Annotated in this window: 56 protein-coding genes and 2 riboswitches (1 of these 58 running past the window's edge); of the genes, 6 read left to right on the top strand and 50 right to left on the bottom strand. The window is 34.1% G+C overall.

Annotation, left to right across the window (positions count from 1 at the left end; all coding sequences use genetic code 11):
• Positions 1-119: 119 nt before the first annotated feature.
• The 15 genes from ribH to def form a co-directional block, all read right to left on the bottom strand.
• The gene (gene ribH, locus HALSAC_RS0103810) at positions 120-590 is read right to left on the bottom strand and encodes a 6,7-dimethyl-8-ribityllumazine synthase (RefSeq protein ID WP_027339142.1); all 471 of its coding nucleotides are present in this window, start codon (positions 588-590) and stop codon (positions 120-122) included.
• Positions 591-704: 114 nt separating this feature from the next.
• On the bottom strand, positions 705-1,919 hold the full coding sequence (locus HALSAC_RS0103815; protein ID WP_027339143.1) for a bifunctional 3,4-dihydroxy-2-butanone-4-phosphate synthase/GTP cyclohydrolase II: 1,215 nt from the start codon (positions 1,917-1,919) through the stop codon (positions 705-707).
• Positions 1,920-2,062: 143 nt separating this feature from the next.
• The gene (gene ribE, locus HALSAC_RS0103820; RefSeq protein ID WP_027339144.1) at positions 2,063-2,719 is read right to left on the bottom strand and encodes a riboflavin synthase; all 657 of its coding nucleotides are present in this window, start codon (positions 2,717-2,719) and stop codon (positions 2,063-2,065) included.
• A 90-nt stretch (positions 2,720-2,809) separates the two neighbouring features.
• On the bottom strand, positions 2,810-3,931 hold the full coding sequence (gene ribD, locus HALSAC_RS0103825) for a bifunctional diaminohydroxyphosphoribosylaminopyrimidine deaminase/5-amino-6-(5-phosphoribosylamino)uracil reductase RibD (RefSeq protein ID WP_027339145.1): 1,122 nt from the start codon (positions 3,929-3,931) through the stop codon (positions 2,810-2,812).
• A gap of 109 nt (positions 3,932-4,040) precedes the next feature.
• A riboswitch (FMN riboswitch) is annotated at positions 4,041-4,154 on the bottom strand.
• A 59-nt stretch (positions 4,155-4,213) separates the two neighbouring features.
• Positions 4,214-4,861 carry a ribulose-phosphate 3-epimerase gene (gene rpe, locus HALSAC_RS0103830; protein ID WP_027339146.1) on the bottom strand — a complete coding sequence of 216 codons (648 nt, stop codon included), beginning with the start codon at positions 4,859-4,861 and terminating at the stop codon, positions 4,214-4,216.
• A gap of 3 nt (positions 4,862-4,864) precedes the next feature.
• A complete protein-coding gene (gene rsgA / locus HALSAC_RS0103835; protein WP_027339147.1) occupies positions 4,865-5,755 on the bottom strand; it encodes a ribosome small subunit-dependent GTPase A in 891 nt (296 codons plus the stop codon).
• 11 nt (positions 5,756-5,766) lie between these two features.
• Positions 5,767-7,794, bottom strand: a complete 2,028-nt coding sequence (pknB, locus tag HALSAC_RS0103840; RefSeq protein WP_027339148.1) for a Stk1 family PASTA domain-containing Ser/Thr kinase — start codon at positions 7,792-7,794, stop codon at positions 5,767-5,769.
• Positions 7,795-7,819: 25 nt separating this feature from the next.
• A complete protein-coding gene (locus HALSAC_RS0103845; RefSeq protein WP_027339149.1) occupies positions 7,820-8,527 on the bottom strand; it encodes a Stp1/IreP family PP2C-type Ser/Thr phosphatase in 708 nt (235 codons plus the stop codon).
• A gap of 14 nt (positions 8,528-8,541) precedes the next feature.
• Positions 8,542-9,300: an FHA domain-containing protein gene (locus HALSAC_RS0103850; RefSeq protein WP_027339150.1), complete on the bottom strand. Its 759-nt coding sequence runs from the start codon at positions 9,298-9,300 to the stop codon at positions 8,542-8,544.
• Complete coding sequence (gene rlmN / locus HALSAC_RS0103855; RefSeq protein WP_027339151.1) at positions 9,300-10,334, bottom strand: dual-specificity RNA methyltransferase RlmN; 1,035 nt, start codon at positions 10,332-10,334, stop codon at positions 9,300-9,302. Before rlmN ends, HALSAC_RS0103850 begins: the two co-directional genes overlap by 1 nt.
• A gap of 103 nt (positions 10,335-10,437) precedes the next feature.
• Positions 10,438-11,775 carry a 16S rRNA (cytosine(967)-C(5))-methyltransferase RsmB gene (rsmB, locus tag HALSAC_RS0103860; protein WP_027339152.1) on the bottom strand — a complete coding sequence of 446 codons (1,338 nt, stop codon included), beginning with the start codon at positions 11,773-11,775 and terminating at the stop codon, positions 10,438-10,440.
• A gap of 243 nt (positions 11,776-12,018) precedes the next feature.
• Positions 12,019-12,714 carry a zinc metallopeptidase gene (locus HALSAC_RS0103870; protein ID WP_027339153.1) on the bottom strand — a complete coding sequence of 232 codons (696 nt, stop codon included), beginning with the start codon at positions 12,712-12,714 and terminating at the stop codon, positions 12,019-12,021.
• Between the two features lie 122 nt (positions 12,715-12,836).
• Complete coding sequence (locus HALSAC_RS0103875) at positions 12,837-13,589, bottom strand: DUF116 domain-containing protein (RefSeq protein WP_027339154.1); 753 nt, start codon at positions 13,587-13,589, stop codon at positions 12,837-12,839.
• Positions 13,589-14,539, bottom strand: a complete 951-nt coding sequence (gene fmt, locus HALSAC_RS0103880; RefSeq protein WP_027339155.1) for a methionyl-tRNA formyltransferase — start codon at positions 14,537-14,539, stop codon at positions 13,589-13,591. Before fmt ends, HALSAC_RS0103875 begins: the two co-directional genes overlap by 1 nt.
• 233 nt (positions 14,540-14,772) lie before the next feature.
• Entirely contained in the window at positions 14,773-15,213 is a 441-nt protein-coding gene (def, locus tag HALSAC_RS0103885; RefSeq protein ID WP_027339156.1) for a peptide deformylase, read from the bottom strand.
• 82 nt (positions 15,214-15,295) lie between these two features.
• On the opposite strand from def, the gene HALSAC_RS17350 reads away from it, so the two are divergent.
• Positions 15,296-15,523, top strand: coding sequence for a hypothetical protein (locus tag HALSAC_RS17350; protein WP_211231299.1), 228 nt, complete (start codon positions 15,296-15,298; stop codon positions 15,521-15,523).
• A 34-nt stretch (positions 15,524-15,557) separates the two neighbouring features.
• Here HALSAC_RS17350 and priA read toward each other — a convergent pair whose 3' ends face one another.
• The 4 genes from priA to HALSAC_RS0103910 all read right to left on the bottom strand — a co-directional run bounded on the left by priA (position 15,558) and on the right by HALSAC_RS0103910 (position 21,584).
• Positions 15,558-17,789 (bottom strand): primosomal protein N', encoded by a 2,232-nt coding sequence (priA, locus tag HALSAC_RS0103895; RefSeq protein ID WP_027339157.1) that lies wholly within the window; start codon positions 17,787-17,789, stop codon positions 15,558-15,560.
• Positions 17,790-17,815: 26 nt separating this feature from the next.
• Positions 17,816-18,847, bottom strand: coding sequence for a lysylphosphatidylglycerol synthase transmembrane domain-containing protein (locus tag HALSAC_RS0103900; protein ID WP_027339158.1), 1,032 nt, complete (start codon positions 18,845-18,847; stop codon positions 17,816-17,818).
• A gap of 100 nt (positions 18,848-18,947) precedes the next feature.
• Positions 18,948-20,258 carry a hypothetical protein gene (locus HALSAC_RS0103905; RefSeq protein ID WP_027339159.1) on the bottom strand — a complete coding sequence of 437 codons (1,311 nt, stop codon included), beginning with the start codon at positions 20,256-20,258 and terminating at the stop codon, positions 18,948-18,950.
• Positions 20,259-20,393: 135 nt separating this feature from the next.
• Entirely contained in the window at positions 20,394-21,584 is a 1,191-nt protein-coding gene (locus HALSAC_RS0103910; protein WP_027339160.1) for an FprA family A-type flavoprotein, read from the bottom strand.
• Positions 21,585-22,066: 482 nt separating this feature from the next.
• On the opposite strand from HALSAC_RS0103910, the gene HALSAC_RS0103920 reads away from it, so the two are divergent.
• Positions 22,067-22,672, top strand: a complete 606-nt coding sequence (locus tag HALSAC_RS0103920) for a hypothetical protein (protein ID WP_027339161.1) — start codon at positions 22,067-22,069, stop codon at positions 22,670-22,672.
• 75 nt (positions 22,673-22,747) lie between these two features.
• Entirely contained in the window at positions 22,748-23,911 is a 1,164-nt protein-coding gene (locus tag HALSAC_RS0103925) for an ankyrin repeat domain-containing protein (RefSeq protein ID WP_027339162.1), read from the top strand.
• A 45-nt stretch (positions 23,912-23,956) separates the two neighbouring features.
• Here HALSAC_RS0103925 and metK read toward each other — a convergent pair whose 3' ends face one another.
• Positions 23,957-25,138 (bottom strand): methionine adenosyltransferase, encoded by a 1,182-nt coding sequence (gene metK, locus HALSAC_RS0103930; protein WP_027339163.1) that lies wholly within the window; start codon positions 25,136-25,138, stop codon positions 23,957-23,959.
• Between the two features lie 126 nt (positions 25,139-25,264).
• Positions 25,265-25,368, bottom strand: a riboswitch (SAM riboswitch).
• A 336-nt stretch (positions 25,369-25,704) separates the two neighbouring features.
• Here metK and ylbJ point away from each other — a divergent pair.
• Positions 25,705-26,949 carry a sporulation integral membrane protein YlbJ gene (gene ylbJ, locus HALSAC_RS0103935; RefSeq protein WP_211231300.1) on the top strand — a complete coding sequence of 415 codons (1,245 nt, stop codon included), beginning with the start codon at positions 25,705-25,707 and terminating at the stop codon, positions 26,947-26,949.
• A gap of 222 nt (positions 26,950-27,171) precedes the next feature.
• A complete protein-coding gene (locus HALSAC_RS0103940; RefSeq protein ID WP_027339165.1) occupies positions 27,172-28,266 on the top strand; it encodes a hypothetical protein in 1,095 nt (364 codons plus the stop codon).
• Positions 28,267-28,313: 47 nt separating this feature from the next.
• Here HALSAC_RS0103940 and coaD read toward each other — a convergent pair whose 3' ends face one another.
• The 7 genes from coaD to HALSAC_RS0103975 all read right to left on the bottom strand — a co-directional run bounded on the left by coaD (position 28,314) and on the right by HALSAC_RS0103975 (position 35,321).
• Positions 28,314-28,826, bottom strand: coding sequence for a pantetheine-phosphate adenylyltransferase (gene coaD, locus HALSAC_RS0103945; RefSeq protein ID WP_027339166.1), 513 nt, complete (start codon positions 28,824-28,826; stop codon positions 28,314-28,316).
• Entirely contained in the window at positions 28,823-29,425 is a 603-nt protein-coding gene (rsmD, locus tag HALSAC_RS0103950) for a 16S rRNA (guanine(966)-N(2))-methyltransferase RsmD (protein WP_281172325.1), read from the bottom strand. Before rsmD ends, coaD begins: the two co-directional genes overlap by 4 nt.
• A 23-nt stretch (positions 29,426-29,448) precedes the next feature.
• Positions 29,449-31,977 (bottom strand): ATP-dependent DNA helicase RecG, encoded by a 2,529-nt coding sequence (recG, locus tag HALSAC_RS0103955; RefSeq protein WP_084804318.1) that lies wholly within the window; start codon positions 31,975-31,977, stop codon positions 29,449-29,451.
• 268 nt (positions 31,978-32,245) lie between these two features.
• On the bottom strand, positions 32,246-33,097 hold the full coding sequence (locus HALSAC_RS0103960) for a DegV family protein (RefSeq protein WP_027339169.1): 852 nt from the start codon (positions 33,095-33,097) through the stop codon (positions 32,246-32,248).
• Positions 33,098-33,109: 12 nt separating this feature from the next.
• The gene (locus HALSAC_RS0103965; protein WP_027339170.1) at positions 33,110-34,747 is read right to left on the bottom strand and encodes a DAK2 domain-containing protein; all 1,638 of its coding nucleotides are present in this window, start codon (positions 34,745-34,747) and stop codon (positions 33,110-33,112) included.
• A complete protein-coding gene (locus HALSAC_RS0103970) occupies positions 34,737-35,105 on the bottom strand; it encodes an Asp23/Gls24 family envelope stress response protein (protein ID WP_027339171.1) in 369 nt (122 codons plus the stop codon). Before HALSAC_RS0103970 ends, HALSAC_RS0103965 begins: the two co-directional genes overlap by 11 nt.
• A 15-nt stretch (positions 35,106-35,120) precedes the next feature.
• Positions 35,121-35,321 (bottom strand): DUF1858 domain-containing protein, encoded by a 201-nt coding sequence (locus HALSAC_RS0103975; RefSeq protein WP_027339172.1) that lies wholly within the window; start codon positions 35,319-35,321, stop codon positions 35,121-35,123.
• A gap of 168 nt (positions 35,322-35,489) precedes the next feature.
• On the opposite strand from HALSAC_RS0103975, the gene rpmB reads away from it, so the two are divergent.
• On the top strand, positions 35,490-35,720 hold the full coding sequence (gene rpmB, locus HALSAC_RS0103980) for a 50S ribosomal protein L28 (RefSeq protein WP_027339173.1): 231 nt from the start codon (positions 35,490-35,492) through the stop codon (positions 35,718-35,720).
• A gap of 61 nt (positions 35,721-35,781) precedes the next feature.
• Here rpmB and ndk read toward each other — a convergent pair whose 3' ends face one another.
• The 23 genes from ndk to HALSAC_RS0104095 all read right to left on the bottom strand — a co-directional run.
• Positions 35,782-36,204: a nucleoside-diphosphate kinase gene (gene ndk, locus HALSAC_RS0103985; protein ID WP_027339174.1), complete on the bottom strand. Its 423-nt coding sequence runs from the start codon at positions 36,202-36,204 to the stop codon at positions 35,782-35,784.
• Between the two features lie 122 nt (positions 36,205-36,326).
• Complete coding sequence (locus tag HALSAC_RS14995) at positions 36,327-38,333, bottom strand: ATP-dependent helicase (RefSeq protein ID WP_035571264.1); 2,007 nt, start codon at positions 38,331-38,333, stop codon at positions 36,327-36,329.
• Positions 38,334-38,519: 186 nt separating this feature from the next.
• Positions 38,520-38,993, bottom strand: coding sequence for a hypothetical protein (locus tag HALSAC_RS0103995; protein WP_027339175.1), 474 nt, complete (start codon positions 38,991-38,993; stop codon positions 38,520-38,522).
• Between the two features lie 140 nt (positions 38,994-39,133).
• The gene (ilvE, locus tag HALSAC_RS0104000; RefSeq protein WP_027339176.1) at positions 39,134-40,018 is read right to left on the bottom strand and encodes a branched-chain-amino-acid transaminase; all 885 of its coding nucleotides are present in this window, start codon (positions 40,016-40,018) and stop codon (positions 39,134-39,136) included.
• A gap of 116 nt (positions 40,019-40,134) precedes the next feature.
• Complete coding sequence (locus tag HALSAC_RS0104005; RefSeq protein WP_051412069.1) at positions 40,135-40,449, bottom strand: HU family DNA-binding protein; 315 nt, start codon at positions 40,447-40,449, stop codon at positions 40,135-40,137.
• Between the two features lie 142 nt (positions 40,450-40,591).
• Positions 40,592-42,070, bottom strand: a complete 1,479-nt coding sequence (spoIVA, locus tag HALSAC_RS0104010; protein ID WP_027339178.1) for a stage IV sporulation protein A — start codon at positions 42,068-42,070, stop codon at positions 40,592-40,594.
• Positions 42,071-42,403: 333 nt separating this feature from the next.
• Positions 42,404-43,441, bottom strand: a complete 1,038-nt coding sequence (locus HALSAC_RS0104015; protein ID WP_027339179.1) for an NAD(P)H-dependent glycerol-3-phosphate dehydrogenase — start codon at positions 43,439-43,441, stop codon at positions 42,404-42,406.
• Positions 43,442-43,477: 36 nt separating this feature from the next.
• The gene (gene plsY / locus HALSAC_RS0104020; RefSeq protein WP_027339180.1) at positions 43,478-44,086 is read right to left on the bottom strand and encodes a glycerol-3-phosphate 1-O-acyltransferase PlsY; all 609 of its coding nucleotides are present in this window, start codon (positions 44,084-44,086) and stop codon (positions 43,478-43,480) included.
• Between the two features lie 22 nt (positions 44,087-44,108).
• Entirely contained in the window at positions 44,109-45,425 is a 1,317-nt protein-coding gene (gene der / locus HALSAC_RS0104025; RefSeq protein WP_027339181.1) for a ribosome biogenesis GTPase Der, read from the bottom strand.
• The gene (locus HALSAC_RS0104030; RefSeq protein WP_027339182.1) at positions 45,418-46,776 is read right to left on the bottom strand and encodes a DUF512 domain-containing protein; all 1,359 of its coding nucleotides are present in this window, start codon (positions 46,774-46,776) and stop codon (positions 45,418-45,420) included. Before HALSAC_RS0104030 ends, der begins: the two co-directional genes overlap by 8 nt.
• Before the next feature lie 300 nt (positions 46,777-47,076).
• Positions 47,077-47,277 (bottom strand): capping complex subunit for YIEGIA, encoded by a 201-nt coding sequence (locus HALSAC_RS0104035; protein WP_084804319.1) that lies wholly within the window; start codon positions 47,275-47,277, stop codon positions 47,077-47,079.
• A 14-nt stretch (positions 47,278-47,291) separates the two neighbouring features.
• The gene (locus HALSAC_RS0104040) at positions 47,292-48,218 is read right to left on the bottom strand and encodes a YIEGIA family protein (protein ID WP_027339184.1); all 927 of its coding nucleotides are present in this window, start codon (positions 48,216-48,218) and stop codon (positions 47,292-47,294) included.
• A gap of 20 nt (positions 48,219-48,238) precedes the next feature.
• Positions 48,239-49,405 carry a stage II sporulation protein P gene (gene spoIIP, locus HALSAC_RS15000; protein ID WP_084804320.1) on the bottom strand — a complete coding sequence of 389 codons (1,167 nt, stop codon included), beginning with the start codon at positions 49,403-49,405 and terminating at the stop codon, positions 48,239-48,241.
• A complete protein-coding gene (locus HALSAC_RS0104050; RefSeq protein ID WP_027339185.1) occupies positions 49,380-50,120 on the bottom strand; it encodes a DUF1614 domain-containing protein in 741 nt (246 codons plus the stop codon). The genes spoIIP and HALSAC_RS0104050 overlap by 26 nt, the downstream gene beginning before the upstream one ends.
• A gap of 118 nt (positions 50,121-50,238) precedes the next feature.
• Entirely contained in the window at positions 50,239-50,499 is a 261-nt protein-coding gene (locus HALSAC_RS0104055; RefSeq protein ID WP_027339186.1) for a stage V sporulation protein S, read from the bottom strand.
• Positions 50,500-50,601: 102 nt separating this feature from the next.
• A complete protein-coding gene (locus HALSAC_RS0104060) occupies positions 50,602-51,387 on the bottom strand; it encodes a TIGR00282 family metallophosphoesterase (RefSeq protein WP_027339187.1) in 786 nt (261 codons plus the stop codon).
• 30 nt (positions 51,388-51,417) lie between these two features.
• Positions 51,418-51,945, bottom strand: coding sequence for a hypothetical protein (locus tag HALSAC_RS0104065; RefSeq protein WP_027339188.1), 528 nt, complete (start codon positions 51,943-51,945; stop codon positions 51,418-51,420).
• A 333-nt stretch (positions 51,946-52,278) separates the two neighbouring features.
• Positions 52,279-53,808: a ribonuclease Y gene (rny, locus tag HALSAC_RS0104070; RefSeq protein ID WP_027339189.1), complete on the bottom strand. Its 1,530-nt coding sequence runs from the start codon at positions 53,806-53,808 to the stop codon at positions 52,279-52,281.
• 102 nt (positions 53,809-53,910) lie between these two features.
• Positions 53,911-54,612, bottom strand: a complete 702-nt coding sequence (locus tag HALSAC_RS0104075; RefSeq protein WP_245579423.1) for a DNA repair protein RecN — start codon at positions 54,610-54,612, stop codon at positions 53,911-53,913.
• Positions 54,596-54,856 (bottom strand): hypothetical protein, encoded by a 261-nt coding sequence (locus tag HALSAC_RS0104080; protein WP_027339191.1) that lies wholly within the window; start codon positions 54,854-54,856, stop codon positions 54,596-54,598. The genes HALSAC_RS0104075 and HALSAC_RS0104080 overlap by 17 nt, the downstream gene beginning before the upstream one ends.
• Complete coding sequence (locus HALSAC_RS15005) at positions 54,849-56,450, bottom strand: AAA family ATPase (RefSeq protein ID WP_035571268.1); 1,602 nt, start codon at positions 56,448-56,450, stop codon at positions 54,849-54,851. Before HALSAC_RS15005 ends, HALSAC_RS0104080 begins: the two co-directional genes overlap by 8 nt.
• A gap of 4 nt (positions 56,451-56,454) precedes the next feature.
• The gene (locus tag HALSAC_RS0104090) at positions 56,455-57,426 is read right to left on the bottom strand and encodes a metallophosphoesterase (protein WP_027339192.1); all 972 of its coding nucleotides are present in this window, start codon (positions 57,424-57,426) and stop codon (positions 56,455-56,457) included.
• A 16-nt stretch (positions 57,427-57,442) separates the two neighbouring features.
• Positions 57,443-57,671, bottom strand: partial view of a RecX family transcriptional regulator gene (locus tag HALSAC_RS0104095; RefSeq protein WP_027339193.1) — the 3' portion only. Its footprint extends 407 nt past the window's final position; only the last 229 of its 636 coding nucleotides appear in the window; its start codon lies beyond the right edge, outside the window — the gene reads right to left on this strand; its stop codon occupies positions 57,443-57,445.

Raw genomic sequence — 57,671 nt, forward strand, 5'->3', positions numbered from 1 at the left:
AATTAACTGGGTAATTTTTGTTTAAATTTTCTCTTGACATATTACCCTACCACTTTACTTACACTTTTAATAAAACTTAAGCAAAAGAGGTCAGCCTAAGGCTAACCCCTCCATATTTATTACAGTTCATTCATTAAATTAGCCATCTCTAATGCACCCATAGCTGCTTCCCAACCTTTATTCCCTGCTTTAGTTCCTGCTCTTTCTATAGCTTGTTCAATATTATCTGTTGTTATAACTCCAAACATTACAGGTAACTCACTATCTAAACTTACTTTTGCAACACCTTTAGATACTTCTGCACATACATAATCAAAGTGTGGTGTAGCCCCTCTAATTACAGCTCCTAAACAAATAACCCCATCATATTTACCAGAGCTAGCCATCTTCTTAGCTGCCAAAGGAATTTCAAAAGCTCCTGGAACCCAAGCAACCTCTATATCCTCTTCTTTAACTCCATGCCTCTTCAAAGCATCTATAGCCCCACTTAATAACTTACTTGATATAAACTCATTAAACCTCCCTAAAACAATTCCAAACTTCAACCCTTCTCCTAGTAAATTTCCTTCATATAACTTATAATTTGTCATTTTTTTATTCCTCCCTTTATTTTAATTAAAATACCAATAGTCTATTTTTGTAAGTGTTAAAGGTATCAAATTTTTCTTATTTTTTCTTATTGATATAGGCACTGGTTTCTGACACTATACTAAATTATCAAAGTTATTTTCAAGCATATGTCCTAACTTATCTTTTTTAGTCTTTAAATACCTTTTGTTAACACAGTTGGCTTCAATCTGATGAGGCACTCTCTCTTTTATCTTTAATCCATAAGCCTCTAAACCTACAATTTTACGTGGATTATTGGTCATCAAACGAATACTGGTCAAACCTAAATCGGCCAAAATCTGAGCACCAATACCATAATCTCTCATATCATCTTCAAAACCTAATTCTCTGTTAGCTTCTACTGTATCCTTTCCTTCATCCTGAAGATTATAGGCCCTCAACTTATTAGCAAGTCCAATACCTCTACCTTCTTGGCGCATATAAAGGACAACCCCTTGACCTTCCTCTTCAATCTCTTTTAAAGCCTCTCCTAATTGATCTCTACAATCACAACGCAAAGATCCTAAAGCATCTCCTGTTAAGCACTCTGAATGTACTCTGACCAAAACATCATCTGCATCTTCAATATCACCTTTGATAATCGCCATATGACACTTATCATCAATAGCAGTCTCATAACCAATGGCTCTAAACTCTCCAAACTTAGTTGGTAGCTTTATCTCTGGAAGAGGACTTACTAACTTATCCTTCTTCAACCTATACTTAATTAACTCTTCAATAGTAATTATCTTTAAATTATGCTCTTTAGCAAATTCCATCAACTCTGGAACTCTAGCCATAGTACCATCATCAGACATAATCTCACAGATAACCCCAGCAGGATATAAACCGGCCAAACGGGCCAAATCTACTGAAGCTTCAGTATGCCCAGCCCTTCTTAGGACTCCACCCTTTTTGGCTTTTAGGGGAAATATATGACCTGGTCTTGCCAAATCAGAAGGTCTAGTCTCTGGGTCCACTACAGATTGAATAGTCTTGGCCCTTTCAAAGGCTGAGATTCCAGTTGTAGTACTCTTGTGATCAATAGAGACTGTAAATGCCGTCCCATGAGGATCAGTATTATCCTCTACCATCTGTTCTAAGTTCAGTTCTGCTAAACGCTCTTCTGTTGTCGGCAAGCAGATTAGACCTTTCCCATAGGTAGCCATAAAATTGATAGCTTCTGGAGTAGCCATCTGAGCCGCCATTAGAAGATCACCTTCATTCTCCCTATCCTCATCATCAACCACAATTATCATCTTGCCATCTTTTATATCTTCAATAGCTTCTTCTATATTATTAAATTTCATATCTATTACTCCTCTCTATCTGTAACTTAATATTAATTAAGTTTCAGTGTCGGTGTCAGTGTCAGCAAGTTCAAGAACTTAGATCTTAACTGACACAGACACTGGCACTGACACTAGTAATAAAGCTATGCTTTATTTCTTTCTCACGCTAATAAAAATCCTGTTCTCTCTAAAAAATCCATATCTACCTTTGATCCCTTTTCCTGCTCTTGACTGCCTTTTATCATCTTCTCTACATACTTACCAATCATATCACCTTCTAGATTAACCTTGTCACCAATATCATTCATTCCTAAAAGAGTAACTTGACTTGTATGTGGAATTAAAGAGACAGAAAAATCACTTTGACCAAGTTCTGCTACTGTTAGGCTTACCCCATCTATAGCAATAGAACCTTTATGTATAATATACTTAAGTAATTCCTTGGGAGGGGTTATAGTTACTATTATTGCATTATCCTCTCTTTTTTTATCCTTAATAACTCCTACTCCATCTATATGCCCTGAAACCATATGACCGCCTAAACGGTCTCCAACCCTCAAAGCACGTTCCAGATTGACCATCGAACCCACCTTTAAATCGCCTAAACTAGAATTTCTCATAGTCTGAGGCATAACATCGACACTAAACTCTTTATCTCCAAATTGAGTAACAGTTAAACAGACACCATTGGTAGCTATAGAATCTCCAATTTTGACATCTTCTAATACTTTCTTAGCCTCAATAGTAAGGTCTATAGATTTGGCCCCTAGCCCAATCCTCTTAACCTTACCCAACTCCTCTACAATCCCTGTAAACACTATATCACCACCTTCAAATCAATTAATAAAGAATAATGAATATTGAATAAATAGAAACAATAATTAAAGTATATTCTTGTGATAAAAATATCAAAACTCCTCTATCCCTCTGGTCTTCGGATATCCTATTAGCAAAATATCATCTCCAACTAACTTAACCTCTTTATCGACTATCTGGATTCCATTATTTATCTTTTCAACTCCTACCCCACCTACTACCGGAATAGAATCACTTCCTCCAATAATCTTAGGAGCAATAAAGTAATATAACTTATCAACAAAACCACCATTTAAAAAGGAGGCGTTGATTTCACTTCCACCCTCTACTAAAACACTTGTTATCTCCAGTTCTCCTAACTTTTTAAGCAACTCTTTTAAATCAACCCTTGGCCCTTTACTAACCTCTATGACTTTTACTCCTAATTGCTCTAATTTCTTGATTTTATTCTTATCATTACCTTTAAGAGTAGCAACTATTACTTTATCCTCAGAATCATTCTTGATAACCTTAGCATCTAAAGGAACTCTTAATCTCCCGTCTAAAATTACCCTAACAGGATCTTTTCCCCCTTCAGGCAAACGAGTAGTCAACCTAGGATCGTCTGACAAAACTGTACCTATTCCAACCAATATACCATCAACCTTGTCCCTTAGTTTATGGACTAAAAACCTAGACTCTTCACCAGTAATCCACTTTGAATGCCCAGTCTTTGTAGCAATCTTACCATCTAAGGTAATACCATTCTTTAAAATTATATAAGGTCTCTTAGTTGTAATATACTTAATAAACACCTCATTAATCTTTTTAGCTTTTTCCTCTAAAATTCCAACCTCAACTTCTACACCATTCTCTTTGAGTAATTGAATACCTCTTCCTGAAACCCTTGGGTTGGGATCTTCCATCCCAATAAAGACCCTCTTAATACCAGAGTCTAAGATCGCCTGGGTACAAGGTGGGGTCTTACCATAATGAGAGCAAGGCTCTAGAGTAACATATAGGTTGGCTCCTTGAGCTTGTCGATCTGCATCTTTTAGTGCATTAATCTCAGCATGGGGACCACCTGCATACTGGTGGTACCCTCTGCCAATTACCTTCTCCCCTTTAACAATTACAGCCCCTACTAAAGGATTTGGGCTAGTTCTCCCATCTGCTTTTTGGGCCAACTCCAAAGCCACCTTCATATATTTTTCATCTCTCAGCTGACTATTCATATAACCACCTTCTAACAAAACATAATTTTAAATAAGCTAATACTAATTAATATAAAAAGTTCCTAAAGGTTATTATACCCCTCAGGAACTTTAAAATTTAAAAAATATGTATATTCTTCTCCCATCCAGACTTTACTGTCGGCTCTGGAATCTCACCAGATCAGCACAAGGCTCGCGGGCTATCACCGCCGGTTAGGAATTTCACCTTTTCCTGAAGAATCTATTCTCTTTTCTAATTATAAATTATACTATAAAACAGATAATAAATCAAATATAATCTATCTACTTTCTCGCCTTTAAAGATCTAATGGCCTCTGATCTATCATCAGCACCAAAAACAGCAGAACCTGCCACTAAGATGTTAGCCCCAGCTTCAACTGCCTGCAAAGCTGTACCACCTGGTTTAATCCCACCATCTACTTGAATATCAACATCTAAACCTCTCTTCTCAATCATATGCCTTAAATCACTTATCTTAGGAAGGACCTCAAGTATAAAGGCTTGTCCTCCAAACCCTGGATTAACAGTCATCAAAAGAACCATATCAACCTCTTCTAAAATATAATTGATAACAGATAGATCAGTAGCAGGATTTAATGCTACACCTGCCTTAACTCCATAGCTTTTAATATTTTGAATTGTACGATGTAAATGCTTAGATGCTTCAGCATGAACAACAAGCATATCAGCTCCAGCCTTAACAAAGTCTTCAATATAATCATCAGGATTTTCGATCATTAAATGCACATCTAAGACCTGATCTGTCTTATCCTTAATCGAATCTAAAACCAAAGGACCAATGGTTATATTAGGTACAAAATGGCCATCCATAACATCTATATGTAGATACTCTGCTTCCTTTACTGTTTTAATCTCTTCTTCTAATTTACTAAAATCTGCTGATAAGATCGATGGTGCAACTTTTATCATCATTTATCTCCTCCAACTCTTCTCTTCTTTCTTCTTTATCTCCTCTAAGAACTCTAAGTAATTCTGATAACGTGATTCTGAAATTCCTCCACCTTTTACCCCTTCTTTAATAGCACACTTTGGTTCATGACTATGGGAACAAGGAATAAATTTACAACCATCAAGATAGTCATCCATCTCAGGAAATAGATATTGTAATTCATTAGACTCTATAGAAGTTATATCTAAGACACTAAACCCAGGAGTATCTGCAACCCAACCTCCATTATCCAAAGCTAATAATTCAACATGGCGGGTTGTATGGCGCCCCCTCTTTATCTTACAACTAACTTCTCCCATCTTCAACTGAAGTCCTGGTTGAATAGCATTTAACAAACTAGACTTCCCAGCACCAGAAGGACCTGCAAAAAATGAAACCTTATCCTGCAAAACATCTCTTAATTGATTAATTCCTATCTCTTCTTTTACACTAGTATAAATAACCTTATAACCTACCCTCTCATAATCTGAAAGAATATTTTTAGCTTCTTCTAATCCTGATATATCCACCTTATTGATACATATAATTATATCTAGACCTGCATTTTCTGCTAAGATAAGGAGCCTATCTAAAAGCTTTGGATGAAGATCAGGCTCCTTGATAGCAGAAGTTATTATAACTCTTTCTACATTGGCTATAGGGGGGCGGAAGATGTAATTATCTCTTTGCTTTCTACTTTCAACTATCCCACTTCCATCCTCTAGGAGTGTAAATTCAACCAGATCACCTGAAATTACATCAATCCCAGCTTGCTTCAATCTCCCTCTAATCCCACATCTATAAACTTTATCCTCTTGAGGGCAATGGACAAAGAAGAAGCCCCCTAAAGCTTTTAATATTCTTCCTTCTTTCATAAACACTCTCCTTATAACCTCTTTTGATAATTAAGCTGTCCATCAAAATAAATTCTAATCGTAGCTGGGCCAACCAATATTACTTCTTGCTCAACCCTTTCACGTGGACGATGAACTCTGTCATAGACTATTCTGTGACCATTATCATCTTCTATAGATATCTCTACCCGTCTTTGACTTCCAGGTGGAACATCAATAGCAACAATTCTCTCTTTAATCTCTGACCCATGAGGGTTTCTAATACCACTACTTATTACCAACTGTACTGTAGAGTTTTCAATAGATCGCTCACCTTCGCCTGGACTTTGGGCAATTACCCTTCCTTCACGGTAAGTTAGACTCTCTCTTTCAGTAACTTGACCTAAAATCAGATTATTCTCTCTTAATAACTCTAAAGCCTCTTCTCTTCTTAATCCAGCCAAACCAGGTACTATAACTTCCCTTGGTTCCCTTCCCTGACTCAATCCTATATCGACCATATCACCAGCTTTGACCTCTTCTCCTGCTTCAGGACTCTGCCAGATGATCTCTCCTTTAGGAACAGTATCACTAAATTCTTCCTCTATCTCACCTAACCTTAAATCAAACTTGGATAAATCTATTTCAGCTTCTCTTAAAGATTTACCTGTTAGCTCTGGTACACTAGATAAGCGAGCCCCCTTACTAAGAACTACCTCTATAGTTCTATTCTGCTTTACAAGCCTATCTGCTTCAGGACTTTGAGAGACAATATGTCCTTCTTCTACCTCTTGGTTATAAGTTTCATAGTAAACACTTAAACCAAGTTCTCTTTCCTTTAGAACCTGACGTGCCTCATCCTTATGTTGGCCCACTAAGTTAGGTACAGTAACTTCACCAACCTCTAAATAACTTATCAATGCATAATATCCAAAGACCATAGTTCCTATAAAGGCTACTCCTAAAACTACTAAAGCTACCAACAAACTATTCTTCCCTTTATCCTTACCACCCTTTGAACCTTCTTTAATATCTTCACCCTTCATTTCCTCTACTCCTTTGCTATTCTTAAGGGTTACTTCAGCTTTATTCTCTTCAGTTAACTTTCTTTGTGAATCTTTACTACTATCACCTTTAACTTCTTTATTGATTCTACTTTTCTTCTCATTGATATCGTTATTACCTTTTTTATTAATCTCTCTTTTATATTCTTCCCTAGGGATTATTAAAGTATGCTGATTAGAGACCTCTGGAGTAGAGTCAACTTTAACACGAACATCTTTTAAATCCCTTAGCATCTCCACTACAGAATTATATCTCTCCTGTGGTCTTTTAGATATTGCTTTTAAAATTATACTATTTAACTCATTTGGAACCTCATCATTTATCTCCTTAGGAGGTATTGCTTCCTCTTCAATATGCTTTAAAGCAATTGAAATATGACTTTCTCCAGTAAAGGGTAATGATCCTGTAACCAATTCATAGAGTACTATTCCCAAAGAGTATATGTCTGTCCGTGCAGTTACTTTAGTCCCTTTTGCCTGCTCCGGTGATAAATAATGTGCAGATCCCATAATCGAATCTGTTTGATGCATAGTTGCCGCAGTAACCGCTTGGGCAATACCAAAGTCTGTAACCTTTACACTCCCATCATCAGTTAACAGTATATTATGAGGTTTAATATCACAATGAATAATATTATTACGATGAGCCTTAATTAAAGCTTGGCAGACCTCTTTGACAATCTCAACAGATCTATGCAAGCTTATATTACCGACCTCATCTATCTCTTCTTTTAAATCTCTTCCTTTTATATATTCCATCACAATATAATATAGGTTATCCTCTTTACCTATGTCGAATATGTTAACAATATTAGTATGGGAAAGGCTTGCTATAGCTTGGGCTTCATTATTGAACCTTCTAACAGCAACATTATTATCTGCAAATTGTGGCTGTAATATCTTTATAGCTACTCTACGCCCCAAGAGCCTATCTTTAGCCAAATATACTATAGCAGTACCACCTGTTCCAACCTTCTTAACTAATTCATACCTATTATTAAGCACTCTTCCAATCATAAATTTTTCACCTCAAAGTCTAAGCTTAATTGCTCTGATAAATGACTGCTGTGATATTATCATAACCACCTTTATCATTGGCTAATAAAACAAGTTGCTCTGCTTTAGTCTGCAAATCAACTTTAGAAGCCAAAATATCAGATAGATTATCATCCTCTATCATATTAGTCAGTCCATCAGAACATAGTAATATTAAATCCTTAGAATTTAACTCTAATTCTATTATGTCGATTTCAACTTCCTTATCAATACCTAAAGCCTTAGTCAACATATTCTTCTTAGGGTGCCTTTGAGCTTCTTCTGGACTAATTAAATTACTCCTTAAAAGCTCACCTACATAGGAGTGATCTTGAGTAATCTGTTTTAAACTCTTATTTCTAAACAAATAAGCTCTGCTGTCACCAATATGTCCAATTGTTAATATTCTATCTTTAATAACACCTAAAGTCAAGGTGGTTCCCATACCTCTATATTCCTTCTTCTTACCTTCACTCATTATCTCTTCATTTGCTAAATTAATTACTTCTCTTATCTCCGATATTAACTCTTCTTCACCAAAGTTATAATCTTCTATATTTTCAATAGCTAGAGAACTAGCTTTGTTTCCACCTTTATAACCGCCCATTCCATCAGCTACAGCTATAATATCTAAGTTGCATTTTTTAACAGCTAAATAACCATCTTGATTCTCTTCTCTAACCTTTCCTACCTCCGAAACAGCTCCATAATCCATATCATCACCCCTCTTTAACCCTTAAGAGAAAATATAAATTGGGTCTCTCCTAATACAATCTTATCCTGATCAAAGAGCCTCTTCTCTTTTACAAACTCTCCATTTACCACTACACCATTTGTACTATTTAAATCTATAATACTATAATAATAGACCTTATTAACTATCTGAGCATGAACACGAGAGACATTGTGATCAGATACAACTACCTCATTACTCCTTTGTCTACCAATATTAGTCTCGACAGAATCTATCTTGTAACACTTTACTTCTCTTCCCTCTTCTATAACTTTAAGATAAGACTCATCTACCCTTAACTTGGAGATCTTAACTGTGGCATCAGTTCTACTTAACTTTGTATCAATATTAAGAGCCTTAAAAACTTTAGTACCGTCATCCTTAGTATCATCTATCCTCAAATCCTCTATCAAAAAACTTCTATTAACTTGAATATCTCTATCTATACTTTTGCTAAAATTAAATTTAACCTCTAGGTTATCCCTTAATTTAAAGGCATTTCTAGATAGATATTCTTCAACTTCACCTTTTATAACCCTCTTCAATTCATCTTTTAACTCACATACAATCTCTTCTTCTTCCTTAGGAAGTATAACTTCATAGTAATGGGGAATATAAGTTCCTCCTTTACCACCTCTAGCTTCTTTATCAATATCCTTTAAAACTTCCTTAACAACCCTTCTTTTAATGTTATTCTTATCTTCTTTTGAGAATATTCTCTTTATCTTCCGGGCCAACTTCCTAGAAATCCTCATTATCTATCCTCCTTACCCTGTAATTGACCACATGCTGCATCAATATCTCCACCCCGTTCAACTCTAATTGTCGCTGGAATATTTAGCTTATCCAACTCTTCTTTGAATAAATTTATAGACCTTCTTTGTGGTCTAGTATAATCAATCCCCTCTACCTCGTTGATAGGGATTAGATTTACATGGGCCAACATTCCTCTTAAAAGCTTGGCCAACTCTCTTGCATGGGCATAAGAATCATTTAGACCATCAACTATAGCATATTCAAAGGTTATTCTCCTTCCAGTCAACTCTGTATACCTTTTGCAAGCAGGAATTAATTCTTCTACAGGGTACTTAGCATTTATTGGCATCATCTGACTACGTAATTTATTATTAGCTGCATGTAAAGAGATTGCTAAAGTTAATTGTAACTTCTCTTGGGCCAAGGATTCAATCTGTGGAATTAAACCACAGGTCGATAAAGTTATCCTTCTCATCCCTATATTCATCCCTTGCTCACTGTTAATCAATCTAATGGCCTTTAGAACTCTATCATAATTTGCTAAAGGCTCACCCATCCCCATAAAAACAACATTGGAAATCTCTTCTCCAGTAATATCTTCAACAGTTAAAATCTGATTTACTATCTCTCCAGCAGTTAAATTCCTGCTTAAGCCATGTAAGCCAGTTGCACAGAAGTTACATCCCATCCCACATCCAACTTGGGTAGATATACAGATGCTCCTTCGCCCATCCCTATAAGGCATATAAACTGACTCTATCTTATTGCCATCACTAAGTCCAAATAAATATTTAACTGTTCCATCTGAAGACTCTTGGCTTTTGATTAACTTTAACCTTTCTATCCTTGTTTTTTTCTCTAACTTGGCTCTTAATTCTTTAGAAAGGTTGGTCATCTCTTTAATTTTATCAACTTTTTTATTATAAAGCCAAGAAAATAATTGTTTGGCCCGGAATTTAGGTTGGTCTAACTCCTTGATAAGGTTCTCAAGATCTGAAATATCACTTCCAATTAACTCCATTCTTTCTTCCATACTTAAACTACTTCCTTTCGTTGTTAAATAGTATTACTCATCACTCATTACCCATTACTAGTTGCACAAAGTGCAACTAGATTACTATGATTTTACAGGAACTTTAGTTCTTGCGAAGTTTAGCTATAAAGAAACCTTCTATAAGCTTGGAATCTGGCAGGAGCTGTAGTTGTCCATTTTGCAAATATTTGCTGAATCCTAGCTCTTCTCCTACTTCCTCTAAATTAACTAAGGAAAAATTATCAAACTTATCTAAGAACTTCTCTATTACTTTACTATTCTCCTCTTTAGTAAAGGTACAAGTACTATAAATAATCTCCCCACCATCTTTAAGTAGTTTAGCAGCATTATCCAAAAGCTCTAACTGTAGCTCTTGTAGAGCCTTTAAATCCTGGGGCTTCTTCTCCCATCTAATCTCAGGCTTTTTACCCATTATCCCTAAACCTGAACAAGGAGCATCTACTAGGATTTTATCAGCTTTTTCTTCAAAACTTACCTCTCTTCCATCTCCACAGAAGGTCTTAACATTTTCAATACCAAGTCTTTCACAATTTTCTTTAATCAATTCAAGCTTATGCTCATGTAGATCTACTGAATAAATCTGACCTGTATTCTCCATTAACTGTGCCAAATGGGTCGTCTTACCTCCGGGAGCACTACATAAATCAATTACCAGATCATCTCTATCAGGGTTAAGAACATGGGCAACTGCCATTGAAGCCAAACCTTGAACTTGAAAATTACCTTCTTTAAAGTCCTTTAGCCTACCTATTGATGGATATGAGATTAAGTTTATTGCCTCAGGTAGATTTTCGATTTTTTCTGCTTCTACCCCATCTTCTTTCAAATTCTCTAATAGTTGATCTCTATCTAGCTTTAAAGTATTTGTCCTAGTAACTGTAGCTGGAACTTCATTAAGGTAAGTTGCAATATCTATAGTCTTGTCAACTCCATATTCCTTAACCCAACCTTGTACCATCCACTGAGGATAAGAGTGCTTGTACCTAATATGTCCAACTGGATCCTTGTCAATATCTGGATATTGAACCTTGTCTATCTTTCTGACTATATTACGTAGGACACCATTTATAAATTTGATTGCCCCTCTATTACAGTATTTTTTAGCAACCTCTACAGTCTCATTACAAGCAACTGGTGCAGGTATCTTGTCCATATACTTAATCTGGTAAACACCTAAACGGATTGCATTACGAGCCCAAGGCGTCATCTTCTTAACTTTAGGTTTAGCAAAATGATCTATAACCCAATCTAAAGTATTTCTCCTTCTTAAAGAACCATAGATAAGTTGAGTTGCTAGCCCCCTATCTCTTTTATCCAAATTAGATTTATTTAATAAGTTATTTAGTACAATATTGGAAAATCCACCTTCTTCATTTATCTTATACAAACCTTCTAAAGCCACTTCTCTTGCTCTTTTCATAATTACACCCCTTTTTATAGTTCAGTGGATAGAGGATAAGGGATAAGGGATAGTTAAAACCACAAAAACAAAATCATTTTAATTCTTGAACTTTATTACCTATACTAGCTTTTAACCATAAATTCAAAAACGAACCCCTCGTAGAATTTCAAATTTAAAGAAACCTCTTTCCTCTTTCCTCTGCTCTTTATTCTTCCATATAAATAGGAGTAATATGCTTTGCATATTACTCCTATAATTTAATTAATCATCTCTTAACATACCACGCATAATCAATAGCCTTGCTAGGTGAGCAATAGAGACTAAGGTAGCACCTACATAGGTTAATGCAGCTGCATTTAATACCTTTTTAGTTCCCTTTGCTTCTTGACGATCTAAGAAATTATGCTTTTGTAACAACTTTAAAGCTCTACTGCTAGCATTAAATTCTACTGGTAAAGTTACTATTTGGAATAAGACTGCCGCAGCAAAAAAGACAATTCCTGCAGTAACTAATAACTCTGATCTAAAGAAGAAGAATCCAAAGACAGCCAACATCGGGCCAAATTGAGAACCAAAATTAGCCGCTGGAAATAAGGTATGTCTAAAGGTTAATGGTACGTATTGCTTGGCATCTTGGATAGCATGGCCTGTCTCGTGGGCTGCTACCCCTATTGATGCTACTGAGTTGCTACCATAAACATCTGGCGATAACCTAACTACTTTAGATCTAGGATCATAATGATCTGATAATCTTCCTCTAGTCTGTTCTACCCTTACATTATTAAGACCTTCCCTTCTTAACAACTCTCTTGCTATATCTGCTCCAGTCATATTAGTGTTGGCCCTTACCCTTAGATACTTAGCAAAGGTGGACTTAACTTTAAACTGAGCATAAGCAACAAAGATAATTGCCGGTATTACAATAATCATAGTTGGATCAAAAAAGAAGAAAGGCATTTAAATCACTCCCTTAGTAATATTCTAACCCTTAGCTCTAGTTAAGAGTTATTTGAAAAATATAAATTTCTTTATTATTTAAAATAACTATATCACCTTAATTTAAATATAACAACCTAAAATTAATCATCTGATATCAATTTGACTATTGCTTCCTCAATCTTATTGAGATCAACTCCAGTATTAAAACAAGGGCCATTAGGCCTTAAATTCACAACCCCAACTACTGGTAGTGGATATATATCCTGCATTCCACTACTTAAATCCCTTTCACAAGCTACAGCAATAATCGCCTTGGGCCTACTTTCTTTTATAATCTTTCTAGCCAGAGTTCCCCCAGTAGCAATGGCTAAATGTACACCATACTTTTCTTTTAACTCTATTAAGCCTTGAACCTGACAAAGACCACACCTTTTACAGTTATCTAAATCACTTGTTACCCTATATTCACATTGAGATCTTTGAATACAATGAGGAGCCAAAATCAAGACATCTCTTGCTTTAAGATTCATCTTATCAGGATCTATTAATGCATTTGCCACTTGAATAAAGGAACTTTGAATTTGTTCTTTATCAAAACCTAAAAAACCACCTAAAGTAATTATAATTGGTAATAGATAAGATATTACCACCTTTGTTGGAAGGTAAAGAACCTTAATAGGTTTCCCTTTCTTTAAGGTAATATGTATACCTACTATACCTAAAACCAAAATCAGTGCTGCTCCAGATAGAATCAAACTTATAATTATTAGTATTCCTTGTGTAAGAATATTAAAACCAAAAAAATTCAAATACCAAACCCCTGCTACAAATACGATTAGAATAGCTAATGCTAGTAATAAAAGCCCTATAAATAACTTTTTTGAACCTCCCATTATGCTTTACCCAACCTATTTCCTTTATTTATTTTGTAGCCTCTTAAATAATCAGCAGCAGACATTCTTTGTTTACTAGCAGGTTGTACTTTCGTCAATAGCAGTTGGCCTTTTCCAGTCTGAATAACTATACCCAAATCATCTTCAACCTTAACTACATTACCTGGATTGGCCCCTTCTTCTTCCTTCGTTTTATTATAAACTTCTGATTCCCATAATTTTAAAAGATCACCTTTATAATATGTATAAGCACCAGGCCAAGGATTCATACCACGGATAAGGTTCCAAATCTCTATAGCCCCTTTAGACCAATCTATCTCTCCTTCAGCCTTGGATATCTTATCTGCATAAGTAGCTTTAGCATCATCTTGCTTTTGATATGAAGCACTTCCTTCATCTATAGCTTTAAGAGTCTTTACAATTAAATCAGCACCTAACTCTGCCAATTTATCATGTAGGCTTCCTACAGTATCCTCTTTTCCTATTTCAACCTCTTCCATTAAAATTGCATCACCTGTATCCATACCTTCATCCATCAACATAGTTGTTACACCTGTCTTCTTCTCTCCATTGATTATAGCACGATGGATTGGAGCTGCTCCTCTATACTTTGGTAGCAAAGAAGCATGAATATTAACACATCCATATTGAGGAAGATCTAAGACCTCCTTCTTTAAGATCTGACCATAGGCTACTACAACAATTAAATCTGGATTCCACTCCTTAAGTTTATCAATCCCTTCTGGAGTTGATACCTTCTTGGGTTGAAATACCTCAATTCCTCTCTTCACAGCCTCTTTTTTAACAGGGGTAGGCTTAACCTTCTGTCCTCTTCCCCTTCTTCTATCTGGTTGACTTACTACACCAACTAAATCTATAAAGTCACTTTCACAAAGTGACTCCAAAGCAGAAACTGCAAAATCTGGAGTTCCCATAAATACTACTCTCATCAAAACCCTCCTTGTGTAAATAAGTTCAGCTAATAAATAATAAAGAATATTTAATAAATAAAAGCAAAGTCAAAATATAAAAACATACTTTAGCAACTAATTAACGCGAATTAAACACAAATCAAAACCAAGAGATAGTCTATAATTTCAAAGGTCCCTCAGGGTTTTAAAAGGCAAAAACCCTTCGTGGAATCTCAACTTCAAAGGTCCCTCTATCCTCTATTAACTGTTCTTCATACCAGTTGGTCAACAAAAAGCTTTCCATTCAAGTGATCTATCTCATGCTGTAAAGCCCTTGATAATAAGCCTTTAGCTTTAATCTCAACCTCTTCTCCATCTCTATTAAGTCCCTTAACCCTTATAGTATAATTACGTTTAACATCGCCCATCTGATTGGGAATACTTAAGCAACCTTCTTGATCTATATATGTCTTATTAGACCTTGAACTAATCTCTGGGTTTATTAGTTCAATAAGACCATCACCTATATCTACAAGAATAATCCTTTTAGAGATTCCAACTTGAGGGGCAGCTATACCTATACCTGGAGCATCATACATAGTCTCTGCCATATCATCAAGTAATCTTAATATATTATCACTTATCTCTTCTACCTCTTTGGCCTCTGTCCTTAAAACTGGATCTCCTATCTCTCTTATATTTAAAATCGCCATATTTACACCTCCGTGATTTATTACTGGAATCAAGAACAAGCAATCTGGAATCAGTAGAGTTGTTATCTTCACATGTTTTTGAGTGAAGATAACGCTCATAGAAAGCCTCTTGAGGCTTGTAAGGCAAAATTATCTTTACATGCTTTTAGGTAAAAATAATGAGCACGGAAAGTTCTTTAGAACTTGTAGAGAGTTATTATCTTCATATGTTTTTGGTGAAGATAATACTCATGGAAAGCCTCTTGAGGCTTGTAAGGAATCAAAACCTGTACCTTTAAAGATTAGTGGTTTTACTGATTCCTGGTTGTAGATTCCAGATTCCTGCAACTGAAAGTTACACTATATTATAACATTGTTAAGGGATCAACATCAACACTTACTTTGATATCGCTTTCACCCATTATTTCTTTTAGCTCAATTAAAGCCTCGTTATTTACATCTCTTAATCTACCTATGTCCTTACCTTTTAATATAATCTGCCATCTAAATTCTCTTCTCACCTTTGCAAGAGGGGCTTGAACTGGACCTAAAATCATAATCTCCTCACTATCCATTTCCAAAATCTTAGATCTTAAAATTTCACCTAGCTTATTAGTATTTTTAATCACTTTAGCCTCATCTTTATGACTGATTACTATATTGATCATACTAGAAAAAGGTGGATAAGCGGTTGCATTCCTAAAAGCTATCTCAGCTTCATAAAAATTATCATAATTATGGTCCTTCGCAAATTGTATGCTATAATGATCTGGAGTATAACTTTGGATAATTACCTTCCCCAGTTTATCGCCCCTTCCAGTACGACCTGCTACCTGTGTTAACAACTGGAAGGTTCTTTCCCCAGCCCTAAAGTCTGGAAGGTTAAGAGATGTATCAGCTGTAACTACACCTACTAAGGTAACATTAGCAAAATCATGCCCTTTAGCAATCATTTGAGTCCCAATAAGTATATCTATCTCTCCACTTTTAAACTTAGAAAGTATCCTTTCATAAGAGCCTTTTCTTCGAGTAGTATCTACATCCATTCTAGCCACCTTTGCTGTAGGAAACTCTTCATTCAAACTCTCTTCTACCTTTTGAGTGCCAACACCAAAGTACTTAATATAAAGACTCTCACACTCTGGACAGATTCTAGGAACCTTCTCCTGATAATCACAATAGTGGCACCTTAAACCTCTTTCTTGGGCATGGTATTTTAATGATAGATCGCAATTAATACATTTCATTACATGACCACACTCTCGACATTGAACGAAGGTAGAAAAGCCTCTACGATTTAAGAAGATCATTGCTTGTTCACCCTTATCTAAAACCTGCTCGATCCCTCTATAAAGAGAGCGACTGAACATAAGCTTATTCCCTTCTTTTAATTCTTCTCTCATATCTACTATCTCTACTGGAGGAAGGGGGCGCCCTTTAACTCTTTTAGTCAACTCTATCAACTTATACTTACCATCTTTGGCCCTATGATAAGACTCCAAAGATGGGGTAGCAGTTCCCATCAATACAAGTGCTCCTTCTTTTTTGGCCCTCATTACTGCAACCTCTCGGGCATGGTATTTAGGGTGATCTTCCTGTTTATAAGTACTTTCATGCTCTTCATCAATAACTATTAAACCTAAATTATTAAAGGGAGCAAAAACAGCAGATCGAGCACCTATCACTACCTTAATCTTACCCTCTTTGATCCTTCTCCATTCATCAAAACGCTCTCCAGAGGACAACTGACTATGTAAAACTCCTACCTTCTCCCCAAATCTACCTTTAAAACGAGCGACAGTTTGAGGAGTCAAGGATATCTCAGGAACCAAAACAATTGCTTCTCTTCCTCCTCTTAAAACCCTATCTATAGCTTGCAGATAGACCTCAGTCTTGCCGCTACCTGTTACACCTTTTAACATAATAGGTTTTCTATCACCTTTTAAACCTTCAATGATCTCTTTAATAACAATCTTCTGCTCACTTGTAGGGGAAAATGCTTCAGTTTTCTTAAAGCTTATATGAGCAAAGGGATCTCTTCTCACCGACTCATTCCTATATTCAAGAAAGCCCTTATTAACCAAAGCACTTACAGTTGAAGAGGTTGTATTGACCTTTTGGGCCAACTTTGTACTTATCAACCTATCCTCTGGATTATCGATCAGATAAGACAATAATTTAGCCTGCTTAGGAGCTCTAGACTTTAAACTCTCAACAATCTCTTTACTCTCTTTGATTGATTGGGCCAAAACTACTACTCTCTTCTTCTTTACCTTTACTTTTCCACTAGGTACCATCGCCTTCAATGAACTAACCAGATAACATTGATAATAATCACTTATCCACCTAGCAAGATCTAACATCTTCTTACTGAAATATGGGCCAAAGGGAAAGACCTTTATAATCTCCTTGGCTTCAAAATCCCCTTTCTTACCCTCACCTACTACATACCCTTCAATCCTGCGGTTACCAAAAGGCACCAATACCTTATCCCCAATAACAACCTTATCTGAAAGCCTTTGTGGAAGTTTGTATGTAAAAGGTTTATCTACATTTTTAAGGGGTAAATCTACAACTACATTTATATACCTATCCATTCTATCACACCCAATTAAATTCTTAATTATAAAACTACATTCTCATCTAACAACTTATATAAAACCACCCCACCTATTACTAATACACTATAAAAGGTTAAAACCCTCCAAAAAATAGCCAATAACCCCACAGTCTCTCTGGCAAAAAAGGGAGTAAATAGGGATACAAAACCAAGTTCTGCAACCCCACTACCCCCTGGTGTCGGTATATAAGGTAAGATTAAATAAAAAACCATCTGAATAACAAAAGACTCCAAGAAGAAAGGGGCTTCACCTAGCCCTAGTAAGATAATTGGAGCTACAATAAAAAACAAGACCCAAAAAAGGGCTGTGGCAATAAAAGCCCAAATCAAGGTGGATTTTTTATAATAACTCATCTCTTTCAAAGAAGCAGTAGCTTCATCTACCTCTTTATATAACCTCTTTATTATCTTCTGGGCAACCTTTCTTCTTAATAACTTCTTTGTCAAGGAGAATTCTTCTAATAGTTTTATTAAAACTTTGATTTTATTAGCTTGCCAAATAAAGATCATAACCAGCACAGATATTGAAAAAACTAAGCCCAAAACTATATTAAATAACCTTGGTGATATAAAATCTAAATCAATTAGGTATCTAAATTTCCAAAATAATATAGGAGTTGTTATATTAAAGAATATAAGTTTTAGTAAGAACTGAAGAATCATAACCGCCGAAGCTTTTCCTAAAGGGATTTTCTCAGAATGCAATAATACTATTTGAAATGGTCCCCCACCTGAAGCAAAAGGGGTTACATTAGAGATAAATGATCCACTTAAAAATATCTCAACTGATTTTTTCAAAGATATCTCTTCACCTAATGCTTGCACAAGCAACTTTATTCTCCATCCCCCAGCAATCCAAATTAATATATTGACAATAAAAGCCAAAGTTAAATAAAAAGGATTAATTGATATGGCTTTCTGTACAGTATCCTCATCTATTGTTAAAGAAAAGAGATAGACAAGGGTAATAACACTAATGATTACAGAGATCTTCAAACCAAAGATAACCTTTCTCTTATCAAATGCACCTTCCATCCCTAATCCTCCCCTACTATATATTATAATAGCTTAAAGCTATATAACTGAAAGTTACACCTTATTATAGGGATTTATAGGAATTTCTATTCTTAAACCATTAAAAGGGTAGGCCAATAAAACTTGGGTTATTAAATGGACCTTCTATCTTGATTATAATATCCTCTCCATCTCTTGGTAGGGGTTGACCCATTTGAAACTCTATAAACATCAATCCAGCAGCCAATTGATCATTTAATTCTGTGATTCTAATTTTAAATTTATCGATATATAGATCAGAGTATAGACCTAAAAATTCATTATTATAAGTTGAAAACTGGCCTTCAAGATTAGCTATCACTATATCTGTATCAACAACTCCTGAAGTTAATTTAATAAGGTTATCTTCATATACGTAACTTAGCTTTAATTGATTCAACACAAATTCATCTATATCTATACCCGCCATAAAAAAGATTGGATTATATGATAATTCTTCTCTCAAAGCATCTGGAAATTGTACTTTAAACCCTTCTAATAGAAACTCTGCCTCTCCTTTTGGCATATTAAATAAGCCCTCTTCATCTACCTCACCTTCAAGCTCTGAAGTTATTAGTAACTTATCTAAGTTATATTTACCAGTTAGTTCAGGATCCCCTAAATAAAAATCTTTACCATCAAACTTAAATTTATTCTTAGTTATATAATTAAAACCTTCAAAAGTATCAACCTCCCACCCTTCAGATCTTAAAGTACTGCTTGTAGAAAATGAAAATAAAGGAGCTAAAATATTAAGTTCATCAATAGATAACTCTTTTTTATCAGAGTCATAACTCCATTTAAGGTTGAAAGAATCAACCCTTCTAAGCTTTTCTTCTAATTCTAGAGTAAGACCCAGTTCTTCATAAACTTGCGAAAATTCAAAGTCCAAATTACTAAAATTGACACTTAAACTTTGATCAGTAATTAAGGGAATTTCAAAATCCTCAATACTTTCTCCTAATAGTACCTTCCCATCAAAATAAAGTTTAAACTCTTCTAAAAAAAGAACATAATCATCCTCTAAACTCTTAATTTCTAGATCTTTAAGATCAACTTTAAACTTTTCAACCTTATTAAACTTATTACTTCTTATCATTTTAATCAAGTTGCCATAAGATAAGTTTGATCTAAGTTCATTAGCCCTCAAAGTTACTCCACTCTCTTGATCAAAGAACTCAACACCTTCATATTTAACTTGGGCCAAAAGAGGGTTTACAGCCAAAGAGTTATATTCAACTTCAACTCCTAAACCATCCTTATCCAACTCATAATTTAAGACTTCTTCTATCCTTCTTTCTGCAATACTTCCTAAGTAACTATTAACCATTATAACACTTATAACTAAGATAACAAATCCAATTAGTAAATTTTTTAGTTTAATTTTAACCACTCTCCTTAAATATAAATCAACTATAAGATTATATTTGGATAATAATTTCTTATCTCCTTTATTAATCTCTTAAAATTTACTAAATCCTAAACCTAAAAAGGGTCTTAGCTAAAAAGCTAAGACCCTTTTTATCCTCTATTCTTTTAAAGTTTTTATCAAATTAATAGCAAGTTCACTTACCTTCTCAAACTCTAAATCCGTTGGCCCTTGCTTTAACTCTACAATTGGTTGGATAGGGTCTATACCCACCTTTCCTCCAAAGTCAGTCAACCTATCAATAGACTCTCCACTCCAGCTATAAGAACCGATCAATCCCAATATATGATTCTTAATCTTCTTATTCTCCAAGAAACGAAGTAAGTTGTCTATATAAGGGAATATACCTGTATTATAAGTACAACTTGCCAAGACTAAACCTTTATATCTCCATATATCATTGATTATATAAGAAATATGGGTCTTAGAGACATTATAAACCCTAATGTTCTTTATACCACCTTGGGCCAATTCTCTTGCTAAATGCTCTACTAACCTCTCTGTATTTCCATACATAGATCCATAAGCTATAACTACCCCTTCTTCTGTTTGGTGCTTGCTCCATTTAGAATATTTATTAATGATATAATTGGGGTCTTGTCGCCAGATTGGCCCGTGAGTAGAAGCCACTATCCCAATATCTAAATCCTTTAATTTATCAATAGCTTTTAAGACCATTTGAGAGTACTTACCAACTATATTAGTAAAGTAACGAGAAATCTCATCTTCATAAAAAGCAATATTCAATTGGTCATCGAAGATTCCACCATCTAAAGTTCCAAAACCACCAAAAGCATCTCCAGAAAAGAGAATCTTATCCTTTTGATCATAAGTCATCATAGTTTCTGGCCAATGAACCATAGGTGTTAGATAGAACTTAAGCTTACGCCCTCCTAAGTCCAATTCATCTCCATCACCAACAAGGTGCCCACCATCATTTAGACCATAAAAACCTTCTATCATTGCTAGGGTCTTCTTATTTCCAACAATCTTAATATTAGGGAAGGCATCTTTAATGGCTTTAATAGCTCCAGAGTGATCTGGCTCCATATGATTTATGACAAGATAATCCACCTCTCTATCACCCAAAACACCTTTAATATTCCTTATATAACTATCTATATAGTTGTTCTTTACTGTATCTACTATAGTTACCTTTTCATCAATTATTAAATATGAGTTGTAAGCAACCCCCTTTGGTAAAGGCCATAAAGCCTCAAAGAGATCTGTCTGTCTATCATTGACTCCTATCCAGTATATACTATCTGTTATCGATATTACCTTATCCATCTTCTCCTCCTTTATAATATTTATCATATCTTTAAATAATAGCCGGACCTATCCCACTTACACCTCCTGTAACTATTACAACCTTAACTTTAGTATATGTAATTTTTATAAATCTATCAATAAAAGAAGGGGTATGATCTCTAGAGATCATACCCCTTCTTTTATTGATCCTTTTATAACAAGGGAGGCTTGTTATTACTAGGAAGTATCACTGAATTCAAGAGATAAATCTTTAATCAATAATGATTTCTAGTATCATTGTATTAGGTTGAAATCTATTTGTCAAGTAATTATTTTAATTTCTCATTTTTTTAATACAGACCCTACCCCAAATTTTTATAACTATAACCTCTAAAGGAGTTTAATCAACCCTCAGTAAGAATAAAACAGCTTAACTTTACTCTTCGCAAATATTATTACTTAATAATATTTCTGAATTAGCGATACTTTAAATATAATAAATAAAGGGAGGGCTGATAACAATGATCAAAATTAGAAGAGATAAACTTATCACCCCTGTAAATAAAATATCTAAAGTTAAAAAAATTAATTATAATAAAAAAAACAAAGAAAAAGGTAATAAAAAACATCCAAAGGAAGAAAAGAAGAAAGATAACTTTGATTTAAATGCGAATATTGATGATAAGTATATATCACCTCTAGATCTGGAAAGAAAACTAAATTTAAAAGAAACAGATTATAACATAGAAAATACAGCAAATCAGATTATTAGAATGATAAAAATTATAAAGCAGATTTATAAAGATGAAAATAAAGGTAATTTTTTACTTGGAGATTATTTTTTTCTAGTTGCTAAGGAAGGAATTAAAGAAGGTGGTATAGAATCTATCACAGAGATCAATAAATTTAAAGACTCTATCCAAGGATTAATTAACGAAACTATCACTAGAACTTATAGTAAATTAAATGAAGAATTTGGCCCTAATAATAATCTAAAAGATAAAGAGTGTAAAGGGCTAAAAGAGATAGAAGTCCTAGAACGCATTAAATCAGCAGTATCTACAATACTGATTAACCAACTTCAAAATATAGAGAAGAAGTTAATAGATTACAAAGATAATCTTTAAAGAAGGAAATAGTTCAATTTTGAAGAATTATTTATAAGAAAACCAATGAATTATAAAGAAAGGTGACGCACAACAATGAACAAAACTCTTATAACCAGTATAATTTTATTTAAACTAATAATAAGTATAAACGGTCTAACCTTAGCCTCTACTGTAGACTGGAGCTTCTACTCTCTAAACGAGGGAGAGAGTGCTTTAAGCAATGATAAAGATGATATCAATAAATATGATATCAAGGGCAGATTTCCTTTAATCTGGGCAGCTAAATTTAATAATAATCCTCAAATAATTGATCTCTTGGTAAAAAATGAAGCTAGAGTAGATATGAGGGACAGAGAAGGTCTTACCCCTTTAATGTATGCTGCTAAATACAATATAAACCACCAAGTCATTGATAGTTTATTAAGAAACGGAGCCAACCCCAACACTTGGTCATATAATGAGGGTAAGACACCATTAATCTTTGCTGCTAAATATAATAACCACCATATCCTAAAAACTTTAATTGAAGGTGGAGCTAACATAAACGAAGAAGACTTTTCTAGTATGACCCCATTGATGCATGGAGTATCAAATGAAGATCCTAAGATCATAGATATATTAATTGAGTCTGGAGCAGATCCTAACACTGTAGATCTTAAAGGTAGAACAGCCTTAATCTGGGCATCTATATCTAATAATGATTTAGATATAATTAAGCGATTATTAGAGGTCTCTGATCCTAAAATACGAGATAATTCTGGCAATAACTACTTAGATTATCTTAAAATTAACCCCTATGTAAATGAAGATGATTTCATGGAAATAAAAAAAACAAATAAAAAATTGGAATCTAATGTTGATAATCTAGAAACACCTTATAACTTAAGATTAAGACCTTGGAATACAAAGAGGGTTGAAATCATAAATTCTGAACCTTTAACTTTAGTTGAAGGTAATAAATCAAAATTGAGATATAATTTTGATTTAGAAGGTTATAAATTAAGTTTAAATTACTTTTTTGATAAAGAAGAGAGATTAAATAAGATTGAGTATATAATCCCATATGACGATCAATATCTATTTAAAAGCCATTATCTAGATTTCTTAGAAAGACTTACTGATGAATACGGAGATGCTAAAAAAGAAGATCTTATTAACCTCAAAGTAACCTGGGAGAAATCTAATACTTTAATCAAACTTTATAGTAAAGAAAGTTCAAATTCCTTTGAAATAGTAATAGAGTATGAAAGAATTTAAATATACTAAAAGGTTGTGGATATTAATATCCACAACCTTTTAGTATTATAAACCTGATTCTTCTTTTAATAAATCTGCTTTATCAGTTCTCTCCCAAGGAAGGTCTAAATCATTTCTTCCAAAATGTCCATAAGCTGCAACTTGACGATAGATAGGTCTTCTCAAATTTAATACTTCAATAATCTTACTTGGTCTTAAATCAAAGTGTTTATTTATTAACTCCTCAATCTTACTCTCTTCTACTTTGGCAGTACCAAAGGTATCAACCATAATAGATACTGGCTTGGCTACACCAATAGCATAAGATAACTGTACTTCACACTTATCAGCCAACCCTGCTGCAACTATATTCTTAGCTACATATCTAGCAGCATAAGCTGCAGAACGATCCACCTTAGTGGCATCCTTACCTGAGAAGGCTCCTCCACCATGACGTGCCATTCCACCATAGGTATCAACTATAATCTTACGGCCTGTTAATCCAGCATCACCTTGTGGCCCTCCAATTACAAAACGACCAGTTGGGTTAATAAAATAAGTAGTCTCATCATCTAAAAGTTCTGAATTGATGACTGGTTTAACGACAACCTCTATTATATCCTTTCTAATCTCTTCTAAACTGACTTCTGGATGATGCTGAGTAGAAATTACAATAGCATCTACCCTAAGTGGCTTATCGTCCTCATATTCAACAGTTACCTGAGTCTTACCATCTGGTCTTAAATAATCTAATACTCCTTCTTTTCTTACTTGGGCCAACCTTCTAGAAAGCTTATGAGCCAAAGTAATCGGCAAAGGCATCAACTCTTTAGTTTCATTGCTAGCATAACCAAACATCAACCCTTGATCACCAGCTCCAATATCCTCTTCTTTCTTACCCTCTTTAACCTCTAATGCCTCATCAACACCTTGAGCAATATCTGGAGACTGCTCATCAATAGATGTTAAAACTGCACAAGTAGTACTATCGAAACCATATTTGGCCCTAGTATAGCCAATATCCTTTATAGTCTTTCTAGCTATCTTAGGTATATCAACGTAGCAATCTGTAGTAATCTCTCCAGCTATTAAAACCATCCCTGTAGTTACAGTAGTCTCACAGGCTACCCTAGCTTCAGGATCATCTCTTAAAATCTCATCCAAAATAGCATCTGAAATTTGATCTGCCAGCTTATCTGGATGCCCTTCTGTTACTGATTCTGATGTAAATAAGTATCGCTTACCCATATTATTACCTCCATTTATATAATTGCTTATTTTAATATTTTAGAATAACCTTCTTTGGATATTAATTAAATATTCTTCCTTATAATAAAAATAAAATCTCTCCACAAGGAGAGATCATCTACTGCAATTACATCTCTCAAGGCTATCCTTGTAGGAATTAGCACCTTTCCCTTATCTAGGGTGGTTGCCGAGCTTCATAGGGCCTATCCCTCCACTACTCTTGATGTTTTTTAATTTTATTATCAATAGTTTAACACTTTATATAAGGTGTGTCAATAATAATTTTTATATAGAGTCTCCTCATTTTTAAATTGGGTGAATTAAAAGCACGTTCATAAATAATATTAATAAAAAAGTAAAATAACCTCTATAATTATTATTGTTTCTAATTAATGGAGATTTCTGTGTTTTTAAACATAGAAATTTCCCTACAATATTTCCTATCTTAAATTGATTAAAGCCTCTTCATTAGAGGATTCAATTATTCTTATCCTCCAAAAAGTAATAATAGTTAAGCTATTAAAATATTATTAAATAGAGACTATTTTTAAAAAGGAGGTCCTATATTGAAAGATGAAATAAATAAAAAGTTGATAAATACAAAAGCTCTTATAGCTATATTATTTACTGTGGCTTTAATTATCTTCTCTGAGCAAGCCTTTGAAGCAGCAGTACAAGGATTACATACCTGGTGGGAGATAGTATTTCCAGCCCTTCTTCCCTTCTTTATTATGTCTGAGATTCTTATGGGTCTAGGTGTAGTCCATTTTATGGGAGCTTTATTAGAACCTTTAATGAAACCTGTCTTTAAAGTACCTGGTGTTGGTGCCTTTGCTATGGCAATGGGGCTAGCCTCTGGCTATCCAATTGGGGCCAAAATCACCGGAAATCTAAGAAGAGAACGTTTATGCACTCAAGCTGAAGGGGAGAGATTGCTATCTTTTACTAACACAGCTGATCCTTTGTTTATGATAGGTGCTGTTGCAGTTGGTATGTTTGGTAATGCAGCCTTAGGTGCCACCTTGGCGTTGGCCCATTACATCTCTTGTTTAATAGTCGGTCTTGGACTTAGATTCTATAACCCTAAAGTTAATAATCAAGACAAAGTAACAGATTCCAACCCAAATACGAATATTTTTACCAAAGCTTTTAATGACCTTTATCAAGCACGCAGAAGGGATAATAGAGGGTTAGGTGAATTGATTGGTGATTCAATCAAAGAATCAATCAATACACTCTTATTAATAGGAGGATATATAATACTATTTTCAGTTCTAACTGAAGTAATAACTTTAGTAGGAATTACAAATCTAGTTACAATAGTTATAACCTTCATTCTAGATCCTTTAAACCTAGATCAATCTTTAGTTTTACCTATGGTCAGTGGACTCTTTGAGATAACTAACGGATCCCATCTAGCTAGCCAATCTATTGCTCCTTTAAATCAGCAAATAATTGTTGCCAGCGGGATAATTGCTTGGAGTGGATTATCAGTTCATGCTCAAGTTGCTAGTATGATAAAGGGTACAGATTTAAGAATGAAACCTTATATTATCGCTAGAGTCTTTCATGGAGTCTTAGCCAGTCTAATAACCTTTTTAACCTTTAAACCCTTAGAGTCTACATTATCTACCTTAATTACTCCAATTACAGATAGCCCAGAGAGTTTTAACTATGTTATCAGTTATTGGGATCATATCTCTAAGATGTGGATAGGTTTCTTATTGATAGTTGGGTTTTTAACTGCTACATCTTTGACAATCTACTTTAGCCAAAAAATTAAATTTATAGGTTTTCATCATTCAAAGTAATAGGCGACTAATATACACCACTATCTATCAAAAGAGTATCAAATAATATGAAAATTCAATCTCTAAAATAGCTTAAGATAAGAACTCTATAATAAAATATGACAATATTGGTTGAAAAATATCAAAATTTTAGATAATATATATATTGGTGGTATAATTATTTTTAAAAAAATATCTGATACTCTTAAGTCTTAAAAAAGCAAAAATATAGGAGGTATTTACATGCTTGGTTTAATAATTTTGAGCTTAACACTAGCAATAATAACTCCTATCCTTATACTTAAATTTAAAAAGAAAGCTTCTATAAATAATAAAACAAGAAAAACTATTAATGAAGTTAATGAAGAAAAAAAGGATAAGGATAAAGAAAAGAAGAGCAAAAAAAATAAATCTAAATACTTTAATAATATTACTTATCATGGGAACTTTATTGATATAAATAATATAGACTTTTTTGGAGAATTCTCTAAATCTCCTAACTCTATATATACAATTGCTTATAGTGAGTATCCTAGAAATGATTATGTACTTTTAGAAGAAAGTCAATTAATCGCCAAAGGCAAGATAAACAGACCTAAAAGTTGCCTAGTAGCAAACAATGGTAACTTCATCATTAGCAGTTGGGGGGTTTCAAGTAACCTTTTGGCTTTGTTTTCTGCCTTTGATAAACATAATCGCCCAATAATTAGAAAAGAACTTAAGGCAAATATCTATACAAATTTAATCTCAGAGGATGGAACTTGGGCACTGTGCCAAACTCATAAAAGTAAATACGAAGACCATTCTAAACTGCTTCTCTTCTTTAATCTAGCAGAAGGAAGACTAGCTTGGTCTGATAAATTACCTGACTATCCAGCAGAGTACAACCTAGATATAAAGGAGAATACACTAACACTAGACTATAGAGATAAAGGATTTTGCAAATATAACTTTACAGGAGAATTAATAGAAGATACAAGGGTCTTTGAAGAAGATAAAACAGATAAGAGCAAAAATGAAATAAGTGAAGAAGAAGTAAATATCGATGACCCTTATCAACTCTTTGATGATTTAGAGAAAGTTCATAAAAAGGAGCTAGATGAACTTAAAGAAGATCAATTAAATTCAGCATTAAATAAGTTTAAGCTCTTACTAAAAACTGAAGGTATTAGATCAGTTAAATACCGTCATGCTAGAACTTATAGATATATCGCTGAGATATATCTAAAACTAGACAAAAAAAGAAGGGCCTTAGATAACTTTGAAAAAGCCTTAAAAGTTAGCAAGAGAGTTGGGGTTAAACGAATTACTAAAGAGCTAAAACAAGAACTAAAATAATTATCCAAAGAAATTTAAATAAAGAAGAGTGCTGGGCAGAATCTACCCTAGCACTCTTCTTTATCTATTAGTTTACCCTTCTCTTTTAAACGCTCAATTACCTTAGGAACAATATCATCTGGCACTAGTTCTTTTATACACCCTCTAAAACTAGCAACCTCTTTGATCAAGCTAGAACTCAAATAAGCATATTTAGTATTAGTCATCATAAAGACAGTCTCAAGTTCAGGGGCCAACTTCTTATTCATAGATGCCATCTGTAGCTCTGCCTCAAAATCAGAGACAGCCCTTAGCCCTCTGATCATAACACCCGCACCCTTTTGCTTAAGATAATCAGTTAAAAGACCTTGAAAGCTATCAACCTCAACCCCATCAAAGTCCTGCAATACCTTTCCTAACATATCTACCCTCTCCTCCATAGTAAAGAGAGGATCTTTATTTGGATTATGAAATACAGCTACAATTACTTTATCAAAGATTCTATTGGCCCTTTCAATAATATCTAAATGGCCCATAGTAACCGGATCAAAGCTTCCTGGATAAACAGCTATCCTTCTCACTTTTCTTCTAACCCCTTCCTATTATAGCGCATTAATAATACTCCAGATTTCCCATACTTCTTCTTCTTAATCAACTCATAACCCTCCACCAATGGAGGTTCCTTCTTAGAATCATACTCAACTACCAATATTCCTGTAGGATGTAATAATTTATAATCTAATATACCCTTTAAAGTTTCTAGATAAAGATCCTCTTGTCCATAAGGAGGATCCATAAAGATTATATCAAAGTCAGGACTAATTCGTCCAAGAGCCTTTAAAACATCAGATCCTACTACCCTACTCCTATCTTCATAACCTACCATAGATAAATTCTCTTCTATAACCTTTAAATTTCTCCTATCCTTTTCAACGCAGATTACTTCCTCTGCTCCCCTACTTAAAGCCTCGATTCCAATCCCACCAAAACCAGAATAAAGATCTAAAAAGCGAGTACCACTAACAATTGGCCCGAGAATATTAAAGATAGCCTCCTTAGTTCGATCACTTGTCGGCCTAACATCCCTTCTATCTAAAGACTTCAACCTTCTTCCCTTATCTCTTCCTGCAATAATTCTCATCTTAAACCCCTTCCTAGGAACAAATTGGGCTAGCGCCAATTTGTGCTTTGTGCTCTGCTCTTTTAGCTTATATCTAAAAGATCAAAATCATAATTATAATTTTTAACTAGAATATCCTTAAGTATCTGATTCTCCTCTTTATTAAAGTCTGGATCATCCTCTACCAACTTAAAGGCATCCTCTCTTGCTTTTTCTAATATCTTGTGGTCTCTTAATATATCAGCAACCTTCAAATCAGGCATCCCATGCTGACGAGTTCCAAAGAACTCACCTGGACCTCTTAAATGAAGATCTTCTTCGGCAATAACAAAGCCATCAGTAGACTTTGTCATAATCTTCATCCTTTCCTTACCTTCATCAGTAGTAGGATCAGCAATTAAAATACAATAAGATTGATATTTACCTCTACCTACCCTTCCCCTAAGCTGATGAAGCTGGGCCAACCCAAAGCGCTGAGCATCTTCAATAACCATTACTGAAGCATTAGGTATATTTACACCAACCTCAATTACCGTAGTAGATACTAAAATGTTAATCTGATTTTCTCTAAACTTCTCCATTATTTCTTCTTTCTCATTAGCCTTCATCTTACCATGAAGAAGACCCACCTTAAAGTCATTAAATACATCTTCTTGTAAATAAGCAGATAACTCAGTTGCCGACTCAATATCCAAACTCTCTGACTCTTCTACCAATGGGCATACTACATAAGCCTGTCGCCCCTTCTCTATCTCCTTTCTAACAAAAGAATAAATCTCTCCTTTGGCTTTGGCCCCTCGCCATTCTGTCAAAACTGGCTTTCTCCCTGGTGGTAGTTCATCGATTACCGATACATCAAGATCACCATACAAGGTCAAAGCTAGGGTTCTAGGGATCGGTGTTGCAGTCATAACCAAGACGTCTGGGTTAGTACCCTTTTCCTGTAAAGTAGCCCTTTGCCTTACCCCAAAGCGATGTTGCTCATCAACAATAGCTACACCTAAATTAGAAAAGTTTATCCCCTCTTGAATTAAGGCATGGGTTCCTACAACAATATCAACTTCTCCCCCCTCAATTTGGGCCAAAAGCTCTCTCTTCTCCTTAGCCTTCAAGCTACCTACTAAAAGTCCTACCTCTATATCAAAAGGTTTTAACTCTTCCTTCAAGCCTAAATAATGCTGTTCAGCCAAAATCTCAGTTGGAGCCATCATAGCACCTTGAAACCCACCTTCTACTGATTTTAGAAGGGCCAAAGTTGCAACTATAGTCTTACCAGCTCCTACATCCCCCTGTAAAAGCCTATTCATATTATACTCCGACTCCATATCCTTTCTTATATCCTTCCAGACCCTCTGCTGAGCACCAGTCAACTCAAAGTGTAAGGAAGCTAAGAAATCATCAACCAAGCTATTCTCCTTAGGATGAGCAATTCCTAAATCCTCTGACTGTGATCCTTGCTTTCTCAAAGCCAAAATAAGTTGGAGAAGAAATAACTCTTCATAAGCAAACCTTCCCCTAACCTTCCTTAATAACTTCTTATCCTCTGGAAAATGAATCCCTTCAAGGGCTTTATCTAAGGTTGCAAAGTTATACTTATCCATAATAAATGAAGGTAATACCTCACCAATACTCCCCTTATATTTATCCAAAGTATTTCTTATTATTCTCCTTAACCTCTTTTGATTTATCCCCTTCTTAGTTGGATAAATTGGAACTATCCTTGCAGTATGTAAACTACCATTAAAATCAACCTCTTCATAGTGAGGATTATTTATCTCAAAGTTTCCATAGCTAAACTTAACCTCTCCACTAAAGAGATAAGATTGGCCCTTCTTAAAGATCTTCTTGATATATTTTTGATTAAACCAAACACCATAAAGGGTACCAGTACCATCATTTATCCCCACCTTTATAATATCCATACCACGCCGAGGACTAATTTGATTTATACTAACTACCTTACCCTCTACTGTAACTTTGGCCCCGTTACTTAGATCCCTTATCTTCTTACATTGACTCCAATCATTATAATCCCTTGGAAAATAATACAAAAGATCTTTAACCTCTTCTATACCCAAAGACTTTAACCTCTTAGCCCAATACTCTCCTACCCCTTTAATATACTTTATAGAACTTTGCCAAAAATATTCCAAATCTTTAGACCTTCTCTTAGCTTTATTCTCCTTTAATTCAGAGCCCTTATTATTAGCTCCACCTCCAATAGAAGTAAGCCCTTCTTTAGGTATACTCTTCTCTCTAACTTCATCTTTAGACTTAGAATCCTTTATTACCTTTAATCTTCCATCCTTTAACAAGAAAATATCTCTTCCTTTAATCTCTTGTGCTAAATCATTAACTATATCTAAAGATCTCTTTAATCTGCTATGCCTATCATCTAAAGTAGTTCCCCCATACCCCTCAAATAATTGATGAAGTTTAGAAGATAAAGACTTGATCTTATCCTCATTAGCCTCCTCCTCCAGCTTCTTTGTCCAACTTAAGATATATGTATCAAAACCACCAAAGACAGCTGTATTTAGCCCCCTAAGCTTAATTTCTATCGGTATAGGCTTAACCACCTTATCAAAGATATCTTCTAATCTGCTACCCACCTATTTCACCTCACCCTCGCAAGAATCTAAAATTATAGTAATAAAACGTAGCTTTTAAAAACTAAAAAATACAAGTCCAAAACCCTTTGAAACCACTAATAAACGCGAATTAGCACTAGTATAATTCAAAATATTTTTAATCTTTCATTCGTGACGATTCGTGTTCATTAGTGGTAAATTTTTTGATTTTGATCACTAACTTCCTGCCCTCTAAAAAAAATTCCTAACACTAAATTATTAGTATTAGGAATACCCAACTAACCCTTTTTTATTTATAAAACACCATACCAAAAGGGGTTGGCCCGATATGTGCCCCTACAACTGAACCAAATTGTACCATTTCAACCTCTTCCCACTCAAACTCTTCAACTAAAATTCTCTTTAATTCATTTGCTTTGTCCAAGTACTTACCATATAAAATAACTAACTTCTTACCTTTTTGCCCATCTAATTCTTTAGCTACTAAATCTTTAAAGATTTTATAAAGCCTCTTTTCTCCTCTAATCTTTCTATAAGGAACAATTTCTCCATTATCTATAGTCAACATAGGTTTTACATTAAACAAACTACCTAATAACGCAGTAGCCTTACCTATTCTTCCACCCTTTTCTAAGTAATCTAAATCATCAATTGTAAAGTATATTTTTATTATATCCTTTAACTCATCAATATAATTTATAATATAATCTATATCTTTACCCTCTTTAATCTTATCAGCCACTTCCAAAGCCATTACTCCTAGTGGAAGGGTAACCAAATTAGAATCAACTACTCTAACATCTACATCACTTACCATATTAGCAGCCAATCTAGCTGTTTTAACCGCCCCACTAAACTTTTCAGAAAGATGCAAAGAAATAATAATATCATAATCATTAGATAATTCCTTATATAATTCAACAAATTCACCAATTGCCGGTTGAGAAGTAACAGGTAAATCTTCAGCACTCTCAATCTTTTCAATCTTATTTAAAAACTCTGTAGGTTTAATCTCAACCCTATCAACATACTCTCGATCACCTAACCTAACTCTTAATGGGATCATATAAATATTATTTTCCTCCAAAGTCTTCAAACTTAAATCTGAAGTACTATCTATAACTAAAGCTACCCTTGCCATAATTTAACACCTCTACTCTACTGAAATAATATAATAATAAATTGGCTGACCACCATTATAAAAGTCAACATCTAAATCTGGATATTTTTCTTCAATTTGAGCCAGTAAACCTTCTCTTTCATCCTCACTTACATCTTCTCCAGAATAAATTGTAATTAAAGAATCATCTTCAGATAATATTTTATCTAACAATTCAACAGTAGCTTCATTGTAATTAGAAGAAACAACCTTAATATCACCTTCAGCTAAGCCCAAAATGTCACCTTTAATTATATCTAAATCATTTATCTTAGTGTCTCTAACTGCATAAGTAATCTCACCAGTCTTAACAAATTCCATCTCTTCTTTCATATCTTCACTTACTTCCGCAAGCTCACCCTCAGGATTGAATACCATCATAGTAGTTACACCTTGAGGTATAGTCTTTGTAGGAATAACTGCAATGTCTTTATCTGAAATTTCTTTAACCTGTTCAGCTGTTGCAATAACATTCTTATTATTAGGTAAAATTATGATTTTAGAAGAGTTGATCGCTTGGATCCCATTTAAGATATCTTGAATACTTGGGTTCATAGATTGCCCACCTTGTATAACATGCTTAGCCCCTAACTTTCTAAATACATCAGCTAGTCCTTCGCCAGCTGCTACTGCTAATACAGCTAAAGAACCATCATCAACAACCTCTTCTTTATCATCTTGAATCTCCTGAGTCAATCTTTCTTCATGCTGTTCGGACATATTATCAATTTTAATTTTAGTCAATTGCCCATGCTTTAAGCCTTCTTGCAAAGCCAAACCTGGGTTATCAGTATGAATGTGAACCTTTAAAACATCTCCAGATTTAACAGCTATTAAAGAGTCCCCCATCTTATCTAATACTTCTCTAATCTCTATCTCTTCAACCTTGGCCCCTTTAACAATAAACTCAGTACAATATCCAAATTCAGACTCAATATTTTCTAAGTTAAGTCCACTAGATCTCTTCTCAACTACACTATCTAATTTAATAACCTCCTTAGATAATGCACCTTGTAATAATCCAGCTAAAAAGATTTGATATCCCTTACCACCAGCATCTACTACACCAGCTTCCTTTAAGGTTGTTAATAATTCTGGAGTACGAAGAACAGATCTCTCTGCTTCTTTAGTAGATTCAGCTAATAACTCTAAAACATTTAAATCTTCACTTAACTCCTTAGCCTTCTCACCTACATCCTTAGCTACAGTTAAGATAGTACCTTCAACTGGCTTCATTACTGCTTGATAAGCCTTTTGAGCAGCCCTTTCTAAACCATTAGCTAAATCCTTAGATGTCAAAACTTTAGCATCACCAATTCCTTCTGCTAGACCTCTTAACAACTGAGAGAGAATAACGCCTGAATTTCCTCTTGCACCCATTAGAGCACCTTTAGATAAATCCTTTGCTATATCTCCTACAGATTCACCTTCCTTACCTTTAATCTCATCTACTGCATTTGATAATGTTAAGTACATATTAGTCCCCGTGTCCCCATCAGGAACCGGAAACACATTAAGATCGTTGATCTCTGCTTCAAAATCTTTTAAAGTATTAGTAGCTACTAATAACATTTGGTGAAATTTAGCTGCATCTAATTGCTTCATCCCTTGCTCTAAAGAATCAAGTAACATTATTCACTCTCACTCCTTGTACATTTATATTTACTTCAATAACATTAACACCAGTCATATCTTCTAGGGTATATTTAACTCTATCAATCACATTATTAGCCACTTCCGATATCTTTGTCCCATACTCTACAATAATATAAAGCTCTACTTTAACACCATCCTCAGTAGTTTCTACCTCAATACCCTTACTTAGGTTTTCGCTTCCTAAAAGTCTTGCAATACCATCATGCAGCCCTTTACTAGACATACCGACTAAACCATAACATTCCATAGCAGCCAATCCAGATATAATTGAAATTACTTCCTCAGATATTTTAACCATTCCTAATTCATTTGTCAACTCTTGTCCTTCCCTCATAATTATATTCCCCCTTTAATTATTATTCACAAGATCATTAAATTCCTTTAATAATACATCTAAATCAAAATTATTAAATTTAGCTATAGACTCTAAATCTTCAAAGTTAGAACCTAAACATTTAAAACAACCTAACCCATAAGATTTTAAAATCCGATTAGATTCTGGATATTTCCTTAAAATTTCTGATATAGGTGTCTTCTTAGTAACCTTCATTTTTTTCCTCCTACTTTGATTACTATTCAATATAATTAAATAAAATCCTTCTTAAAACAAACAAAATACAAAATTATCCTTGCTACTTACCTACCTTTTATGTTAAAATGTTTAAGTGGTTTAAGATTGAAAAATCAAATCTTTATATATATAAGGAGGTGCAAGTTAATGGCAAGAGTATGTGAAATATGTGGAAAAGGATCTACTACAGGTAATAATATTACTCGTAGAGGTAAAGCTAAAAAAGAAGGTGGAATTGGACGTAATGTAACAGGCGTTGCAAGAAAAGTCCAAAGACCCAACTTACAAAAAGTTAAAGCTATCGTTAATGGTTCTCCAAAAAGAGTAAAAGTCTGTACATCTTGTTTAAAAGCCGGAAAAGTAGAAAGAGCTCTTTAATTGAATATTAAAAGCAAGGTGGTTATTCTAAATAGCCCCTTGCTTTTTCTTATTTAGAAAATTAATAATTAAATATCTCATCCTTTAAAAAGAATAGCTCTTTCTCACGCTCGGCATTCTCTTTAGAATCAGAAGTATGGATCATATTCCCATCCTCTATATCTAAAGCAAAATCACCTCTAATTGTCCCTGGCAGAGCATCTAAAGGATTTGTTTCCCCTGCCATTGTCCTAACAACCTCTATTGCTTCCTTGCCACAGATAACCATAGCTATCACAGGAGCCTCAGTTATATATTTCAACAACCTATCAAAAAAAACCTTCTCCTGCAAGTGATTATAATGCTTTCTTGCCATTTCTTCATCAATCCACACCATCTTCATCCCTTTAATCTTTAAACCTTTATCTTCAAACCTATTTATTATTTTTCCTACCTTCTTATTTAAAACTCCATCTGGCTTAATTAGAACTAAAGTCTCTTCCATTCTTATCCTCCCTTTATAGATAATATACCCAATTTAACTTCCTATAATAAGTCTCAACTGATATTATATAGTAATAGAGCTACGCTCTATTACTATATAATATTTGCTAAAACAATTAATTATTAAACACTTCCTCTAGTATGTACCTTCTCTAAAGTAAGCTCTGTTGGAATCTCATCTAAGAACCTTGATGGGGTCATAGTTCTTGTTTCACCATAAACTTGACGTTGTCTAGAATAACTCATAAACAACCTATCAGCAGCTCTAGTCATAGCTACATAACAAAGCCTACGCTCCTCTTCTATATCCTCTACCCTTCCTGTCTTAATACTTCTATAATGAGGAAATATATCCTCTTCTATACCTACTATAAAGACAATAGGATACTCTAATCCTTTAGAAGCATGGACAGTCATAAGCTTAACCTGATTAGAATTATCAAGATCATCTTGATCAGATAATAGCTTTAAATCTCTAACGAAGTTTTCTAAACCTCGCTTAGGATACTTTTTGCTATAATTATTTGTCAACTCCAAAAATTCCTTTAAGTTTTCCAGTCTATTTAAAGACTTTTCAGAACCATCTAACTCTAACATTGCTTGATATCCACTGATCTTTAAAATTCTATCAACCTTATCAGTTAGAGAAATAGGCATATCTTTAACTTCTATTATATTATCTAAGGTGGCCTTAAATTTCATTATATTTTTGCTTGTCTTCTTGCCAATTCCAGGAACACCAGTTGGATCTTCCATTATATCAAATAAACCTTTAGTATCTTCTTCTTGCCCAAAGCTTAAAAGGTTAAATTCAGGTACATATTCCTGAGCATGAGTTATTAATTTATCTAGCGTCTTCGGGCCAATGCCTCGCTTAGGAGAGTTTACTATCCTCTTAATAGCTACAGTATCTTGGATATTTACTGCAAGCTTAAGATAACTTATAATATCCTTAATTTCCTTACGATCATAAAAACCAAGTCCTCCTACTACATGGTAAGGAATTCTCTCCTTTATAAACTTATCTTCCATAACTCTAGATTGGTGATTAGAGCGATATAAAATTGCAATATCCTTATAATCATAACCACTAAATCTAACTAGATTATCTATTTCTTCTCTTATATAATCGGCTTCGCTATACTCATTATAAGCTTCACAAATTATAATCGGCTCTCCATCTGGTTTTTCAGTCCAAGCCTTTTTATTAAATTGGGTATAATTATGCTTAATCAAAGAATTTGAAGCTTCGATAATATTCTTTTTAGAACGATAATTTTGCTCTAATTTAATCACCTTACAATCAGAGAAATCATTATTAAAGTTAAGTATATTACTCATATCGGCTCCACGAAATTTGTATATACTCTGATAATCATCACCTACTACAAAAATATTTCCATGCTTAGATGATAACATACTAGCCAACTTATACTGAAAAGGAGAGGTATCTTGATACTCATCAATTAAAAGATATTCAAACCTATTTTGATACTTATTTAAAATATCTTTATTAGCTTCAAATAGCTCAATGGTTTTAGAGATTAGGTCATTAAAATCAAAGGCATTATTCTCCTTTAATACTTCATTATACTTTGAATATATGTCTCCAATATTCTGATAATAACTCCCATCACCATCTCCTTCATCTAAATAATTTGCTATTAAATCCTCTTTAGACCACATATTCATCTTGGCCTTATTTATAATATTTAAAACAATCTTAGGATCATACTTCTCAGGATCTAAATTAAAAGTTAAGATAACATCACTAATTAAAGCCTTACTCTCATTTTGATCATAGATGACAAAACCAGGCTTATAACCTAAAGCCTTTAAGTTCTCACTTATAACTCTTACACAAACACTATGAAAAGTTCCCATCCAAAGTTGCTTTGGAACTTCTCCAATTAACTCCTTTACCTTCCTTTTCATATCTTGAGCTGCTTTATTAGTAAAGGTTAAGGTCAATATATTATATGGATCAATCCCCTTATCAATTAAGTGAGCTATCCTGTAAGTTAAAGCTCTAGTCTTCCCACTTCCTGCCCCTGCTAAAACAAGAACCGGTCCTTCAGTATTTATAACAGCTTCTTTCTGTTTATCATTTAATTCTACTGCTAAATCCATCTTTATACCTCCTTCAGGCTTTTCTTTCACGCAAAAATAAAATGTGAGTTTAAAATAAACTAAACTCACATAAATTCCTTCACTATTTATATATTATAAATTAACCTTTTTAATTATATAATATCCGAAAATAGAAATCAATTCAAGAAGGTATAATATAAAACTCTAAGTATCGATCTTTTTAAATCATATCGCGTTTTCTTCTCTTTTCGTCCAGTATTCACAGGGACGATTATCTTCCTTTCTTGGTTGCCAATTATTTAACAGATCACAAAAACCCCGATTCATTCTAAAACAGCATTCAAAGCAGTTGGCTTCACTAGCTTTCCCTTCTACTTTATGCTCTTTTATCTTATTATCCCATTTCTCAATCCTCTTCTCCCCTAAATCTAATCCTCCAACAACTTCTAGGTATTTAGCAATATCCATAACAAACTCTTTATGTTCTAAACCTCCATTGATATCTTCATAGATCAACAACTGATCTTCTTTATTTATCCATACTCTAACCTTTAAATAGTCATTTCCCTTTGGAGCTATCTCGCAATAAACATTAATAGATTCTGAATAATCAAAGTCTACCATAATCAAATTAAACCATTTTGCAAGTATAGTAACAATTCTTTGAACAGACTCATTAATTTTAGGGTACTTTATCACTATTTTAGCCTCCTGGTTTTCGATTTTTTCATAATTATTTTAACCAGAAGGCTCGATATTATTCCTATAAATTTACAAATCAAAGATGAATTAACCCACATAAAAAAGAACGCACACCAAAGGTGGGCGCTCTTAAAGATCTAATCTTCATATATAGAAGTTCCTGTACTATTAGCAAGGGTTCTAAACTCTTCAATCAACTCTTTAGTATACTTACCTGGCTTAGCATCACCAATCTCTCTACCATCAATCTTTACCACTGGAATAACCTCTGCGGCGGTACCAGTTAAGAAACACTCATCAGCAACATAAAGGTCATGACGAGTAAACACCTCTTCTTTAACCTCTAAACCAAACTTTGGAGCTACTTCTAATACTACACCACGTTTAATCCCCTTTAGTGCACCTATGTAAGTAGGAGGAGTAATTAAAACACCATCTTTTATTATAAAGATATTATCTCCTGTACACTCAGCAACATATCCTTCATTATTTAGCATAACTGCTTCTAATACTCCAGCACGATTGGCTTCAATCTTAGCTAGGATATTATTTAAATAATTTAAAGACTTAATACGTGGATTTAATGCTTCAGGAATATTTCTTCTAGTTGGCACAGTTACTACTTCTAAACCATTCTCATAAAACTCTTCTGGATAAAGAGTAATATCACTAGCAATGATTATAACTGTAGCTTTCTTACACTTATTTGGGTCTAAACCTAAGTCACCAACACCTCTAGAAACTACTAGACGAACATAAGCATCTCTAAGGTCGTTGGCCCTAATTGTCTCTAAAACTGATTCCTTCATCTCTTCTCTACTCATTGGAATATCTAACATAATTGCCTTAGCAGACTCATATAAACGGGTTAGATGCTCCTCAAAGCGAAAGACTCTTCCATTATAAGCACGAATCCCCTCAAAAATACCATCACCATATAAGAATCCATGATCAAAAACAGATATCTTTGCATCTTCCTTTTTTACTAACTCTCCATCAACAAATATAGTTTGACTACTCATTTACTCACTTCCTCTCGATAACCTATTATCTACTATTATAATTAAATTTAAACTCATTTGCAAATGAAAAAACAGAAAGGTTTAAACCTTTCTGTTTTTTCATTATCTTTTCTTAATTACTTTACGTTTACAGTATCTTTAAGACCTTTTCCGGCTTTAAAAGCTGGAATAGTTCTAGCAGGAATCTGCATCTCTTCACCTGTTTGAGGGTTACGTCCAGTTCTAGCACTACGATCACGAACCTCAAAACTTCCAAATCCAATTAGTTGAATCTTAGATCTTTCAGCCGCAGGCTTCTTAGCTTCGCTTTCTAAGTTTTCAGCTATTACTTCTAAAACACCATCCAACGCTAATTTTGCATCCTTTTTAGTAATTCCTGTTTTTTCTGCTACTTGATCTACCAAATCTGTTTTTGTAATATTACTTGCCATAATAAATCTACCTCCTATTTAGTATTTAAGCATCTTATGTTTATTATGCCACAAATAGATTTCTTGATATCCTTTATTATTCCTTCTTTTTTTGAAAAAAAACATTTTTTAAAGAAAAAACCGGTCTATAAGACCGGTTAGTCTATAATATAATGCAGATTAATCCTCCACTTCCTTCATTGACTATCTTTTGTAATGTATCTTGTAACTTATCTTGAGCATTAATAGGCATCCTATACAATTTATTATCTATACCATCTTTAACTAAGTCATGTAAAGACCTGCCTAAAAAATCTGATTCCCAGATTGCTTCTGGATTTGCTTCAAATTCAGTAGCAAAGAACTCTATTAACTCTTCACACTGTTTTTCTGTACCTACAACTGGAGAGACTTCTGTATTTATATCAGCCCTAATTAGATGTATAGAAGGTGCGCTAGCTCTTAATTTAACTCCAAAATGTCCTCCACGCTTAATCAACTCTGGCTCATCAAAGACTAAATCCTCTAATTTAGGATTTACTATTCCATACCCATTATCCTTAACTCTCTCTAGGGCCTGTGAAATATGATCATATTCTTTCTTAACTATACTTAACTCTTTAATAAGATTAAATAACTGCTGTTCACCTTTAATCTCTAGGTCTGTCATCTCTTCTAGTATACTATAAAAAAGTTCTTCTCTTAAATCAAAGTCTAGATTTCCTACTCCATTACCTAAATTAAGATCTGATATGGATATTTGACCTGAATGTTCACATTCACCTAGTTTATCAGCCAACTTATTTATATCTCTAATTGTAAATATATCTTGAATTGATTCATTAATAACATTATTGATATCTTGGCTAAGCCAATGAGAATCTTCAAGTTCATCAATCCAAGAAGGTAGGTCTAGGTTTACCTCCCTTAAAGGAAATTCATATAAAACCTCTTTTAATAGATTGTTTATATCTTCTGTAGTTAATTTGACACAATTAATTGCCACTACCTTCTTATCATACTTTTCTTCTAACCTTTGGGCCAACTCCTTGGTCTCCTCGCTCTCAGGATGAGCAGAATTCAAAGCTATGATATATGGCTTACCTAACTGGTTTAACTCTCTAACAACCCGCTCCTCAGCCTCCTTATAGCTATCCCTATCTAGATCTGTAATAGAACCATCAGTAGTTATTACCAACCCTATGGTAGAATGATCCTGAATAACTTTTTCTGTTCCTATCTCGGCAGCTTTATGAAAAGGGATAGCTTCTTCAAACCAAGGGGTAGTAACCATCCTCACCCCTTCTTCCTCTTCATAACCTAAAGCACCTTTAACCTTATAACCAACACAATCTACCAGTCTAACCTTAAAACCTACATTTTCATCCAAACTTATATTTGTTGCCCTATTGGGAACAAATTTAGGCTCAGTGGTCATAATAGTTCTTCCTTCACCACTTTGAGGGAGTTCATCTCTAGTCCTCTCTCGATCATACTCATCTTCCATATTAGGTAATACTAATAAATCCATAAACTTTTTAATAAATGTCGACTTTCCAGTTCTAACAGGGCCAACTACACCTACATAAATATCACCACTTGTTCTAGTAGCTATATCCTTATAAATATCAAATTCACCCATTTTTACCCTCCTTTATAATAGCTTTAATAATAAAAGCATTTATCCGACAGTCAACTGATACTAAAACCACAGCTTAAAGATAAGCAACAGTAAACTTATGGATTTTTCAACTCAAATTCAAATATAGATTAAAATTATTTGAATAAAGTTTTGCTCTTTTTGAAAACTAATCCTCTTTACTAAACACACTATATATATATGACCTATATTTAAGAATATTCCTTAAGGGTAAAAATAAGAAGGGCAAATTCAACTTTTATCATCCTTTAAATTACAAAAGCAGAGATGCCCTCTAGACACCCCTGCTTTTCTTATTCTTTATTTAATTATACCTTAGGCATCCTTCCATTCAATACAGTCAACAACATACTCAATCTCATGTTTTGGCCCGCGGATCATTAGATCATAAACAGCCTGTTGTGGATCCTTATCTTCGAATAATATTCGATATACTTGATCAACAATAGGCATCTCAATTTCTAATTGACTTGCCAAAGTGTGAACAGCTTTAGCAGTTCTAACACCTTCAGCTACCATCTTCATTTCAGCTAATGCCTCATCTAACTTCTTTCCAGAACCAACCTTAAAACCTAAACGACGGTTACGGCTATGTTCACTAGCGCAAGTTACAATCAAATCTCCAAGCCCTGTCAAACCGGAAAAAGTTGCTGGTTCTGCTCCCATAGCAACACCTAAACGTTTAACTTCAGCTATACCTCGAGTTATCAAAGCAGCCAAAGCATTATCCCCATAATCAAGACCAGCAGATATTCCAGCAGCAATAGCAATAATATTCTTCACTGCAGCTCCAAGCTCTACTCCTATAGCATCAGGATTTGTATAAACTCTAAAATAATCATTCATAAATAAATCTTGTACCTTTTCAGCAAGTTTTCTATTCTTATGAGCAACAACTATAGTTGTTGGATGATTTAAGATCACCTCTTCAGCATGGCTTGGTCCGCTTAAAGCCGTAATATTATGCTTTAACTTACCCTCTAACTCCTCTTGTAAAATCTCAGACATCCTTAGATGTGTATTCTCTTCTATACCTTTAGAAGCGCTAACAACTATAGTATCTTCCTCTAAGATCCCCTTTAATTCTTTAGCAACTACCCTTACAATATGAGAGGGGACAACAACTACTACAACCTTAGCCCCCTTAACTGCTTCTTTGATATCTGTTGTAGCCTTTATCTCCTCTGATAACTTAATGCCTGGAAGATAAGAGTTCTTATGATCATCATTAATCTCTTTAACCTTATCTTCTGATATATCCCTTAAAACAACCTCATATCCATTATTATTTAAAACAGCTGCTAAAGCCGTCCCCCAACTTCCTCCTCCAATAACTGCAACCTTTTCACTCATAACTATCCTCCCCTGTAAACAAATTTATAGAATTATTTAATTACTACTTCTATTATCACTTAACTTAACCTTATTTTCAGTTCCTGCTAATAGCCTTTTAATATTTGGTATATGACGATAAATTACAAAGATAGATATCAATATCGCAAAACCAAGATATACAGCATCTAAAGCAAAGATTATAATTAAAACAGGCAACAAAGCTGCTCCAACAATAGAAGCTAAAGATACATATTGAGTTGTAAGGATTATGGTAAGCCAAACTAAAAAGATAATAAAGATAACCTGTGGCACTAAACTTATTAAAACACCAACTGAAGTAGCTACCCCTTTACCACCTTTGAACTTTAAGAATATAGGCCAATTATGCCCAACAATAGACAATATACCAGCCAGCAAAAGAATTAATGGTTGATCAGCAAAAAATACCTTTGCGATAGAAACAGCCAAAAAACCCTTTCCTATATCTAATAGGGCAACTAGTATACCCATACTTAAGCCCATTAACCTAAAAGCATTTGTTGCACCAACATTACCACTTCCATAATCTCTAATGTCAACCTTTTTCACCAACCTTACGGCTATTAGAGCAAAAGGAATAGATCCTAACAAATATCCAATTAACATAACCATAACTTCTCTCATAACTATAATCCTCCTTCAAAATCTACCTTTCTCTAGCAATTAGCTTTATTGGTGTCCCTTCAAAGCCAAAGGCCTTTCTAATTTGATTTTCCAGATATCGCTTATAAGAAAAATGCATCAAGTCTGCATCATTTACAAAAAGAATAAACAAAGGTGGTTTAACCCTAGGTTGAGTAGCATAAAAAATCTTCAACCTCTTTCCATGCTTATCTGAAGGGGGCTCAAACATAGCTACTGCATCTTCAATTACACTATTTAATAAGTTAGTAGTAACTCTTCTATTATATTGCTCAGCTACATAGTTTACAATATCTAATACCTCTAAAACCCTTTTTCCTGTTAAAGCGGAAACAAATATAATAGGTGCATAATTCAAAAATCCTGCACTTGCTCTAATCTCATCAATATAACGATTCATAGTATAATTGTCTTTTTCAATTAAATCCCATTTATTAACAACTATAACTACACCCTTACCCTCTTCATGCGCATAACCTGCAATCTTCTTATCCTGATCTGTCAATCCTTCTGTAGCATCAACAACCATCAGAATAACATCTGATCTATCTACAGCCCTTAAAGACCTTATTACACTATACTTTTCTACACCACGCCCCACTTTTCCTCTTCTTCTTATTCCTGCAGTATCAATTATTACATAATCATTCTCTTCATGAGCAAAAGGAGTATCTATTGCATCACGGGTAGTACCGGCAATATCACTTACTATAACTCTTTCTTGTCCTAAAATTCTATTTACTAGAGACGACTTCCCTACATTAGGTCTGCCAATAACTGAAATTTTAATAGTCTCCTCACCATAGGGGTCTTCTTCAACATCAGGAAAATGTTTAACAACCTCATCTAAGACATCTCCAGTCCTACTACCATGTTGCGCAGACATTAAATTAGGTTCTCCAAAACCTAATTCATAAAAATCATACTTGTCCATCTCAGCCTTATCATTATTTTCAGCCTTATTTGCTACCAATATAACAGGCTTATTTGATTGGCGTAAGAAATTAGCCACATCTCTATCACTGTTAGTTAAGCCGGCTCTAACATCAACAACAAAAAGAATTACATCTGCTTCCTCTATAGCTATCTGTGCTTGATAACGCATTTGATCCTTTAATTTAGTCTTATCATCAAGTTCAATTCCACCGGTATCTATTAATGTAAAAGGTCTTCCTAGCCACTCTGCCTCAGAGTAAATCCTATCTCTAGTAATACTAGGTTCATCTTCTACAATCGAAATCCTCTCTCCAACAATTCTGTTAAATAGTGTAGATTTTCCTACATTTGGTCTACCTACAATTGCCACTACTGCTTTATCCATTATAACCACCTCCAAAATATTCACCTAAAACTTTCTTTACTAAATCAAAAGCATCGTTTTTCACCCTAAGAACCTCAACTGCAACTTCAGATGAGAAATATCCCCAACTAATGTTATCCAAAAATAGATCATCATCATTTAATGTTATCTCTGGAATCAAAACCAAATCTCCTAAATCCATCTCCCTCTTTAGTTTATCCAAAATATCCCTTGCCGTCAATAACCCTGTCACTGTAACATCAGGGCCAAAGTACTTATTCTCCACAACATTAACTTTAACCTTTAAATTCTCAATTTTATTTAAGCTATTTATAATTGGTAATATTGCTTTAGAACCTAAGACACTAGTAAATAAACTAACTTTACGTTCACCATCTATCTTTTTAGGCAAATTACCTTCTAAAGCTTTAAATTCATCTAATAATAACCTAACCATACCTATACCATTCTCCAACTGAGGAAAACCATCATAGCTATCTTCAGAAGGAAACTCTTCATTAGCCAACAAATAAAATTCATCAGAGAGATAAACAAAATCAATACCAAATTCATTTCTAAATTTAGTTTGCCACTTCTTGATAGTATTAATTATACTTTTAGCTTCCTGCTGAGTAAAAGACCTCAAATCATGCAATTCTTCTCTATATTTAGTTAATCCTACCGGAACTATAGCTAAAGATTTAACATTAGGAATAAACTTTCCTAAATCATTAATTGTCTTTTCTAAGACCTCTCCATCATTAATTTCTGGACAGAGAACAACCTGTGTATTCATCTCTATGCCAAAGCTAGCTAACTCCTCAATCTGTTCTAATATTCTCCCAGCCTTATTATTATTTAACATTCTAACTCTAACCTCAGAGTCAGTGCTATGAACAGAGATATTTAAAGGACTTAAATTCATACTCTTTATCCTATCAAACTCACTTTCAGACACATTTGTAAGTGTTGTATAGCTTCCTCCTAAAAAAGAGAACCTATAATCATCATCTCTTAAATTTAATGTCTTCCTAGAATTAGATGGTGCCTGCTTAACAAAGCAGAAGATACAATTGTTATGGCACTGCTTTAAGCCATCAAAGATAACCTCAGAAAAACTAATCCCTAAAGGTTCATCATAATCCTTTTCAATCTCTAGTATCCACCTTTCTCCTTTCTTCTTTAAGACTTCAACCTCTAGATAAGTATCAGTTACTAAGAATTTATAATCTATAAAGTCCTTAATACTACTACCATTTATCTTAATTAATTTATCACCTTCTTCAATTTCCAACTCCTGAGCAATACTCCCCTCTTCAACAGAGTCTATTCTAATATAAGGGTCAAATCCCTTTCCTTCTTTATTATTCATCTAATACTCACCTCATCTTAAGACTTCTTCTACTATTATTATATATTCAACTACTTTCGTCAAGCAATTTAGTAATAAAGTGCCACTTTCGTGCCACTAGTTATGGGTTATGAGTGATGAGTAAGGTCAAAATCTCAAGGTTTCTTATAAACTCGAGGGAACAAAGGTGTTTCTTGTTTTTTAAGGTTTTTCCCATTACCCATTACTGATTACTCATCACTAGTAATAAAGCTCCGTTTTATTACTATAAAAAGAAACCAGCCTCTACACCTAAGGATGTAAGACTAGTTTCTAATAATTTCAATGCTTAACAAGTATATAAACACCATTTCCTAAGTTATGTGCCATAGCTGTAGTTATTCTGGATAATAGCATAGTAAGGTATTCTAACTCTTCTTCATTTTCAGCATAAAATACCGATGCCCTTCCTCCCTCTACCTTATGAGCATTCTCCTTTAAAGTAACAACTGCTACTATCCCTTCTTCTTTTCCCTCCATCATACCATCACCTCTTCTTAATCAGCTGCTTTTCGACCCACTTTAGTTGCTAAGGGTTTTCGTTTTGCATCCTCCAAAATAGGGGTACTCTCTACTGCCTCTTTAATACATTCTTTATCTTTTTCTATAGGAACAATCAACATTCCAACTCTACCAGTATCTAAATTCAACTGGTTTACGGGTGTATAATCCGGTATCCCTTTATCTAATTTTGTTCCTAACTGACTTACCAAATCATGCATTATAGCCTGTCTTTGACCTATATTAGCCAAAGTAGCTCTAGCATTATCATCCTTGGGCTCAATTACTATTCCTACACCTGATTCTTTCCAGTTATCTAAAGCTTCCTTTAAACCAATATTCATCATAATTACACCTTCAACCCCCATATTAGCATCCATTGGCCCAGAGAACTCTATATCAGTTATTCTAACTTTTGCTATATCACCTACTGTCTTATTAGACATAATTTTATAAAGAATATAGCCTACTATACCACCTAAGACTATACCAGCTAAACCGCGAAATAATAATTCCACCCCTAATTGCTCAAGTATATAATACCCCACAGTAGTCATAAAAGCAGTAATTAAAGCTAAATAATTTCTTGCTTCAAAATTTTTGGCAACTCCTTCTATATACGCTTTCCCCCGTGGAATTATCTCTGTTGCCTCTATTTCAGATAAAAAGTCTCTTTCCATATTTCGAATATCCCTAAATTGTTGTACTGCTGCACCCAAAACAGTTACTGCTATATAATTTTCCTCTATCAGCGCAGGCATAATCAGACTTCCTAAGACAGCTGCAATAAAACCAAAGGTTAAGTGCACTATATAACCATTAGGGTAACCTGGATACTGGCGATAATCAACCTTTAATAATGATACTCTAAAACCTGTTCCTAAAATTACCGCCAATAGAATCATTGTACCATGCTTAATCATAATTTTTTAATCCTCCAATCCTACTCCTCCTTACCCTTTTTATCTTCTTCTTTTTTCTCTTTTTCATCTTTTTTACCTATACCTATTGCATTATTCATCTTACCACCAATCCCTTTAACCTTATCTACAGCTCCTCCTAAACCACCTTCATTAGCAATTAGTAAGAATCCTCCACCAAGAACTGCTATTAATAATACAATAATAATCGACCTTGTTGCTCCAGCTGATTCACCTGCTTTAGTAGCATCTGTTGTAGTCCCACCTGCTTCTGTTGCACCAGGGTCATCTCCACCATAAAGGGCTTTATCTACAACATCTGCAAAAAGCTTTGCTCCTGCTACAGCTTGCTCTTGGGGAATTACATGAGTTCCAAACTCTATTAATAAAGCTCTTGGTGATAAATCTTGATTATACTTTCCCTGAGCATAAAAAATACCATGCATAAGCCCAGGATAAAATTCATCAGAGATAGCTTTTAATGTACCAGCAAATTGATCATTAACCTCTAGTTGAGGATTCTGCCTTCCTACAACTAATCTAACCTGTCCTACTGTTTCTCCATTTACCTCAGCAACATATTCATCAGGGTTTGGAACACCATCACGATGTATGTCTAATAAAGCATCAGGAGCTCCTTCTACCAGATCAACGGCAGTTCTACGAGACCTTTCATAAGCACCGCCATCATGAGGATCATGCTTTGACCAATCATGATTTACATTTATCCCTCGTGCTTCTAACTCCTCGCCAAATATATGAGCAACATCATATACATCACCATCACCTAACTTACTATCAGTTCCACTTGTTGGCACATAAGACTCAGCACTATGGGTGTTATATAAAGCAACCTCCTTATTAGCACCTTGGGCCAACAAACTTTGAGATAATGCAAAGAGTTCATCTTCATTTTCTACAAGCTTTACCCTCTCTTCAAATCTAGCAACCCCTTGATTACCATTTATTTCAACTATTGTATACTTATCATTATCTTGATTTATATAATAATCCCCTAAATGAATCTCCATTGCTGTTTCAAAGATAACATTACCCTCTTCATCCACTATAGTATAATACTCTACTTCTTCCTCGGCAAAGGAGGTATCCACTGAAATAACTCCTAAAATAATGACTAGAATCAAGGATGTAACAATGAGCCTTTTATTCATCCCCTTCACTCCTCTCATCTACTTCACCCCTATCATCCTTTTTTCTATCCTTTCTACTACCTAATTCACCAAACTCAACATTACCAGGGGCCAACTTATCTCCTCTAAAATAACCCTCTTTCTTCTTTTTAGTACCCCCTATATTCTCCCTTAACTCTCCTACTATTTCAGCTAATAATACAGCTATCAAACCACTCATAACTATAGAATCAAAGGCTCCCGCCCCTCCAATCTCTGCTTCTCCAGGAATTCCTCCCAAAGTTATTCTAAAGAGGTGAATTAAATCATAGATAAGAAAACCTAAAACCCCTGCAACAAAAGCCCCACGCCGTGAACGACCAACAGCATACGCAATTACTCCTATGACTATTGGAAAGAGATAATTGGTATCGATTAAGGTATGACCCTCTTCAAATTGATAAAACTGGGTTAAAGCAAAGATAGCACCACCTGCCAGTACAGTTGCAATAACTGTTCTAACAACTTCCTTCTTCTCATCTGCTTTAGACAAAATATAAATAGCTAAAGCTATTGGTACTATTGCGCCACCTAAGTTAATATTAATTACCGGCTCTGAACTAATGGGTATATCTATAAAACTCCCCACAATCATTAAAGCAAAAAATATGAGTATTCCTCTATTGCTGATACCCATTCTCTCAATTACCCGCTCTGCAAAACCAAAGTAAATTAAAATTTGTAGCACAACTAAAACTACTACTCCCATTGGCATACTTCTTTGCACCTCCATATAATTATAGCTATCCTATTTGTAGTTTTAGTCTCTTAAAGATAAATTATACATAAAAAAAGAACAACCCACTAGCGGGTTGTTCTTTTTTTTATTAAGATTATCTTGGCTGTACAATTAATTTCATAGCAGTTCTTTCTTCCCCATCAATCTCAATATCAGTAAAAGCCGGGATACAAACTAAATCCAAGCCACTTGGCGCAACATAACCTCTAGCAATCGCTACTGCTTTTACTGCTTGGTTTAATGCTCCTGCCCCTACCGCTTGTAGTTCTGCTCCTCCATTGTCCCTTAAAACTCCAGCTAAGGCTCCAGCTACTGAATTAGGTGTTGAATTAGATGATACTTTCAATACTTCCATATTAAATACCTCCCATTTTATTTTATAAATTAATTGATATGTATACTTATTTCAATATTTACAAAATAATTCCTTCACGAAAGGTGAAAAAAATAAAAAAATTTAATTATTTTTATATACTTCACAAACCCTCTTAACTGAAGTTGCTAAACCATTATCAGAATTTATCTGAACAATTAAACCAGATAATTTTGTATCACCTTTTGCCACCTTAAACCTATTAGGCAATTGAGTTAAAAATCTATTTAATGGCTCATCAATATTCATTCCCAAAATAGAATCTATACCCCCAGTTAATCCTAAATCAGTTATGTAAGCTGTTCCTCCAGGTAAGACCCTTTCATCGGCAGTTTGAACATGGGTATGAGTACCAGCAACAAGAGAGACCCTTCCATCTACATACCAACCAAAGGCTTCTTTTTCAGCAGTAGCCTCAGCATGAAAGTCAATTACGATTCCATCTACCTTCTCTTTTAATTCATCTATTAGCTGATCTACTGAACGAAACGGACAATCATAATCTCCTAGAAATACTCTTCCCATTAAATTTATAACACCAAGAGTGTATTGGCCCTTTTTAATTACTTTGTACCCTACTCCTGGTACACCTTGAGGATAATTATAAGGTCTAATTACTTTATCACTTTCATCTATAAAATTAAATATGTCCTTATTATCCCAAACATGATTTCCAGTCGTCAATAAATCTATATTATAATCCAATAATTCATCCATAACTCCCTCAGTTAAACCAAAACCGCCTGCTGCATTCTCACCATTAGCAATTATAAAATCAGGTTTTTCCTTTTCTATAATATTAGGCAGTAATTCCCTTACTGCTCTTCTTCCTGTTCTTCCTACAATATCTCCAATCAATAAAATCTTCATCAACTTAATCATTTCCCCCTTACATATATCCTAATCTACATTACTACTTTTATCAAAGACCATTATCTTACCTTCTTCTCTAAACCCTGAGTATTCTAAGCCTACTTTATTAATAGGTTTATAATCTTTAACCTTATCTAAAAGACCATCAATTGAACTTTGGGCTATAGAAAAATAATTTTCTTCCTTTTCTAGTAATTTGCCCGAAAAACTTCTTTTTATTAAGCTAACAATAAAATCTAACTCTTTTTGTGATGCCCCTTCTAAATCTCTAGTTAACATAACTTTGTTTATAACTTCATAATTATATCTTTCTAACTTTAAACCTTCACTACTTTGCTTTTGTAACTTATTAAATAATCTAAAATTCTGTTCAATCAACTTCTTCTTTTTCTCCCAACTTTCATCAGTTAGCGAATCATCGATTAAAAATGATAGCTTGTACCATTTCTCATCTAGATTCATATCAATAGTATTTACCAAAGGATATTCCAATAAAATAGAAGTTAATAACTCTATATTGTCATCTTGACTTAATTTCAACTGATCTTTTTTCATCTTCAGCAACTCCTTTAATTATTAGCTAAATTTATTAGTTTTATAATAATATCTATTCCTTACTTTAAATAATTAAATATATTTTAAGTAAATCCTCTTTTATTTGAAAATAAGTTGAATTTAAATTATTCCTCTTTGAAGAATTTATTCTTGCTTTAACTTAAACTATATAAGATGTCCTTTGACCTATTTTAGCTATGTATTATGTACTCATAGCTAAGTTTATGGATAGCTTCTAAGAAGTTAATTTAACTAATATTTTAAAAATAAAATTACAAACAAAAAGCAGTCCTTTTAAAAGGACTGCTTTTGATTGATTATTATATTCATATCTTATTTAGCATACTGGACTGATCTAATTTCTCTAACTACTGTTACCTTTATCTGTCCAGGATACTCTAAATTATCCTCTATCTTCTTAGAAACTTCATAAGCAAGCTTACTTGCCATTGTATCATCCACTTCTTCTGGTTCTACCATAATTCTTATCTCTCGTCCTGCTTGTATAGCAAAGGATTTACCAACACCAGAGAATGAATCAGCTATATCTTCTAGCTTTTCAAGACGCTTGATATAAGACTCTAAAGTTTCACGTCGTGCCCCTGGTCTAGCAGCAGAAACAGCATCAGCAGCAGCTACTAAGACAGCTTCTACAGTACTTGGCTCTACATCACCATGATGAGCTTCAATTGCATGAATAACCTTTTCAGATTCTCCATGTTTTCGTGTGAAATCAACTCCAATCTTCACATGCGGCCCTTCTACTTCATGGTCTATTGCTTTACCTATATCATGTAAAAGACCTGCTCTCTTAGCTATATTAACATCAACACCTAGTTCAGAAGCCATAACTCCTGCCAAATGAGATACCTCTATAGAGTGCTTCAATACATTTTGACCATAACTTGTCCTATAATTTAATCTACCTAATAACTTAATAGTTTCACGATCCAAACCATGGACATCTGTATCGAAAGTTGCTTGCTCTCCTACCTCATAAATCTTATCATCGATTTCATTTCTAGCCTTCTCTACCATCTCTTCGATACGAGCTGGATGTATACGACCATCTATTATCAATTTCTCTAAAGCTATTCTAGCTATCTCTCTTCTAATTGGATCAAAGCCTGATAAAACAACAGCTTCTGGAGTATCATCAATAATTAAATCGATTCCTGTTAAACTTTCTAGAGCTCTAATATTTCTCCCTTCTCTACCAATAATTCTTCCTTTCATTTCATCATTTGGTAAAGAAACTACTGAAACTGTAGTCTCAGCAACATGGTCGGCAGCACATCTTTGAATAGCTGAAGAAATTATCTCTTTAGCCTTTTTGTCTGACTCTTCCTTAGCTTGAGCTTCTAAATCTTTAATCTTCTTAGCCATCTCATGGCTAATTTCATCTTCAACTCTATTTAATAGTAAATCTTTAGCTTGTTCTGTAGTTAAACCAGCAAGTTTCTCCATCTCTTCAACCTGCTTGTCTTTTAACTGACTAACCTCTTTTTCTTTCTTCTTAGTACTTACTTCCCTTTTTTGAATAGTTTCTTCTCGTGCTATCAAAGAATCTGATTTCCGATCTAAATTCTCTTCCTTCTTTAAGAGACGACTTTCAAATTTCTGCAATTCATTCCTACGCTCACGACACTCTCTTTCAACTTCTCCTTTTATCTCATGGGCTTGCTCTTTGGCTTCAACTAAAGCTTCACGCTTAGTAGATTCAGCCTCTCTTTTGGCATCCTCTACTATTCTTTCCGCTTCTAATTCAGCAGTTCCAATCTTACTCTCTGCAATATATTTTCTAACGGCAAAGCCACTAATAACCCCAATTACTAAACCACTTACGATAAATACATAGTTCACTACGCCTCACCTCCATTCATTATTTAATTGTACCTTTATTAACTTTATATTTTTCTAAAAGAAACTATCACGTTTATATTTTATCTTTTAAATTGCTTAATGTCAAGCTAGAATGCCGTCAATAACTTCACTCTTGCCTTCCTTTAATTCTACTCTAAATGACTTATCAGCTACTTGGGCCAAATGGCCTTGATGGGTTACAACTATAATCTGTCTACCAAAAAGTCCATTTATCTCCTTTAAAAATTTAGTGACCTTTACTATATACTCCTCACTTACATGTTTGGCTGGCTCATCTAAAATAATTGGCCCATCAACAGGAGGACTTTGATGGCTCTCTAAAACAGCTACTCTTAAGGCTAAAGATACAACATCTACTACCCCCCCTCCCCTTGCATCTTGAGGCTTGTTTTTAACCTTATACTCTCCTTGATTAGATACTACATAAAACTCTGCCCAAGCCTGGCCTCTAGATTGCTCTAACTCTATCTCAAAGCTGAAATTTTCACCAAATACATACTGTAAAAATTTAGTTACTAGAGATTCTATCTGCTGTCTAGATTGATCTCTAGCAAAGTCAGCCGTTTCATGGAAGAGAATATTTACTTCTTCTAACAACTCTTTCTTCTTAATAGACTCTGCCAAATCATTCTCTTTTTGACTTATACTCTCTCTAAGTTGATCTCTTCTACCCTTTTGTTGATTATAACGAGCCTCTTTTAAGCTAATATCTTCCTCTAATATTCCAATCAAATAGGAAGACGTATCTAAAATACCCTTTAACATATTAACCCTTCTTTCCATCTAAGATAGCATCATTTGGCAAGAGATCTTTAGCCTTAGTTATTAAAAGCTTTAACTCCTTTTCAAGTTCTTTTATTTCACTATCTAAATTTTCAGGCTTTACTCCAAACTCCTCTATCTCTTTAAGCAATTCCTTTCTTTGCTCCTTTAAATTCTCTAATTTAAAGATAGCTTTATCCCTTAACTTATTTGCCCTATCTAATTTATTCTTTATCACTTCTATTTCTGCTTTATACTCACTCATAATAATCCCCCTTTAGCTCTTTAACTATTTTGTCAATCTTCACTTCTTCTATTTCTTCAAAACATGTTGGACACCTTCCAATATCCTTCAATATTCTACTATATTTTTCTGCTAAAAACTCTATATTACTATTTAACTTATCTAGATCCTTCTTTTCTCCATCAATTTTCTCAAATATACCCTTATTTTTATCATTAATTTCACTTAATTGAACCAATTTAGACAAACTACCTTTTAAATTGTCTTTCACTTCTTTTGCATCATCTGCTTTAGGTAGCTGCTTTAAAAAGCTCTCTTCTCTCTTGATTTCTAGATCAACTCTTTTAAGTTTCTGTTTAAGATCCCTAAGCTTATTCAACCTCCGCTCAAGATCAGGGCCTACCTTTTGAGCAATCTTCTTTACTTCTTTTACACCTTTAGTTATATTTATTACTTCTTCTTCTTTAGCTATGGATTTCTTTATGGAGTCTAAACCTTTATATAATCTATTATAATTTATTTGCCTATCTTCTAAAACTTCTATCTTATCGTAAAGACCCTCTAGCTGATCTAAATTAGAAAAGTTAGCTAAATATCTCTTGCCATTCTTTATCCTCTTCTCTTTAACCTTATAATCATCAGCAAGCCTTTTAGTCAACTTAAATCTATTATGTTTATCTATTAATTCAATATATAATTTATTACCTTCCTCTATACCTTCTAATTTAGATAATAGCTCATCATTTTTCTTATAATCAGCAGTTAATTCAGTCTTATTCTTTAGTAGCTCTTCTCCCTCTAACAGCCTCTTATGCTTTTGGGTTAATGTATTATAAATATTATCTAATTGCTCTACAAATCCAAGCTTATCTAGAGTAAGCTTTAAACTATTAAGTTCACCATCTATCCCACTTAATTTTTCTTTGCAATTATATAAATCGCTTAATTTAGATTGAGTGTCTTTTAGTCGGGCCAACAACTCTTTTTTATTATCGATATCTTCCTTCATTTCATCTAAATGAGAAAACTCTTCTAAACTCTTTTTATCCTTCTTTAACTCCTCATCTAAGTCTTTTGTCCTAATACCTAATCTATTCTTCTCATTTTTGGTATTACGAATTGCTAAGTCAACAAGGTGAACATTTATCAACCTACCTAAAACTTTGGCCCTAGTTGAACCTGTATCAGTTAGTAAAAAAGCCCCTTCTAGCTGAAAATCCATATTCAAGCTAATCTCATCCTTATTATCTAGCTGCACCTTTCTCATTCTATGTATATTTAGAATTTCTTCAGGAACACCACTACCTATCCGCTCAAAGATATGCTCTTCCCCTCCAGGTTCAACTAATATATATCTATTTTTGCTAGGAGTTTTTTTACGAATTATCTTATACCCACTACCTAATTCAACCCCTACATGGCACTCCTTATGACCATGTCTAATAAAATCATCACCACGAGGCTCATTGTAAAGAACCCACCTGATAGCTCGAATTATAGCAGACTTCCCCTGGTCTGAAGGTCCAGTAATAACATTTAAACCCTTATCAAAATCTATCTTAGTATCCTTATGTGATTGAAAATTATATATCTCTACACTCTTTATAATTTCCATTGCTTTACTCTCCCCCCTTTCCTAGTTTTTCTTGAGCTTGGGCCAACCTAGCTAAAGCCTCCTTTGTAACTTCCTCAGCTAAATCTTTATTATTGGCTACTTTATTCAGTATCTCTTGCATACTTAAGACCTTAAAATCATCTGAGGCTTTAACCTCTCTAACAAAGTCAATTAACTTCTTTTCTCTATACTTTTCTTCCTCAATTGCTTCTCTATCTAAGACTTCCTTCCCAGCTTTGGCCCTCTTTAAAGGCATAAGTTTTATCTCAATCTCTTCACCTAAGTTAATAATTGCAACCTTAGGTTTTCTTTTTACCTCTTTAATATCAGCACTACTTCTGACCAATGCTCCGGGGTTTAAAAAGTATTTCCTATTAAAAGTCTTGACTCCAAAACCTAAATGGTAATGACCAGCGATAGTTATATCAGCCTCTGTCTTAACATCTTCAATTAAGGTATAACCATTTTCAAAAAAGGGCTTATCTAAGAGCATACCATGGACTAAATGAATAGCATAGTCCACGCTTTCATCCTTACTAACATTATAAGCATCACTTCCTTTAGCATCTATGTCATAATCAAAATCCCTTCCTGTTAACTGTAAAGAGACTCCTTGCTCCTCTAGAAAGATAGGTTCTATACTCAAAGGACTAACAATCCCAGAAGCAACCAAAATACCCAACATTGTTCTAGGTAAGGTTTCAGGGTTATGACCATAAAGATCATGGTTGCCTGCTACAATATAGATTGGAACAGGATAGTCTTTTAAAACTTTAATAAAATCACTTACTACCGAAGGAGCTGTATCAGGCCTATCAAACAAATCACCACCATGTAATATATAATCAACACCCTCATTATGAGCTATCTCCCCTACCTCTTTTAACTTATCTAGAAGTGTCTCCTTAAAATCATCTAAACGACGACTTGGAGTAGTTCCTCTAATATGCGTATCAGTCATTACTAATAATTTCATCCTACACCACCTCACATTAGTTCTTTAAAAGATCATCCAATACATTATTAATTACTTCAAAAGAGAAGCCTTTCCTCTTTAATACACCAGATAGTTTATACCTTCTCTCTATATCATCTAAGCCTAAGTAACGACCTTCCTTCTTCTTAGCATATTTTAGGGCCAAATCATACTCTAATCCAAAATCATATTCACTAGCCAACTCTTCTTCAATAATCTTCTTAGCTACACCTTTATTTCTAAGA

The sequence above is a fragment of the Halonatronum saccharophilum DSM 13868 genome (assembly GCF_000517025.1).
GTDB lineage: Bacteria > Bacillota > Halanaerobiia > Halobacteroidales > Halobacteroidaceae > Halonatronum > Halonatronum saccharophilum.

What these genes read in the sequence shown, in the direction of transcription:
- HALSAC_RS0103870 (WP_027339153.1), bottom strand. Translation starts at nt 12,714, where the DNA reads ATGCCTTTCTTCTTTTTTGATCCAACTATGATTATTGTAATACCGGCA.
- HALSAC_RS0104040 (WP_027339184.1), bottom strand. Translation starts at nt 48,218, where the DNA reads ATGATTAAGCATGGTACAATGATTCTATTGGCGGTAATTTTAGGAACA.
- HALSAC_RS0103920 (WP_027339161.1), top strand. Translation starts at nt 22,067, where the DNA reads ATGATCAAAATTAGAAGAGATAAACTTATCACCCCTGTAAATAAAATA.
- fmt (WP_027339155.1), bottom strand. Translation starts at nt 14,539, where the DNA reads ATGAGAGTAGTATTTATGGGAACTCCAGATTTTGCAGTTTCTGCTTTG.
- rpmB (WP_027339173.1), top strand. Translation starts at nt 35,490, where the DNA reads ATGGCAAGAGTATGTGAAATATGTGGAAAAGGATCTACTACAGGTAAT.
- HALSAC_RS0103875 (WP_027339154.1), bottom strand. Translation starts at nt 13,589, where the DNA reads ATGGGAGGTTCAAAAAAGTTATTTATAGGGCTTTTATTACTAGCATTA.
- HALSAC_RS0104015 (WP_027339179.1), bottom strand. Translation starts at nt 43,441, where the DNA reads ATGAGTGAAAAGGTTGCAGTTATTGGAGGAGGAAGTTGGGGGACGGCT.
- HALSAC_RS0103845 (WP_027339149.1), bottom strand. Translation starts at nt 8,527, where the DNA reads ATGGATTATGGAGCTGTTTCGGAGGTAGGAAAGGTTAGAGAAGAGAAT.
- ribH (WP_027339142.1), bottom strand. Translation starts at nt 590, where the DNA reads ATGACAAATTATAAGTTATATGAAGGAAATTTACTAGGAGAAGGGTTG.
- HALSAC_RS0103970 (WP_027339171.1), bottom strand. Translation starts at nt 35,105, where the DNA reads ATGAGGGAAGGACAAGAGTTGACAAATGAATTAGGAATGGTTAAAATA.
- rsmB (WP_027339152.1), bottom strand. Translation starts at nt 11,775, where the DNA reads ATGAAAAGAGCAAGAGAAGTGGCTTTAGAAGGTTTGTATAAGATAAAT.
- HALSAC_RS14995 (WP_035571264.1), bottom strand. Translation starts at nt 38,333, where the DNA reads ATGGATTTAGCAGTAGAATTAAATGATAAACAGAAAGAAGCTGTTATA.
- metK (WP_027339163.1), bottom strand. Translation starts at nt 25,138, where the DNA reads ATGGGTAAGCGATACTTATTTACATCAGAATCAGTAACAGAAGGGCAT.
- rlmN (WP_027339151.1), bottom strand. Translation starts at nt 10,334, where the DNA reads ATGGAAGAAAGAATGGAGTTAATTGGAAGTGATATTTCAGATCTTGAG.
- HALSAC_RS0104055 (WP_027339186.1), bottom strand. Translation starts at nt 50,499, where the DNA reads ATGGAAGTATTGAAAGTATCATCTAATTCAACACCTAATTCAGTAGCT.
- rsgA (WP_027339147.1), bottom strand. Translation starts at nt 5,755, where the DNA reads ATGAAAGAAGGAAGAATATTAAAAGCTTTAGGGGGCTTCTTCTTTGTC.
- spoIIP (WP_084804320.1), bottom strand. Translation starts at nt 49,405, where the DNA reads ATGAGAGGAGTGAAGGGGATGAATAAAAGGCTCATTGTTACATCCTTG.
- der (WP_027339181.1), bottom strand. Translation starts at nt 45,425, where the DNA reads ATGGATAAAGCAGTAGTGGCAATTGTAGGTAGACCAAATGTAGGAAAA.
- HALSAC_RS0103960 (WP_027339169.1), bottom strand. Translation starts at nt 33,097, where the DNA reads ATGGCAAGGGTAGCTTTAGTTATAGATAGTACTTCAGATTTAAGTTTG.
- ndk (WP_027339174.1), bottom strand. Translation starts at nt 36,204, where the DNA reads ATGGAAGAGACTTTAGTTCTAATTAAGCCAGATGGAGTTTTAAATAAG.
- priA (WP_027339157.1), bottom strand. Translation starts at nt 17,789, where the DNA reads ATGGATAGGTATATAAATGTAGTTGTAGATTTACCCCTTAAAAATGTA.
- pknB (WP_027339148.1), bottom strand. Translation starts at nt 7,794, where the DNA reads ATGATTGGAAGAGTGCTTAATAATAGGTATGAATTAGTTAAGAAGGTT.
- rpe (WP_027339146.1), bottom strand. Translation starts at nt 4,861, where the DNA reads ATGATAAAAGTTGCACCATCGATCTTATCAGCAGATTTTAGTAAATTA.
- HALSAC_RS0104080 (WP_027339191.1), bottom strand. Translation starts at nt 54,856, where the DNA reads ATGAGTGAGTATAAAGCAGAAATAGAAGTGATAAAGAATAAATTAGAT.
- spoIVA (WP_027339178.1), bottom strand. Translation starts at nt 42,070, where the DNA reads ATGGGTGAATTTGATATTTATAAGGATATAGCTACTAGAACAAGTGGT.
- HALSAC_RS0103925 (WP_027339162.1), top strand. Translation starts at nt 22,748, where the DNA reads ATGAACAAAACTCTTATAACCAGTATAATTTTATTTAAACTAATAATA.
- HALSAC_RS0103940 (WP_027339165.1), top strand. Translation starts at nt 27,172, where the DNA reads ATGCTTGGTTTAATAATTTTGAGCTTAACACTAGCAATAATAACTCCT.
- HALSAC_RS15005 (WP_035571268.1), bottom strand. Translation starts at nt 56,450, where the DNA reads ATGGAAATTATAAAGAGTGTAGAGATATATAATTTTCAATCACATAAG.
- ribD (WP_027339145.1), bottom strand. Translation starts at nt 3,931, where the DNA reads ATGAATAGTCAGCTGAGAGATGAAAAATATATGAAGGTGGCTTTGGAG.
- HALSAC_RS0104030 (WP_027339182.1), bottom strand. Translation starts at nt 46,776, where the DNA reads ATGAATAATAAAGAAGGAAAGGGATTTGACCCTTATATTAGAATAGAC.
- HALSAC_RS0104065 (WP_027339188.1), bottom strand. Translation starts at nt 51,945, where the DNA reads ATGAAAAAAGATCAGTTGAAATTAAGTCAAGATGACAATATAGAGTTA.
- HALSAC_RS0103815 (WP_027339143.1), bottom strand. Translation starts at nt 1,919, where the DNA reads ATGAAATTTAATAATATAGAAGAAGCTATTGAAGATATAAAAGATGGC.
- HALSAC_RS0104075 (WP_245579423.1), bottom strand. Translation starts at nt 54,612, where the DNA reads ATGGAAAGAAGGGTTAATATGTTAAAGGGTATTTTAGATACGTCTTCC.
- HALSAC_RS0104050 (WP_027339185.1), bottom strand. Translation starts at nt 50,120, where the DNA reads ATGCCAATGGGAGTAGTAGTTTTAGTTGTGCTACAAATTTTAATTTAC.
- HALSAC_RS0104035 (WP_084804319.1), bottom strand. Translation starts at nt 47,277, where the DNA reads ATGATGGAGGGAAAAGAAGAAGGGATAGTAGCAGTTGTTACTTTAAAG.
- ilvE (WP_027339176.1), bottom strand. Translation starts at nt 40,018, where the DNA reads ATGAGTAGTCAAACTATATTTGTTGATGGAGAGTTAGTAAAAAAGGAA.
- def (WP_027339156.1), bottom strand. Translation starts at nt 15,213, where the DNA reads ATGGCGATTTTAAATATAAGAGAGATAGGAGATCCAGTTTTAAGGACA.
- plsY (WP_027339180.1), bottom strand. Translation starts at nt 44,086, where the DNA reads ATGAGAGAAGTTATGGTTATGTTAATTGGATATTTGTTAGGATCTATT.
- HALSAC_RS0103910 (WP_027339160.1), bottom strand. Translation starts at nt 21,584, where the DNA reads ATGGATAAGGTAATATCGATAACAGATAGTATATACTGGATAGGAGTC.
- HALSAC_RS0103965 (WP_027339170.1), bottom strand. Translation starts at nt 34,747, where the DNA reads ATGTTACTTGATTCTTTAGAGCAAGGGATGAAGCAATTAGATGCAGCT.
- HALSAC_RS0103850 (WP_027339150.1), bottom strand. Translation starts at nt 9,300, where the DNA reads ATGAGGATTTCTAGGAAGTTGGCCCGGAAGATAAAGAGAATATTCTCA.
- HALSAC_RS0104060 (WP_027339187.1), bottom strand. Translation starts at nt 51,387, where the DNA reads ATGAAGATTTTATTGATTGGAGATATTGTAGGAAGAACAGGAAGAAGA.
- HALSAC_RS0104005 (WP_051412069.1), bottom strand. Translation starts at nt 40,449, where the DNA reads ATGGCAAGTAATATTACAAAAACAGATTTGGTAGATCAAGTAGCAGAA.
- HALSAC_RS0103900 (WP_027339158.1), bottom strand. Translation starts at nt 18,847, where the DNA reads ATGGAAGGTGCATTTGATAAGAGAAAGGTTATCTTTGGTTTGAAGATC.
- HALSAC_RS0104090 (WP_027339192.1), bottom strand. Translation starts at nt 57,426, where the DNA reads ATGAAATTATTAGTAATGACTGATACGCATATTAGAGGAACTACTCCA.
- HALSAC_RS0103975 (WP_027339172.1), bottom strand. Translation starts at nt 35,321, where the DNA reads ATGAAGGTTACTAAGAAGACACCTATATCAGAAATTTTAAGGAAATAT.